The sequence below is a fragment of the Pseudomonas sp. NFACC46-3 genome (genome assembly GCF_900114515.1).
In the GTDB taxonomy this organism is placed as follows: Bacteria; Pseudomonadota; Gammaproteobacteria; order Pseudomonadales; family Pseudomonadaceae; genus Aquipseudomonas; species Aquipseudomonas fluorescens_Q.
The window spans coordinates 1-52012 of sequence record NZ_FOTH01000035.1 but is presented as its reverse complement, the minus strand read 5'-3'; the positions used below and the strand labels follow the sequence as shown (position 1 = coordinate 52012).

The window sequence follows — 52012 nt, the reverse complement described above, 5'->3', positions numbered from 1 at the left end:
CGGGGTATAGCGCAGTCCGGTAGCGCGCCTGCTTTGGGAGCAGGATGTCAGGAGTTCGAATCCCCTTACCCCGACCATATTGAAAATCCTCGTATCGAAAGATACGGGGATTTTTTTTTTGCGTGCGATAAAGCGGATTTGACTTAAGACATCGTACAACCTGCCGATAACCCGCCGACAGGGGCCTTGCCCCACTTCAGGCCAATAATAAAAAAGGCATTCCCTATGGTTCTTCGTCAGCTGAATATCGCCCCTCGTGCCGCGTTGGGTTTTGCCTTGATCGCCGTGCTGGTGGCATTGCTCGGGGGGTTCGCGCTGGGACAGATGTCGAGTATCCGTGACAGTGAAGTCGCGGTAGAGACCCAGTGGCTGCCGAGCATTCGCGGTGGTGATGAGATCCGCGAGTGGATGTTGCGCATCCGCACCATTTCCCTGCGCATGGCCCTGGACCAGGACCCGAAGAATATTGCGGTGTATCGCGGACAGATGGATACGCGCGACAAGGAGCTGAGCGAAAAAATCGCGGCCTACGAAAAGCTCGTCGTGACGCCTGAAGGCAAGGCGCTTTATGACCAGTTCAAGCAAACCTTCGCCGCTTATCGTACGGGTATCGCCCAATCCTTCACCCTGGCAGAGCAAGGGCGTCGGGACGAGCTGATCAAGCTGCTGCTGGTGGACATGAAGACCGTGGTGGACGGTTCCGGCAAACAGCTCAACGACCTGGCGGAGCTGTTCTCCAAGCAAGTGTCCATCGAGAGTCAGAAGTCCCAGGAGCACTACGCCAATTCCCGCATGATCGTCAGCCTGTTCGTTGTGCTCGCCGCCCTGGCCACGGTGGCCCTGGCCATGCTGCTCACGCGCAGCATCGTCAAACCCTTGGGTGAGGCGCTCAATGCTGCGGAGAACGTCGCCCGGGGTGACCTGACCCGGCCAATCGAGACCCATGGCAACGACGAAGTGAGTCGCTTGCTCAAGGCGTTGGCGGCCATGCAGCAGAATCTGCGTGAGACGTTGCAGGGCATCAGCGGTTCGGCCGCGCAACTGGCCACCGCAGCCGATGAACTGAACGCCGTCACGCTCGACAGCACCCAAAGCCTGCAACAACAGAACAACGAAATTGAACAGGCTGCCACGGCCGTCACCGAAATGACCACCGCCGTGGAAGAAGTCGCGCGCAATGCGGTTTCCACTTCCGATGCCACGCGTCAGTCCAGTGAGTCGGCGTCCCTTGGGCAACAGCGAGTCAGCGACACGGTCGACGCCATCGGCGCCCTCGCCAGCGACGTGCAAGTGACTGGCGGCCTGGTGCAATCCCTGGCCAACCAATCGCAGGATATCGGCAAGGTGCTGGACGTGATCCGCGCCATCGCCGAGCAGACCAATCTGCTGGCCCTCAACGCGGCCATTGAAGCGGCCCGGGCGGGTGAGAGTGGACGTGGGTTTGCAGTGGTGGCCGATGAGGTGCGGGCGCTGGCTTATCGCACGCAGCAATCGACCCAGGAAATCGAGCAAATGGTCCAAGGCATGCGCAGCGGCGCCACCCAGGCACTCGACTCCATGCAAGCCAGCTCCAGTCGCGCCGCCAGTACCCTGGCCATGGCGGAGCGGGCGGGGGACGCGTTGCAGACCATCACGGCGTCGGTCAATGAAATCCATGAACGCAACCTGGTGATTGCCAGCGCCGCCGAAGAGCAGGCACAAGTGGCCCGCGAGGTGGATCGCAACCTGGTGAACATTCGTGATTTGTCGGTGCGTTCGGCTTCCGGCGCGGACCAGACCAGTGCGTCCAGCCATGAGTTGTCGCAACTGGCCAATTCGTTGCGCACGATGGTGCAGCGATTTCAGGTTTGATTATTGAAGGGACATTGAAGGGATGATCGCTCCCACGCAGAGCGCGGGAGCGATCATCTGTAAGGTCTCAGTGCAGTTTTAGCCGTGGCTCAGTCCCGCGCCCGATCTTGCTGCCCAGCATCAGCATGGCCGTGCGGAACATGCCGTACAGTGCCATCTGGTGCATGCGGTAGAGCGAAACGTAGAACATCCGCGCCAGCCAGCCTTCGAGCATCACGCTGCCGGTCAGGTTGCCCATCAGGTTGCCCACTGCCGAGAACCGCGACAACGAGATCAGCGAGCCGTAGTCGGTGTATTTGTATTCGGGCAGGGCCTTGCCCTCGATCCTCAGCTTCAAGGACTTGGCCAGCAGCGAGGCCTGCTGGTGCGCGGCCTGGGCGCGGGGTGGGACGTTGCGCTCGCTGCCGGGTTGCGGGCAGGCGGCGCAGTCGCCGAAGGCAAAGATGTTCTCGTCGCGGCTGGTCTGCAACGTAGGCAGCACTTGCAGCTGATTGATCCGGTTGGTCTCCAGCCCGTCGATGTCCTTGAGGAAGTCCGGGGCGCGAATCCCGGCGGCCCAGACTTTCAGGCTCGCGTCGATCACTTTGCCATCTGCCGTAATCAGGCTGTCGGCGGTCACTTGGCTGACGGCGGCGTTGGTCATGACGTTGACGCCGAGTTTCTCCAGGGTCTTGTGCACCGGTCCGCCGATACGTTCCGGCAGGGCTGGCAAGACGCGTGGGCCCGCTTCGATCAGAGTGATGTGCATGTTTTCCGGTTTGATCCGGTCCAGGCCGTAGGCGTGCAGTTCGTGGGCGGCATTATGCAGCTCGGCCGCCAGTTCGACCCCGGTCGCACCGGCTCCGACAATGGCGACGCTGATGCGCTCGACGACATCGGTTTGCCCGGCGTGGGCGCGCAGATAGTGATGAAGCAGTTGCTGATGGAAGCGCTCGGCCTGTTTGCGGGTGTCGAGGAACAGGCAATGCTGCGCTGCGCCTTCGGTGCCGAAGTCATTGGTGGTGCTGCCGACGGCAATCACCAGCGTGTCGTAGCCCAGTTCCCGGGCCGGCAATAGCTCGACGCCCGCCTCATCGTAGGTGGCGGCCAGTTGGATTCTCTTGCGCTCGCGATCCAGGCCACTCATGCGCCCGAGCTGGAACTCGAAGTGGTTCCATTTTGCCTGGGCGACATAGTTGAGTTCGTCTTCGGAGGAGTTCAAGGAGCCTGCGGCCACTTCGTGCAGCAGCGGTTTCCAGATGTGGGTCAGGTTCGCGTCGACCAGCATCACACTGGCCGTGCCGCGCTTGCCCAGAGTCTTACCCAGACGGGTAGCCAACTCCAGACCGCCGGCGCCGCCGCCAACGATGACAATACGATGAGTCATGGGGATATCTCGCAAGGCTAAAGGAAATCGGTGCCGTTACCCGAGCGAGCGGCAGTGTGACTGGGCGGCTCATAGCGTCAGGTAACTGATCAGTCGGCTCAACAGGCCCAGGCCGATGGTCACGGCCAGTACCACCACCAGGAGCATCCACGGCCGGAAAGGCCGGCGCTCGACTCGGTGCTGGGACAGTTGCAGGTACTCTTCGACATGCTTCTGGTCTTCTGGGTTCAGGCGGCTGGTCATAAAGGCCTCGTCAGGTAGACGTTGCGGAATGTGAAGACGTTACAGCGTCCGGCTAGCCGGCATTGAAAGCAGCGTAGCCGCTCGCCGGAACGGGTTCGACGATCAGGCTGTCGTCCAGGCGAATGATTCCACTTTTTAACACCCGGGCGGTGATTCCGCCATGGCCGCGTACGGCCTGGAATGTACCTTCGCCGAGGTTTCGCTCCAATCGGGCACAAGGCTGGCACCAGCCGGTGGTTTCAAAAATGGCTTGGCCAACGCGAAAGCGCCGGCCCTTGAGGCTGAACAGATTGATGCCGCTGACCACAATATTGCGTCGCAGCTCCTGTGGCAGCACGGGCCGGTCCTCGGGACGGCCCATCAGCGAGCCGATCACGGCCAGGTGCTCCCATTGGATCAGCGTCACTTGCCGCGCATTGCGCACGCCGGGGCGAGCGTGATCGCCGGTCAGCCCAGCCTCCAGGCGGGCCTCCACAGCATCCAGTTCGATCATGGGCGCGTGGCCCTGAGGTCGTACGCCAATCCAGCGTACGCGGCCCTGCTGGGGCACAGCGGCAATCAATTCCTGCAGTGGGCTCACAGGCTGATCCCGACATCGAACACAATGCTGCGACCCAGGTTGCTGCGCAGGAAGTCCGGCGCGTCGGGGTGTGCGAACAGCACCCGGGCAAACGTCGGCCCCACCAGTGACAGCGAGCGCCAGCCCTGGCGCAGGTATTCGGTCGGCGGTGGGAAGTGACTGTTGAGGTCCAGCACTTCGCGCTTGAGGCTGGCGAAGGCGATGATGTCCAGGTCCCCCAGGTCCATGCCGCGCTCGGTGTAGTTGTGAGCTTTCTTGCGCAGGGTCGGGGCCAGCCGCATCAGGAACTCATTGGCCGGAATCCGCCGCGGCTTGGCCTCGCGACGTACCAGCTGGCTCAGGGAGAAGGCGCTGCGGCGGCGTTGCAGTTCATCGCGCCATTCGTCATTGAGGCGTCGACCTTCGTCGAGCACGAAAAACACTTCGAAATTGGCATCGCGAAACAACACGTCCGGCGGCTCGCCGGCCGGCGCGAACTCGTCGGCGCGATAAGGTACGTTCAGCCCTTGCAGCAGACGCTGGCAAACCCAACGCTCACGCTCCCATTTGCGGGCATTGGAGAGAAAGGCGTTGGCTTGCTCGGCCGCGATGGTCAGCAGGCGTAAGTAATCGGAGTCATCCATGAGCCCAAGCTTAGCGTTCAATTGCGACAAGCTGAAAGCGTTGCGTGGATTAATGGGCGTTGTGGGCGGGGTGTAGACTGCTGGTTTGAAAAAAACGTGGCGAGGGAGCTTGCTCCCGTTGGGCTGCGAAGCAGACTCGAAGCATTTGCGAGCGCTTCGCGCTCGAGCGGGAGCAAGCTCCCTCGCCACAACAGCCTGTTTGAGGCAAGGGCAAGCGAAAGGAGTAGTCCCATGATCGGTGCCGAACTGCTCTCCCCGCAGACGCTGGCGGGCGGCTGGCTGATTTTTCTGCCTGCCTTGGCTTGGGCGGTGTTTCGGGCACCGTGGGTCGAGTTGTTCACCGACAGCCGTCGCCAGCATCTGCTGTTCGGCACAGTGCTGGCGTTGTTCATGCTGTGGCTGGTGCGCCGGGATTTCGATACGGGTGTCTCGTATCACTTCATCGGCATGACTGCCGTGACGCTATTGCTGGACTGGCCGTTGGCGATCCTCGGTGGCCTGTGCGCGCAGCTAGCGCTGGTGCTGCTGGGCCGCCAGGACCTGGCAGCGGTAGGGGTCAACGGTGCGCTGCTGATCCTTTTGCCGGTGCTGGTCACCGAGTGCTGCGCGATCCTGGTGGAGCGCGCCCAGCCGCGCAATCTGTTTGTGTATATCTTCTGTTCGGGGTTTCTCGCGGCCGCGCTTTCGGCGCTGGCGTGCCTGCTGCTGGGGCTTGGCCTGCTGTGGTACGACGGAATATTCGCCATGCCTTACTGGCTGGAAGATTTTGTCGGCTACCTCTGGTTGATCATTTTCCCCGAGGCCTTTATCAACGGTATGGTGATCAGCGCATTGGTGGTGTTCAGTCCCGAATGGCTGGAGACCTTCAACCGCACGCGTTACCTGTCGGCTCCGTGGAACGATGAGGACAAGCCTTGATTCACGTCAAGGCTGTACCACCACACGCCATTCATGCTTTGGAAAATTTCCAGGAGCACAACCATGAGTGTTTATGAGTGGGCCAGACAAGAGATCAGGCGTAGCCACGATGCCGCAATGGAGATCGGTTTTGACCCAGGCTTGAGCCTGCGCGCCTTGCTCAGTGCGATCGTGCAACAGAGCAAGACAGTGCGCAGCCCTGAAGACCTGGCCGATGAGTTGAGTTTCCTGGCGGAAAACCTCGACGATGAACAGGACTACGGTTTCATGCGGCCTTAATGGCGAATGCCGTACACCCAAGAAAACGATGACTCTATGGCGAGGGGATTTATCCCCGCTGGGCTGCGTAGCAGCCCTGAAACCTGACACTGTGGTGTTTCAGATCGACTGCATTCAGCTTTTTGGGGCTGCTGCGCAGCCCAGCGGGGATAAATCCCCTCGCCACAATGACTCAGATTTTTCCTGAGTGAGCGACACTGCCTTAATGCCGGGGCTCGAAGTCTTCGCTGAACAGCTCGTCCTCGGCGTCGGGGCTGACCGGAATCTTGTGTTCTTCCGAGGCCCAGGCGCCGAGGTCGATCAGTTTGCAGCGGTCAGAGCAGAACGGCCGGAATTTGCTCTCCGGGGTCCATTCCACAGGGGCGCCACAGGTTGGGCAATCAACGGTTGGGGTCTGGCTCATGATTGGCCTCCACGCAAAGTAAGGTAAAAGTGATGCAGGCGCTCGACCTCGCTGTGCAGCCAGGCGAGGTCGCGATCATTGACCACCACGTCGTCGGCATGGCTCAGGCGATCCTGGCGGCTGGACTGGGCCTTGAGAATCGCCTGGACCTGCTGTTCGCTGGTCTGGTCGCGCTGCAACGTACGTTCAATCTGCAATTGTTCCGGCGCATCGATCACCAGGATCCGCTGGGTCATGGCGTACTGCCCCGACTCGATCAGCAGCGGCGATACCAGGATCGCATAGGGCGATTGTGCCTGGGCCAGATGATGGGCGATTTCCTCGGCGATCAGCGGATGCAGCAGCGCCTCGAGCCAGCGGCGCTCATCGGCATTCTCGAAGATCAGCTTGCGCAGCGCCGCCCGGTCCAGGGCGCCGTCGGCCTGCAATACGCCGGGACCGAAGTGTTCGGCGATTTTCGCCAGCGCCGGGCGTCCGGGTTCGACCACCCAGCGCGCCGCATGATCGGCGTCGATGACGTGCACGCCCAGGTCGATGAAATGCTGCGCCGCCGCGCTCTTGCCGCTGCCGATGCCACCGGTCAGGCCGAGAATCCAGGGCTTTTTCACTGAGGTATTCATTAAAAACCGACAGACTGCCAATAGAAGTCGGTTATTTGACCACCCCAGAGCAAGGCAATCCAGCCGGCAATGGCCAGATAAGGTCCAAAGGGAATCTGCGTCGACTCGGGAGCATCACGCAAGCGCAGCACAATCACCCCGACAATGGCGCCCACCAGCGACGACAGCAGCAGTGTCAGCGGCAGGATCTGCCAGCCACCCCAGGCGCCGAGCATCGCCAGCAGCTTGAAATCCCCGTAGCCCATGCCTTCCTTGCCGGTGACCAGCTTGAACACCCAGAACAGTGACCACAGCGCCAGATAGCCGGCCACCGCGCCCCACATCGCCTGGTTCAAGGGCACGAAGAGTCCGAAGCTGTTGATGATCAAGCCCAGCCACAACAGTGGCAGCACCAGGGAATCGGGCAGCAATTGATGCTCGGCGTCGATCAGACTCATGCCCAGCAGGCCCCAGGTCAAGACCATCACCATCACGGCGTGCCAGCCAAAGCCGAAATGCCAGGCGACGAACGCCGATAACGCGCCGCAAGCCAGTTCGGTCAGGGGGTAACGCTTGCCGATGGGCGCGGCGCAGCTCGAACAGCGGCCGCGCAGCATCAGGTAGCTGAGCAGCGGAATGTTTTCCCAGGCGCGGATGCGATGGCCGCAGTGCGGGCACTGGGAGTGGGGCAGCATCAGATTGTAGACCGGGCCCGGGGTTTCGGCCGGCAGGCCCAGCAGGTCGTGAGCCTGCAGGCGCCATTCGCGGTTGAGCATCTTCGGCAGGCGCCACACCAGCACGTTGAGGAAGCTGCCGATGATCAGGCCGAGCAGTGCTGCAACGAGCACGAAAGCCAGGGGATACAGCACGAAGAATTCGCTCAGGGGCATGTCAGATCGCAGAGCCGAGTTGAAAGATGGGCAGGTACATGGCAACCACCAGGCCACCGACGACCACCCCCAGGACCACCATGATGAAGGGTTCCATCAGGCTGGTGAGGTTGTCCACCAAATTGTCCACCTCGGCCTCATAAAAGCTCGCCACCTTGTCGAGCATGTCGTCCAGCGCACCGGATTCCTCGCCGATGGCGGTCATCTGGACCGCCAGGTTCGGAAAGATCCCTGAGGCACGCATGGAAAAATTCAACTGCATGCCGGTCGAGACCTCCTGCTTGATGCGCTGCACGGCATGTTTGAACACCACGTTGCCGGTGGCGCCAGACACCGAGTCCAGGGCCTCCACCAGCGGCACGCCGGCGGCGAAGGTGGTGGAAAGCGTGCGGGCGTAGCGGGCCACGGCGGATTTGTACAGCAAGGTGCCTATCAGCGGCAGCTTGAGCAGCCATTTGTCGCGCCAGTCGCGAAAGCGCTCCGAACGCCTGAGCGCGTACTTCACGCCAAAAAACGCCCCCATCAACCCGCCCAGCATTACCCACCACCATTGCTGCATGATTTCCGACAGGCCGATGACCATCACCGTGAAGGCTGGCAGTTGCGCGCCGAACCCGGAGAATACCGACTCGAATTGCGGCACGACCTTGACCAGGAGGATCCCCGTGACCACTGCGGCAACGAGGACCACGGCCGCCGGGTAGGTCATGGCTTTCTTGATCTTGGCCTTGAGCGCTTCGCTCTTTTCCTTGTAGGTCGCGACCCGGTCCAGCAGGGTGTCCAGGGCACCGGCCTGTTCGCCGGCATCCACCAGGTTGCAGTACAGCTCGTCGAAATATTGTGGGCACTTGCGCAGCGCCGCGGCGAAGCTGTTGCCGGCGGCGACTTCCTGCTTCACCTCGTCCACCAGCTTGCGCATGCTGGGGTTGTCGAAGCCTTCGCCAATGATGTCGAACGCCTGCAGCAGTGGCACGCCAGCCTTGAGCATCGTGGCCATCTGGCGGGTGAAGAGGGCGATATCCAGTGGCTTGATACGCTTGCCCTTGCTGAATATCGAAGTGGATTTCTTGCGCACCTTCTGCGGGTTGATGCCTTGTTTGCGCAGCTGTGCCTTGACCAGCGCCGGGCTCTGGCCCGTCAGCTCGCCACTCATTTTTGTGCCTTTGCGGTCCTTGCCTTCCCAAGTGTAAACATCGGTTTTGACTGCCTTGACCGCCATGTTCAATCCTTGGTGACCCGGTTGATTTCTTCGAGGCTGGTGACGCCCTGCATCACTTTGAGCAGCCCCGACGTGCGCAGGTCATTGAAACCGTCCTTGCGCATTTGCAGATCGATCTCCAGCGAGTTGCCCTCGGCCATGATCAACCGTTGCAGCTCGGGCGTGTTCTTGACCACTTCGTAAACTCCCACGCGCCCTTTGTAACCGTTGTTGCACTGTTCGCAACCGACCGGCTCATAGATCGTGAATGTGCCGAGGTGTTCCCGAGGGAAACCTTCCTTGAGCAAGGTTTCCTCGGGAATCTCGATGGCTTTCTTGCAGTGACTGCACAGCTTGCGCGCCAGCCGCTGGGCAATGATCAGGTGCACGGCGGTGGCGATGTTGAACCCCGGAATGCCCATGTTCTGCAGGCGGATCAGGGTTTCGGCAGCGCTGTTGGTGTGCAGGGTGGAGAGCACCAGGTGCCCGGTCTGGGCGGCCTTGATGGCGATCTCGGCGGTTTCCAGGTCGCGGATCTCGCCGACCATGATCACGTCCGGGTCCTGGCGCAGGAACGAGCGCAGGGCCTGGGCGAAGTCCAGCCCCTGGCGCGGATTCACGTTGACCTGGTTGATGCCTTCCATGTTGATTTCCACCGGGTCTTCGGCGGTGGAAATGTTGATGTCCACGGTGTTGAGGATATTCAGCCCGGTGTAGAGCGACACGGTCTTGCCCGAGCCGGTCGGACCGGTCACCAGGATCAGCCCTTGCGGTTGCTTGAGGGCGGCCATGTACAGGTCTTTCTGGTCCGGTTCGTAGCCCAGGGCATCGATGCCCATTTGCGCACTGGAGGGGTCGAGGATCCGGATCACCACTTTTTCGCCCCAGAGCGTGGGCAGGGTGTTGACCCGGAAATCGATGGACTTGGTTTTCGACAGACGCATTTTCAGCCGCCCGTCCTGGGGTTTGCGCCGCTCGGAAATATCCAGGCTGGCCATGACTTTCAGGCGGGCGGCGATACGGTTGGCCAGTTGGATCGGCGGCCTGGCCACTTCCCGCAGTATGCCGTCGGTGCGCACCCGCACCCGGTAGATTTTTTCATAGGGTTCAAAGTGCAAGTCGGAAGAGCCGCCCTTGATCGCGTCCAGCAGCATCTTGTTGACGAAGCGCACCACCGGCGCGTCGTCGGTGTCTTGACCGCCGATGGAGTCCTGCTTGGAATCGTCGATCGACTCGATGTCCAGGCCATCGAGATCGACATCGCCCATGCCTTCCAGGCCTGTACTGCTGGATTCGAAAAACTTTTCGATGGCGTCACTGAGCTTGTTGTCCTCCACCAGGATGGCTTCGGTGGTCAGGCCGGTACTGAACTGGATGTCATTGATGGCCTGGTGATTGGTCGGGTCGGAAATGCCCACGAACAGCTTGTTGCCGCGTCGCCACAGTGGCAGGGCATGATGTTGGCGCACCAGTTTTTCACTGACCAGCCCCGTGGGTTGGGTGTCTTTCTCCAGGCTGCTGAGGTCCAGCAGGGCCACGCCGAAATGTTCCGAGGCGATTTCCGCCACCTGACGGCTCTGGACCAGTTTGTTTTGCACCAGATAACTGACCAAGGGCATGCGACTGCGCTGGGCCTGTTGGTACGCCTGCTGAGCATTTTGCTCGGTGATCAGTTCGGCCAGCACCAGTTGCTTGGCCAGACCGCTGAGGGGAATGTCATTCATGGGAATACCGACGGCGGACAGTTCATGACTTATAGCCTAGTCAAGCATCGACGCCAAACCAGCGGAGCAGGGTGACAAAAAACGTCAGATAGTGCGGTTGTTGGGGTAGGACGCAGGAGCCTGGCCGGTCGAACCCCTTGCTGGCAGGGCGCGTAGGGTTGGCATGTGCCGTGCAACGGCCGTTTCAGGTCATGAGATTTCGCCTCATGCATTGGAGATGTCTATGAATAAGCAGAGTGGTTTTACCCTGATCGAGCTGCTGATCGTTGTGGCGATCATCGGCATTCTGGCGACGTTTGCGTTGCCGCAGTATTCCAAGTACCAGGCCAGGGCGAAGGCTACGGCCGGTCTGGCAGAGGTATCCGCGTTGAAAGTGCCATTTGAGGACGTCATGAATCAAGGGACCAATCCAACGTTGGACCTTATAGGGGGAACTGCATCCACCAGTAACTGCACGATGACCGCTTCAGGCACGGCTTCCGCAGGAACGGGTACCATCGCTTGTGTTCTTCGCAATGCACCTGCCCCCGTGGCAGGTCAAACAATTACTCTAAGTCGTTCAGCCGCGGGTGTCTGGACGTGCGGCTCTACGGCGGCCCAGGAATTCCTTCCGGCCGGCTGTACTGGCGGCGCTGCCGCTGCCGCCACTCCAGCGAGTTGATGACAGCAGGCGCCCCGCTCTGATGAGCGGGGCTTGATCTTCGAAATCGATCTGACTCCCGTACTTGGAAGCAAAGAGAAAAGCTCAGAAATTCATATGGTTAGTTGGAACCCAAAACCCGCAACTTGCATGTCCAGAATCGGCAGTTCATGCATTTTGCATGATTGTGAAAATTACCGTTTCGCTTAACTTGCTGATTTATAAGTAATTAATGAACGTTTCAAAAGTGGCACAGCCTTCGCACTACTCCTGTTAACCCTGCCGGAATGCATCACCCCGGCAGTTTCTGAGAAAAACAGGAGTTACTCGTATGAAGAAGTTCGCTATCACTGCCGCCGCTGCTACCGCTCTGACCCTGACCATGGCTAGCGCATTCGCCGAGACCACTCAAGCAACTCAGGCGCCAATGATGCTGGCTGCGGGCGAAGTGACAGAGGCCAAGGAAGACGTTTCCGATACCTGGATCACCACCAAGGTCAAAGCTGACCTGGTCACCGAAAAAGGCATTCCAGGCACTGATATCAAAGTCGAAACCAACAAAGGTGTTGTGTCCCTATCTTCGATGACCAAAGTCACTGAGGCACAAAAAGACACCGCTGTGGCGATCGCCAAGAAAATCAAAGGCGTCAAGGCCGTATCGGCTGATGGCCTGAAAGCCGAATAAGGCTAAGACTTCTCGCCTGGACTGGGAGAAGGCGCGGCAAGCGGGCCAGGATATACGTTTGCCGTCGCTTTGGAGTTCATGCGAAAGGCCACACGGACGTGGCCATTACAGGCCCCCGGCATTCGTGCCGGGGGCCTGTTCTATTGTGGGGTGGATCAATTGGGGGGCAGCGGTTGTGGATGAGTCTGTAGGATCGCCATCGCGAGCAAGCTCGCTCCCACATTGTTCTGGGTGATCTCAAAATCAGTGCTCATCGCCATCCTCCTGTGGGAGCGAGCTTGCTCGCGATGGCGGTAGTACATTCAACGCCTCTGTACGGACAAACCTCAGCGCCCCCGCTTGCTGGTGATCTGCACCAGCCGATTCCCCTCGAAGCGCAGGTATTGGTACATGCCGCTGTTGGGGCCGTAGGTCCATTCCTCCACCGGGTATTCTTCCCGGCGGTTGACACTGCGCTTGTAGCCCAGGTCATCCCGCGCCGCTGGCTCCCCGCACTTTTGCAGCACTTCGCTCGAGCGGTCGCCGACGCTGATCAGTTGGCTGCCGCAGCGCAGCGTGTCGGCAGCCGCGGCTTGGCCGGTGGCCAGCGATAGACCCAGGCAGAGTCCGAACCAGGGTTTCATCTATTCGGCATCCAGATGCAGGGGGGTAATCACCCGGCCATCGCTCTCGGCCTGGCCGAGGTTGGCGTCGATGAAGTACACGCGGTCATCGGCCAACTGGCCTTTGTCCACCAGGAAGTCCTTGATGCTACTGGCCCGTTCCTGCCCCAGTTGGCGCAAGAGCACGTCACTGCCGCTCCAGAACTTGATCACGCCTTCACGCAGTTTCTCGATACGCGCCTTTTTATCCAATTGTGTCCATTCGGCGGGCGGTTGGGTCTTGAGGCGGGTGCGGTAGATGCCTTCGAGCAGCGGCGCCTTTTCGTCCTCGGGCACCTGTATCAGCGAGGCCTGGGCCGGAACTTTGTCGCCCCGACGCTGCAGCATCTTGTAGTAGTTGTATTGATATTCGCGCTCCAGGCGTTGGGCGGCGAGCAGTGGGCCGTCGCTGCTTTCGGCGGCGGTGCCTTCGATCTCCAGGCGCAGCTCCGGACGTTTGCCAAGGGCCTCGGACAGTTTGAGCAGCACGCCTTCATTGTCTTTGCTCAGGTCGCTGGAGCCTGGCGCAAACGCCACGCTGCCCAGGTCTTCCGAGCCGCCGCCGGCCACCAGCCCACCGATAAGCTTGAACGGCGCCTGGGCCGCTCGTACCACCAGGTTGCGCAGGGTCTGCCAGATGATTGGCATGACGCTGAATTGCGGGTCGTTGAGATCGCCGGACACCGGTAGTTCGATGGAAATCTTGCCGTCGGAATCCTTGAGCAATGCGACGGCCAATTTGAGTGGCAGGCTCACGGCGTCCGGGCTGTCGACTTTCTCCCCCAGTTGCAACTGCTCGACCACCACTTTGTTCTCCGCCTGGAGCTTGCCCTGGGTGATTCGGTAATGCAGATCGAGATTGAGCCGACCCTTGCGGATGCGATAGCCGGCGAACTTGCCGGAGTAGGGCGTCAGGGTAGTCAGCTCGACCCGTTTGAAACTGGTGGCGATGTCGAGGCTGGCCATCGGGTCGAAGGGGTTGACCGCCCCTTTGATGGTGACCGGTGCATAGCGATCGACCTTGCCCTTGATGTCGACACTGGCCGGTTTGGCCTGGCGGCTGTCGATCGTGCCGATTGCACCGTTGAGCTGTTGGATAGCCGTGGCGAAATTGGGGGTCAGGCTGAAGTCGGCGAAGTTGGCCGAACCGTCATTGATGGCGATACCACCGATGTGGATGCCCAGCGGTTTTTCCTGGGGCGCCGGTTTTGCCGCGGTGTTCTTCGTGCCGCTGTCGGCCGGTTGCGGGATCAGCAGGTCATCGACGTTGGTGGTGCGGTCGTCGTTGATCATGAAGCGCGCGTACGGTTGGAACAGGTTGACCTTGTTGATGGAAAGGCTGTCACCGTGCTGATAATTCAGGCCTTCGAGGACCAGGCTTTGCCACTTGAGGAAGTCGCGGGTCTTGAGCGTGTCGAGGGTGTGCAACTGATCGACCTGGGCGCGGCCGGTGACGGCAAATGCCAGCGGTTCGGTACTTTTGAGGTCGACCGCCAGGTCACTGCCGAGCATCCCGGAGCGCAGCTCCAGGCGAATGAACGGGTTGATGTACGACTGAGCGACGCGCAGGTCGACGTCCTGGGTCTTGACCTTGAGCTTGGCGGTGATCGGGTTCAGGTTGACCTCGCCGTCGGCCAGGATCTTGCCCTGCTTGCCTACCCCGGTGTCCAGCTTGAGGGTAAAGGGTGAGCCATTGAGGGTGTCGTAGTTCTGCAGGTCGAGGTTCAGCGGGCCGACCTCCAGTGCCACCGCGGGCTGGGCCTGGCGGTCGGCCAAGTGCACCTTATAGTCGCGCAGTTGCACATCCTTCAACATCACCTGCCAGGGTTTGCTGGGCGGTGCCGGTTCAGCTTTTGGCGAGTCTGCCGCTGCCGGGGCGGATGCCGGCTCAGCCTTGACCTGCGGTTTGGCCGGCTGGCTGGCGAAGAGTTTCTGCCAGTCCAACTGCCCGTCCGCCTCGCGAGCGGCCCAGGTTTCCAGCTTCTGGCTACGGATCTTGCCCACGATAACTTGCTGCTTGGCCAGGTCCACCGAGGTTTCGCTCACGTCCAGGCGTTCGAGCTTCACCAGTGGACGGCCATCGGGTGCCTTGATGGCGAAGGGCGCGACACTGACCGCGGCGTTGTTGAGCAGCAGTTCGGTACCCTTGGCCAGGTTGAGCTTGTAGTCGGTGCTGAGGTTCAGGACGCCGTTTTCCAGAACCAGCGGCACGGCGTCGCGCACATAGGGCCACCAGGCTTTCATTTGGCCGCCAGTGACTTTGAGAGTGCCTTGGGAGGCAATCGGCGTGAGGCTGAAATTACCGGTCCAGTCGATCTGTCCGCCTTCGGGGCCAGCAGCCACCAAGGTCATGTCGGCATTGTCGTCGGGCAGGGTGCTGAGGTTTTTCAGCTCGAAATCGAGGGTGTCGTAGAGAAACTCAATGGGTTCGCTGGGGCGCAGGTCCTGAAAATGCACATAACCGCCGGCCAACTTGATTCGGTCGACCCGCAGGGGGAACGGCTTGGCCTCGGGGGCGGCGGGCGTCGGCTCGCTGGCCGGCAGCTTGAACAGGCCCAGCAGGTTCAATTGACCGTCCTTGGCGAACATCACTTCGGTCTTGGGCTTGTCCAGCTCGATGTCGACCAGGTGCAGGGCGCCCGACCACAGGCTGTCGAGCTGCAGGTTGGCATACAGCCGTTCGAAGCCGACCTGTTCCTTGCCTGGTTCGCCGATATTCAGGCCCCAGAGGGTGACTTCAAGGCTGAAGGGATTGAGTTCGATGCGCTGGATCTGGGCCGGCACCGTCGCAAAGGTGGCCAGTTGCTGGTTGGCGATGCGCAAGGCGATGCCCGGCAAAATCAGAAAGCCCAACAGGCTGTAGAGGGCCAGTGCGGTCAACAGAGCGCCGATGGCGCGAATCAATCCTTTGGGCATGTGCGGCTTCATCTTGGTGTGAATTCGGAATGCCTTGGAGTATGGCATGCGTTTACGGTTCCGAAGCCACTGTGATTTATGAGATTTGTCCGTTTTTTGCGTGAGAATTCTGAGCCTGGCTTAGAGCTGGAGGACCAGGGTCTTGAGTGGCGGTTGCTGGTCGAGGGAGGGGAAATCGCTGCCGGGCGTCAGCACGCTCCACTCGCGCACCGGGCGACCGGCTTTTTCCGCACAACGCAGTACCTGTTCGCGCCAGTCGTCCATGGGCACTTTTGCCAGGTTGTTGCAGCAGATCAGCACGCCATTGTCGGCGGTGGTGAGCAATGCCGGTTTCAGCAGGCTTTGATAGTCGCGCAACAGATCGACGGTGCCGAACGCACTTTTGGCCCAGGCCGGCGGATCGAGCAGCACCAGGTCGTACTGGCGTTGTTCCAGGCGCACGTAGTTGGGCAGTTTCTGCCCGCGCCGCTGGCTGATGGGCAGGCCGGCCAGTTGGCGGATCGCCGGAAAGTAATCCGACTGCACGAACGCCATCGGCGGCAAATCGGGGTTGAGCAGGCCGTTTTCGCGGCCCACCGCCAGGTTGCCTTCGGCGAAGTCCAGGTTGCACACCTCCCGCGCGCCGCCGGCCGCAGCGCTCAGGCCGACGCCGCAGGTGTAGGCGAACAGGTTCAGCACACTTTTGTTGCGGCTGTGTGCCTTGACCCAGCCTCGGGCGTTGCGCAGGTCGAGAAACAGCAGTGGATCCTGCCCGGCATGGCGACCGCGGACGCGATAATTCAAGCCCCATTCATGCCCGACCAGGTCTTGCAGGGCGGCCTCGTCCGCCTGATAGACGGTGTCCTGGCGGTCGACGCGCGAATTGCCCCGGGCGCGGTCGTTGTAGACCAATAGCGTCTCCAGGCCCAGCCGTTCGTTGACGATGCCGTGCAGTTGCAGCAGGTCGTCGCGCTCCAGCGCTTTATGGAAGCTCTGTACCAGCAGTTGCGGGCCGTAGCGGTCGATGGTCAGGCCGGGTGCGCCTTCCTGGCTGCCATGGAACAGGCGATAGCAGTCGGTGCCTTGCTGGTGCAGTTGGTCGAGCAACTCGTGGCGCTGGTCGAGGGCGGCGCGCAGCGCCTGATTCAAGGAAGACATGCCGGGCGCGCCTTAGAGAAATGAGGCGCGGGAGTTTAGCAGTTATACAAACCCAGGTAGGGGGATTGCATACGGATCTGGAGCCGGGCACCGATCTGTGGCGAGGGAGCTTGCTCCCGCTGGGCTGCGCAGCGGCCCTATCATTTTTGGGAGCGCTACGCACTCCAGCGGGAGCAAGCTCCCTCGCCACAAAGGCACGGTGCTTCTGGGAAGCCAAGTTGTCTGGCTCAGCGATTCAGGCGTTTGTCGATCAGCCCCTCCACCACACTTGGATCGGCCAGGGTCGAGGTATCACCGAGGCTGTCGAGTTCGTTGCAGGCGATCTTGCGCAGGATGCGCCGCATGATCTTGCCCGAACGGGTCTTGGGCAACGCCGGCGCCCACTGGATCAGCTCCGGTTTGGCGAAGCTGCCGATTTCCTTGCTGACGTGGGCCAGCAGTTCCTTCTTCAACTCGTCATTGGCCTCCACACCGTTCATCGGCGTGACAAAGGCATAGATGCCCTGGCCCTTGAGGTCGTGGGGGTAGCCGACGACGGCTGCTTCGGCAATGTTGTCGTGCAGCACCAGGGCGCTTTCCACCTCGGCGGTGCCGATGCGATGCCCGGAAACGTTGATCACATCGTCGATGCGCCCGGTGATCCAGTAATCGCCATCTTCGTCGCGGCGCGCGCCGTCGCCGGTGAAGTAATAGCCGGGGTAGGGTTTGAAGTAGGTGTCGACCATGCGTTGATGATCGCCGTAGACGCTGCGAATCTGCCCGGGCCAACTGGATTTGATTGCCAGTACGCCGCTGCCGGCGCCGCTGATTTCCTTGCCCACTTCATCCAGCAAGACCGGTTGCACGCCGAACATCGGCCGGGTGGCGCAGCCTGGCTTGAGCCGTGGGGCACTCACCAACGGGCTGAGCATGATGCCGCCCGTCTCGGTCTGCCACCAGGTATCGACAATCGGGCAACGCTGTTCGCCTACCGTGTTGAAATACCATTCCCACGCTTCCGGGTTGATCGGCTCACCAACGCTGCCGAGTAATCGCAGGCTTTTGCGGGACGTTTCCTGCAACGGGCCGGCACCTTCGCGCATCAGCGCGCGCAGGGCGGTCGGTGCGGTGTAGAAGATATTGACCTGATGCTTGTCGATCACCTCCCAGAAGCGCGAACTGCTCGGGTAACTCGGCACGCCCTCGAAGATCAGCGTGGTGGCGCCATTGGCCAGCGGGCCGTAGACGATGTAGCTATGACCGGTGACCCAGCCGACATCGGCGGTGCACCAGAACACTTCGTTGTCGCGGTAATCGAGCACGTACTTGAACGTCATCGCCGCTTGCAGCAGATAGCCTCCCGTGGTGTGCAGCACGCCCTTGGGTTTGCCAGTGCTACCGGAGGTGTAGAGGATGAACAACGGGTCTTCGGCGTCCATCGGTTCGGGTGGGCAGTCGTCGCTCATCTCGTGCATGGCTTGGTGGTACCACAGGTCACGGCCTTCAACCCAGTTCACCTCGCCCTGGGTGCGCTCGACCACCAGCACGGTGCTGACGTTCGGGCAACTTTCCAGGGCCTTGTCGACGTTACGCTTGAGCGGTACGAAGCGCCCGCCGCGCACGCCTTCGTCAGCGGTGATCACGGTGCGGCAATCGGCGTCGAGAATCCGGTCGCGCAGCGAGTCCGGTGAGAAACCGCCGAACACCACTGAATGCACCGCGCCGATGCGGGTACAGGCGAGCATGGCGTAGGCGGCCTCGGGGATCATCGGCATGTAGATGCAGACCCGGTCGCCTTTCTTCACACCACGGCTTTTCAGCACGTTTGCGAGGCGGCACACATGGTTGTGTAGTTTTTTGTAGGTGATTTCTGCCGATTCGGCGGGGTCGTCGCCTTCCCAGATGATTGCCGTCTGGTCGCCGCGTGTTTGCAGGTGACGGTCGATGCAATTGGCGCTGACGTTCAGCTTGCCACCGGCGAACCAGGTCGCGTCGCCGTTCTTGAGGTCATAGCGCTGGACGGTTTGCCAGGGCGTCATCCAGTCGAGAAAGCGTGTGGCCTGCTCGGCCCAGAAGGCGCTGGGGTGTTCGATGGATTCTTTATAGAGCCGCTTGTACTCGTCCTGACTCAGTTGCGCAGCCCGGCGGACGGCATCGGCTTGGGGGTACTGGCTGATATCGAACATGACGGTTCCTTATTCTTGTTTTTGCGACAAGTGATAAAGATGCGCCGAGTAGCCGGAGGGTTCAAGTCATGCACAAACAACTGTGGGAGTGAGCTTGCTCGCTCCCACAGAAGTAAGTGCTTGGTGTTCGACCTGCGATCAGCCGCGATGACGCCCGCGGAAGTAGTTGATCAAGCCCTGGGTCGAGGCATCTTCGGCCGGGTTTTCTTCACTGCCCACCAGACGGTTGTAGACGCCCTTGCCCAGTTCCTTGCCCAGCTCCACGCCCCATTGGTCGAAGGCGTTGATGCCCCAGATCACGCTCTGCACGAACACCTTGTGTTCATACAGCGCTACCAGTGCGCCGAGGCGACGTGGGCTGATGCGTTCGACCACTAGGGTGTTGCTCGGACGGTTGCCGGGGATCACTTTGTGTGACGCCAGTTTCTGCACGTCTTCTTCGCTGGCGCCCTTGTCCCGTAGCTCGGCTTCGGCTTCGGCGCGGGTCTTGCCGAGCATCAGTGCCTGGCTCTGGGACAGGCAGTTGGCATACAGCCATTGGTGATGATCGGAAACCGGGTTGAAGCTGACGATCGGCACGATGAAGTCGGCCGGAATCAACTGGGTGCCCTGGTGCAGCAACTGGTGGTAAGCGTGCTGACCGTTGCAGCCGACGCCGCCCCAGATGACCGGGCCCGTGTCGGTCGACACCGGTGTACCGTCCTGGCGCACGCTCTTGCCGTTGGATTCCATGTCCAATTGCTGCAAATGCTTGGTGATGTTACGCAGGTAGTGGTCGTACGGCAGGATCGCATGGCTCTGCGCACCCCAGAAGTTGCCGTACCACACACCCAGCAGTGCCAGCAGCACCGGCATGTTCTGCTCGAACGGGGCGCTCTGGAAATGCTGGTCCATGGAATAGGCCCCGGAGAGCAATTCCTTGAAGTTCGACATGCCGATGGCCAGGGCGATTGGCAGGCCGATGGCCGACCACAGCGAGTAACGCCCGCCGACCCAGTCCCACATCGGGAAGATGTTCTCTTCACGGATGCCGAAAGCCACGGCGGCGGCATTGTTGCTCGACACGGCGATGAAGTGGCGATACAGCTCCGCTTCGGAGCCACCCTGGGCCAGGTACCAGGCGCGGGCGGCCTGGGCGTTCTTCAGGGTTTCGAGGGTGTTGAAGGATTTCGACGAGACGATGAACAGCGTGGTCTCGGCGCGCAGCTTCATGGTTAGCTCATGGAACTCGCTGCCGTCGATGTTTGCCAAGTAGTGGCAGCGAACGCCTTTTTGCGCGTAGGACAACAGCGCTTCGGACACCAGTTCCGGGCCGAGGAAAGAACCACCGATGCCGATGTTCACCACGTCGGTGATGGGCTTTTCGGTGTAGCCGCGCCACAGGCCGTCGTGAATGCGGCCCACCAGGTCGGTGATCTGGTTCAGCACTTTGTGCACGTCCGGCATCACGTTGACGCCGTTGACCAGCAACTTGTCGCCCACCGGCCGACGCAGGGCGGTGTGCAGGGCAGGGCGGTTTTCCGAGGCGTTGACGATTTCGCCTTCGAACAGCGACTTGATCGCGCCCTTGAGGTCGACTTCGTTGGCCAGGCCCACCAGCAGATCGCGGGTCTGGGCGTTGATCAGGTTTTTCGAGTAGTCGAGAAACAGGCCGCAGCTCGACAGGGTGAATTGAGTGAAACGCTGCGGATCGGCATTGAACGCTTCGCGCATGCTGAAATCCTGCATGGCTTTGCGGTGGTCATTCAGCGCTTGCCAGGCTGGCAGAGCGGTCACGTCATGAGGGGTTCGGTAATACGCCATCGCTGCGGGTTTCCTTTTTACTTGAACGACCTTTTGTACACTAAAAATTCCGGCGCGGCTCGAGGTGGGCATCCGGACACTGCATCGACACGATCGCCGGACGCAGGGCGAATACAGTAAACCTCGCGTTGCGATCTGTCTTGACTTTGTCTGACCGGTTCCCGGTACTTTTTTATACAACTGGGCGGGAAAGGTCCGACAAACGGAAACGCAGATTGCTTACTGTGGGAGCGAGCTTGCTCGCGATAGCGGTGTGTCCGTCGACATCTCTATCAACTGACCTATCGCTATCGCTATCGCGAGCAAGCTCGCTCCCACAGGGGGAAATGGTGAAGCAGGTCGATTCGATCAGGCAACCTGGACCGGGATGGCATTGCTGGTGTGACTCAGTTCATTGCCTGGCGCCATGTACAGCATGCGCGGCTTGAAGTTGACCAGCTCGGCTTCGCTGTAGTGGGCGTAGGCGCAGATGATGACACGATCCCCCACCTTGGCCTTGTGCGCTGCGGCGCCGTTCACCGAGATCATCCGCGAACCTTCCTCGCCACGGATGGCGTAGGTGGTGAAGCGTTCGCCGTTGTCGACGTTGTAGATCTGGATCTGTTCGTATTCACGGATCCCCGACAGGTCCAGCCATTCACCATCGATGGCGCAGGAGCCTTCGTAGTCGAGCACCGCGTGAGTGACTTCGGCGCGATGCAGCTTGGCCTTGAGCATGATGGCGTGCATGAATTTTTCCTTTGGTCGGGTCCGAACGGCGGGCAGTCTGCCTGAAGGCTGCCGAGGCGGCAATAACACCGCAGGACCCTTGTGGGAGTGAGCCTGCTCGCGACAGCGGTGGGTCAGTTGACCAATAGGCTGGCTGACGGATTGCTATCGCGAGCAAGCTCGCTCCCACAGGGTTTTGTGATGCTTAGGCGGGCGTGTCGAGATCCAGGTGCAGATTGTCGATCAACCGCGTAGTGCCCAGGAACGCCGCTACCAGAATCACCAGGTCACGGTCCTCGCTCAATGCCGGGCGCAAGGTCTTGGCGTGACGGATCTCCAGGTAATCGGGACGCAGGCCGGCCGCTTCGAGCTGCTTGAGCTGCTCGTCGATCAGCGCCGGGAAATCTCGTCGGCCCTGCTTGATGGCCTCGGCGATCTGGCTCAGGACGCGATAGACCACGGGCGCGACGGCACGTTGGTCCGGGCTGAGGAAACCGTTGCGCGAGGACAGCGCCAGGCCGTCCTCGGCGCGCACGGTCGGTTCGCCGATGATCTGGATCGGCATGTTCAGGTCATGGACCAGTGCGCGAATCACCGCCAGTTGCTGGAAGTCTTTCTGGCCGAACACCGCCAGGTCGGGCTGGACCATGTTGAACAATTTGCTGACCACCGTCGCCACGCCCTCGAAATGCCCCGGGCGACTGGCGCCGCACAGGCCTTCGGACAATTGCGGGACGCTGACCCGGGTCTGCCCGGCCATGCCGTCGGGGTACATCTCTTCGACGCTGGGTGCGAACAACAGATGGCAGCCGGCCTGGAGCAGTTTCTCCTGGTCGGCCGCCAGGGTGCGGGGGTATTTGTCCAGGTCTTCGCCAGCACCGAATTGCAGTGGGTTGACGAAGATGCTCGCCACCACGAAGTCGGCCCGTTGCGCGGCCTTGGTGACCAGCGCCACGTGACCACTGTGCAGGTTGCCCATGGTCGGCACGAAGGCGATGCGTTTGCCTTCGCCGCGGGCACGGGCCACGGCGGCCCGCAGTTCGCGTACGGTTTTGACGGTATTCATGCAGAAAACCCGTGTTCGGCGCCCGGGAAGGTCACGGCCTTGACCTCAGCGACATAGGCACTCAGGGCGCCCTGGATAGACGTTTGCCCTGCCATGAAGTTTTTCACGAACTTGGGTGCGCGACCGGTGATCGACAGCCCGAGCATGTCGTGCAGCACCAGTACCTGGCCATCGGTGGCGTGGCCGGCGCCGATTCCGATCACCGGGATCTTCACCGCCTGGGTGATTTCTTCCGCCAGCTCGCTGGGCACGCATTCGAGCAGCAACATCGCCGCGCCAGCCTGCTCCAGTGCAATCGCATCGGCGCGCATCTGCCGCGCCTGGTTCTCATTGCGGCCCTGGACCTTATAGCCACCGAGGATGTTCACCGCTTGTGGGGTCAGGCCCAGGTGCGCGCACACCGGGATGCCCCGCTCGGCCAGCAGCCGAATCGAATCGGCCAGCCACAACGCGCCTTCGACCTTGACCATGTGGGCGCCGGCCTGCATCAGCATGGCGCTGTTGGTCATGGTTTGTTCGAGGGTGGCATAGGCCATGAATGGCAGGTCGGCGAGAATCAGTGCATCGGTGTTACCGCGTTTGACGGCGGCCACATGGTAGGCCATCTCGGCGGTGGTCACCGGCAGCGTGCTGTCGTGACCTTGCAGCACCATGCCGAGGGAATCGCCCACCAGCAACACTTCGACACCGGCCTCATTGCAGGCGTGGGCGAAAGTTGCGTCATAGCAGGTCAGCATGGCGATTTTCTCACCTTTTTGCTTGAGACCTTGCAGCGTGGTCAGGGTAATAGCTGGCATGAAAAAGTCCTCATTAGGCGCTCTTGAGCTACTGCGAGTAACGCGCATGAATCGTCATCTATACAGGCGCACCCTCTATGTGTGGTGCTTGTAAGGCCTGGATTGCGCCCTTTAAACGCCGCGTTGGCGGCATCGGGACGCCTATAGTCGTGAGGAGCTCTCGGGAAGTCAATTGGATGTGTTACCGCCGGGTGTTACCGGGGTTACTGATGCGTTTCAGCGTAGAGGCGTGTCTCGGATCTGACTGGCGGGTCCCTGATCCTGTGGGAGCGAGCTTGCTCGCGATGGCGGTGTGTCAGTCACCCTGGATGCTGGATGTGCCGACGCTATCGCGAGCAAGCTCGCTCCCACAGGGGGGCTTTGTCAGATAGGAGGCAGGCGTTCCAGGCCAACGAATGGACACGCCGCGAGCAGATCCTTGAGCAAGCGCCCATCGGCCAGGCGCAGGTCGGCGGGTGCCAACTCGGCCAGTGGGTACAGCACGAAGGCTCGGGCCTGCATGTGGTAGTGAGGGACCTTGAGGCGAGACTCGTCGATCAGGCGATCGCCAAACAGCAGGATATCCAGGTCCAGGGTGCGTGGGCCCCAGCGTTCCAGGCGTTCGCGACCTTGTCCGGTTTCGATGGCTTGCAGCGCATCGAGCAGGTCCAGCGGTGCCAGGCGGCTGTCCAGCACCGCCACCGCGTTGGTGTAGCGCGGCTGGCCGGGCAGCAGGGAATCGCTTTGATAAAACGCCGAGACCCCCACCAGTTGGGTATCGGACAATTGCGCCAGCGCCTGGATGGCACTGCGCAATTGTTCGGCGGGTTCGGCCAGGTTGCTGCCCATGCCGATGTAGATGCGTTCCATCGATTACTCGCCCGATGCGCTCGGTACACCGGCACGCTTGCGCTTGGCACCGCTGCTGCGGCGGCGCTTGCGCGGGCCGCTGGCGCCGTCATCCTTGCCGCTGAGCTCGCGAATCATGTCGCGGCGCTCGCTGTCGTTGGCGTCCTGGTAATCGGTCCACCATTCACCCAGGCCATCGGTCTGCTCGCCCGCGCTTTCACGCAGCAGCAGGAAGTCGTAGCCGGCGCGGAAACGAGGGTTGTCCAGCAGCAGGTCGGCACGCTTGCCGCTGCGCCGTGGCAGGCGTTCCTGCATGTCCCAGATCTCGCGGATCGGCATCGTGAAGCGTTTTGGAATGGCGATGCGCTGGCACTGTTCGGCAATCAGCTCGTGGGCGGCTTCCTGCATCGCCGGGATCGGCGGCATGCCACGCTCTTGCAGGCGCAGCACCCGAGCCGGCAGGGCAGGCCAGAGCAAGGCGGCGAACAGGAACGCAGGCGTCACCGGCTTGTTCTGCTTGATGCGCAGGTCGGTGTTGATCAGTGCTTCGCTGATCAAGGTGTGGGTGTAGGTCGGGTTGTGCTCCAGGGCCTCGGCGCTGGCGGGGAACAGCGGATCGAACAACTGCAGGTCCACCAGCATCTCGAAGGTGTCTGCGGCGTTGCCCGACAGGAACAGCTTGAGCACTTCCTCGAACAGGCGCGCCGAAGGGATTTCCCGCAGCATCGGCGCCAGTTCACGAATCGGCAAGGCGCTGTGTTTTTCGATGCCGAAATCCAGCTTGGCGGCGAAACGCACGGCCCGCAGCATGCGCACAGGGTCTTCCTGATAGCGCTGCTTGGGGTCGCCGATCAGGCGGATCAGGCGATTGCGAATGTCGTGTACGCCGTTGGCGTAATCGAGGATGCGTTCGCTGACGGGATCGTAATACAGGGCGTTGATGGTGAAGTCGCGGCGTTGCGCGTCTTCTTCCAGAGTGCCGTAGACGTTATCGCGCAGGATGCGCCCGCTTTCGTTACGGGAAGACTGGTTGCTGTCTTCTTCTTCATCGTTTTGCGGGTGATTGGCGCGGAAGGTCGCCACTTCGATGATTTCGCGACCGAAGTGGATGTGGACCAGTTTGAAGCGCCGGCCAATGATCCGCGCGTTGCGAAATTCGGCCCGTATCTGTTCCGGCGTGGCGCTGGTGGCGACGTCGAAATCCTTTGGGGTGATGTTGAGCAGCATGTCGCGCACGCAGCCACCGACCAGGTAAGCCTGGTAACCGGCGTTCTGCAAACGTTCGACGATGTTCACCGCATAACGGCTGAACTGGGCCTTTTGCAGTGAATGCTGGCCGCTGTTGAGCACTTCAGGCGTGCTGCGAATGTGTTGCGTACGACGCAAGGGAGAACGGAATGACTGGAACAGCTTCTTCAGCATGGGATGCACTGTTTGAAGGAATATTCGGCCAAAAACGAAGAATGGCCGCATGATGGGCCGAGATTCTAGCATTTAGTCGAGGGATGGTGTAGGACGCAGCAGTTTTGAGCTGCAAGCTGCAAGCGACAAGCTTTGTAGGCTGCGGGGAGGCGGAACGACAGAAACCACAAGGGGAGCCGAAGCTCCCCCAGAATTAGTTACGTGCTCTGTTTTTATTATTGGTTTTGGGCTTCTTGTTTTTGTTGAGTGCCCGCGCCACGAGGTTTTCCCTTCGTGACCCTCCCAATCGGGAGCCAAGAGCAAACGGATTGCTTTGGTCGCTGTGTTGCAGTGATCAATCGATCCAACCAGTTCAGGCACCTGTCTTGAGACAGTTTTTATTGTTCTCGGCCTGGTTGTGGGGCAAGCCCCAAATACAACGCCTCTCCAAAAGAATCAGTTAGCTGCGCCTCTCGCCGTCTTGTTTTTATTGTGCGTGAGTCGATTCGTCTTATTTTTATTGTCTTTTGCATTGCTTGTTATTGTTCTTGTACCAAAGCTATAGCAGGGTGCGTGCCAACTTTTGCGAGGGCCAGCGAAACCGGGGGTTCCAGGGTTATAACCATTTTTCCGAGGCGAAAAAAAGCCGGGGTTTCGTTACCGTAAACCCCGGCTTCTGTTACGTGAAAAAGCTGAGGTAACAGTTTTTTCACATTCGGCGGTGTTACCCCCACACCTCAGCTTTCGCTGGTCGCTCCGGTCTTGCGCCGTGGAATCCCCAGGCGCTGGCGCCGTTCCCACAGGCACTTGCGGCTTACGCCCAGTTTGCGTGCCAGTTCGGTCTCGGTCATGTGGTCCTGGTGCTCCAGGACGAAGTGTTGGAAGTAGTCCTCCAGGGACAGGTCTTCGGTGGGCTCGTGGCTGGTGTTGTTGGCAGCGCCGCCCTGTTGCGGGGCCAGGCCGATGAATTCTTCGTCGTCCAGGTCGCTCAGTTCGATGTCGATGCCCAGCAGGTCGGCAGAGATTTCCGGGCTCTCGCACAGGATCACCGCCCGCTCGACCGCGTTTTCCAGCTCGCGAACGTTACCCGGCCAGGCGTAATGACGGATGGCCTGTTCGGCGTCCGGGGCGAACTTGAGATCGGTGCGGTTGACCCGCGCGCTCTGGCGAGCCAGGAATGCCTGGGCGATTTCATTGACGTCCGCGCCACGTTCGCGCAGGGCGGGCAGCTTCAAGGCGATCACGTGCAAGCGGTAATACAAGTCTTCGCGGAACTGGCCGATCTTCGCCAGGCTCTTGAGGTCACGGTGGGTGGCCGCGATCAGGCGGACATCGACCTTTTGCGACTGCACCGAGCCGACGCGGCGGATTTCGCCTTCCTGAAGCACCCGCAGCAACCGCGCCTGGGCTTCCAGTGGCAGTTCGCCGATTTCATCGAGGAACAGCGTGCCGCCGTCCGCCGCTTCCACCAAGCCTGCGCGCCCGGCGCTGGCGCCGGTGAACGCACCTTTTTCGTGGCCGAACAGTTCGGACTCGATCAGGCTTTCCGGGATCGCCGCGCAGTTCACCGAAATCATCGGTGCCTTGGCCCGGCGTGACAGGTTGTGCAGGGCCCGGGCTACCAGCTCCTTGCCGGTACCGGACTCGCCCTGGATCAGGACATTGGAGTCGGTCGGGGCCACTTTGCGGATCTTGCTGTACAGGTCCTGCATGGGCGGGCAGGAACCGATGATGCCAATTTCGCCATTATTGTTACTGGCGCCGGCTTTCGTCGAGGCACTGGCCTTGCCGGCGGGTTCCGCCGGGTTGCTGGTCGCCGCCTGTCGGTCGCGCAGGATGCGGGCCACGGCCTGGAGCATCTCATCGTGGTCGAACGGTTTGGCGATGTAGTCCACCGCACCCATTTTCATGGAGTCGACCGCCGAGCGCAGGCTGGCGTAACTGGTCATGATCAGCACGGGTGTGCCCTGGCCGAGCTTGATCAGCTCGGTACCCGGGGCGCCAGGCAGGCGCAGGTCGCTGACGATCAGGTCAAATGTTGGAATGCTGAAACGTTCTTGTGCTTCCTGCACTGAACCGGCTTCGCTGACCTGGTACTGGTTGCGTTCCAGCAGGCGGCGCAAGGCGGAGCGGATAATTGTTTCGTCTTCGACGATCAAAATGTGCGGCATTGATTCGATTCTCTCGACGGTCTCAGTTCACAGCGGACGTCGCTTCGACATGACGCGGCAAGGTCACCCGGATACGGGTGCCGCGTTGGCTTTGTACATCGGCCGGGCTGTCGATGGTGATTTGTCCATAATGCTCTTCAACGATGGAATAGACCAGTGCGAGGCCCAGACCGGTGCCTTCGCCAGGATCCTTGGTGGTGAAGAAAGGTTCGAACAATCGGTCCATGATGTTCTGTGGGATACCGCTGCCTTCGTCTTCGACGATCAGGTCGACCGTGTGTTCGAAGGCTTCACTCTTGACCCGCACCGCGCTGCCGGCCGGTGAGGCGTCCCGCGCGTTGGATAGCAGGTTGATCAACACCTGGGCGAGCCGCTGGGGGTCGCCGTCGACCCAGTGATCCGGATCGCACAGGTTGAAAAACTGCACTTCGAAGTTGCGTCGGTTGAGCGCCAGCAGACCAATGGCATCCTGGGCGACTTCGGCCAGACAGACGGGCTCGTCATTGTGCTGGTGACCGCCGGCATGGGCGAAGCTCATCAGCGACTGGACGATCCGCGACACACGCTTGGTCTGTTCGAGGATCTGGCCGCTGATTTCCGTCAGTTCGCCGTCGTCCTCGCGTTCTTCGCGCAGGTTCTGCGCCAGGCAAGCGATGCCGGTGATCGGGTTGCCGATTTCGTGGGCCACCCCGGCGGCCAACCGGCCGATGCTTGCCAGTCGTTCGGAGTGGACCAGTTTGTCTTCGAGCATCTGGGTATCGGTCAGGTCTTCGACCAGCAGCACCAGGCCGCTGTTACCGGGTGCCAACGGCTCGTCGATCGCGGCCTTGTGCAGGTTCAGCCAACGGGTCTGGCCGTCGAGGGCCAGGTGCTGTTTGTGCAAGTGCTCGTCCGGCAGGTCGATGAAACCTTGCAATAAGCCTTTCCACGGCTCGCCCAGGGTGCTCAGGCGTGAACCGACCACGCGCTGGGCGGCGATCCCGGTGAGTTCTTCCATGGCTTTGTTCCACATCAGGATTTCCTGGTCCTTGGCCAGGGAACACACGCCCATTGGTAGTTCCTGCAGGGTCTGGCGATGGTAACGGCGCAAGGCGTCCAGTTCGGCGGCCAGGCCCGTGAGGCGCGAGTGGTAATCCTCGAGGCGGCTCTCGATGAAGTGGATGTCTTCGGTGACGTAGTTTTCGCCGCCGGCCTTGTAGGGCAGGAACGTCTCGACCATGTCCTGGGCCACGCTGGGGCCCATCAGGCCGGACAGGTTGGCTTCGATCCGGTCGCGCAGCCGACGCAGGGCATACGGGCGACGTTCATCGAAAGGCAGGTAGAGGTCTCGCAGGGCCTGTTCGACTTCCTTTTGCGCGGCCTTGGCGCCCAAGGGCTTGGCCAGTTGCGTGGCGAATTCCTGGGGCGAGGCGGCGTGCAGTTCGCGACGCTGCGGGCGGCGGACATTGTCCACCGCGCAAGCTTCGGCGGCGCTGGCCTCTTCGCTGCTGGCGTTGGTGAACAGCGAGATCAGGGTGAACATCAGCACGTTCGCCGCCAGGGAGGCGATGGCCGCCATATGCCAACTGGTGTCGTCGAGCACGTAGATCATGTTCAGCAGCGGAATATAGAAGCCCTGCAGGTTGCCCATCAGCGGCAACAGCATCGCGACCAGCCACACCAGGATCCCTGCCAGCAGGCCGGCGATGAAGCCGCGGCGGTTGGCGGTCGGCCAATACAGCACCGACAGTACCCCGGGCAGGAACTGCAAGGTGGCCACGAAGGCGACGATGCCCAGGTTGGCCAGGTCCTGCCCCTCGCCCAGCATCAGGTAGAAGCCGTAGCCGGCCATGATGATGGCGACGATCAGCGCCCGCCGTGTCCACTTCAGCCAGCGGTAGATATTGCCTTCGGCCGGTGGCTGGTAGAGCGGCAGCACCAGGTGGTTGAGGGCCATGCCCGACAATGCCAGCGTGGTGACGATGATCAAGCCGCTGGCCGCCGACAGGCCGCCGACATACGCCAGCAACGCCAGGGCCTTGCTGTTGGCGGCGATGCCGATGCCCAGGGTGAAATATTCCGGATTGGTACTGGCGCCCAGCTTCAAGCCGGCCCAGAGGATCAGCGGTACCGCCAGGCTCATCAGCAGCAGGAACAGCGGCAGGCCCCAACTGGCGCTGACCAGCGAGCGCGGGTTGAGGTTTTCGGTAAACGTCATGTGGTACATGTGCGGCATCACGATGGCCGATGCGAAGAACACCAGCAACAGCGTGCGCCATGGGCCTTCCTGCAACGGTGTGTGCAGGGCGGCGAGGGCCGTCTGGTTCTGCAACAGCCAAATTTCCAGCTGTTGCGGGCCATCGAACACGCCATACAGGGCATAGAGACCGACACCACCGATGGCGATCAGCTTGATCACCGATTCGAAAGCGATGGCGAACACCAGGCCTTCGTGTTTCTCCCGCGTGGCGATGTGTCGGGAACCGAAGAAAATCGTGAACAGGATGATCAGTACGCAGAAGCTCAGCGCCACCCGGTGCTGCACCGGCTCGCGGGTCAGGATGCTGATGGAGTCGGCCACGGCCTGGATCTGCAGGGCCAGCAGCGGCAATACCCCGACCAGCATGAAGATCGTGGTCAGCGCGCCGGCCCAGGTGCTGCGAAAACGAAAGGCGAACAGGTCGGCCAGCGACGACAGTTGGTAGGTGCGGGTGATTTTCAGGATCGGGTAGAGCAACACCGGCGCCAGCAGGAACGCCCCTGACACCCCCAGGTAACTGGAGAGGAAACCATAGCCGTACTGGTAGGCCAGCCCGACCGTGCCATAGAACGCCCATGCGCTGGCATAGACACCCAGCGACAGGGTGTAGGTCAGCGGGTGGCGGATGATCGCCCGGGGGATCATGCCTCGTTCGCTGATCCAGGCTACGCCGAACAGCACTGCCAGGTAGGCGGCGCTGATCAGGACCATCTGGGTCAGGCTAAAGCTCATCGGCATCTTTTTGGCTCTGCAGGATGAAGGTCACGACAATCAGGATCAGCCAGAGCAGATACGGCCGATACCAGGCACCCGTGGCATCGATCCACCAATCCATGATGGCCGGGGAGAACAGATAAATCCCCACTACCAGGAGCAGGACCAAGCGATAGATATACATCCCGGCCTCTCTAATTTATGCGCGTGCCCAAAAAACGTGCGGCGATGGTAACGGATGGGCGCCAAGCTGCAAGGGCCGTCAACGTATTTGCGCTTCGGGCAGGCTCAGTGTGCGCGGGATCTTGCCTGCATCCCAGTGGCGAATGCCCCAAGCCAGCAGTTCCCGTGGGCTGGCGTCGACCAGTTCGAGGCCCGGTTGCTGGCCCAGTGCGCGCAACGCCCGTAACAGCAATGGCGTGGCCTGATCGGCCGCCAGGGGCGGTGAGCGGTAGGATTTACCGAGCTTGTGCCCGTCGGGTTGGGTGATCAGCGGCACGTGCAGGTAACGCGGTTGCGGCAACCCGAGCAGTTCTTGCAGATAGAGCTGGCGCGGCGTGGAGTCCAGGAGGTCGGCGCCGCGCACGATATCGGTCACCCCTTGCCAGGCATCGTCCAGGACCACGGCCAATTGATAGGCGTAGAGCCCGTCGCGGCGGCGGATCACGAAGTCGCCGACCTCACGGCCCAGGTGCTGGCGGAACTCGCCCTGGACCCGGTCGGTGAAATGGTACTCAAGCTCGGGGACGCGCAGACGGATGGCGGCGTCCTCGGTGCCGTGCCCGGCATTGCGGCACAGCCCTGGATAAATGCCCTGGTACGCTTCCAGTTGTTTGCGCGAACAGGTACAGGCGTAGGCCAGGCCTTGGCTGAACAATCGGTTGATGACCTGATCATAGGCGTCATGGCGTTCGCTCTGGCGAACCATCTCGCCGTCCCATTCGAACCCATAGCTTTCCAGTGCCTTGAGAATCGCCGCTTGCGCGCCCGGTTCTTCCCGGGGCGGATCGAGGTCTTCCATGCGCAGCAACCAACGCCCGCCCATGGCGCGGGCATCCAGGTACGACGCCAGTGCGGCGACCAGTGAGCCGAAGTGCAAGTGGCCGCTGGGGGTGGGGGCGAAGCGTCCGATGTAGGCAGTCATAGGGCGAATGTTACTGGGTCCGGGCGGTGGGCATGCAATCTCGACAACAAAGCATATCCCCTGTGGGAGCGAGCAGGTTTTTCAGACCTGGAGAAAATATCGGAAACAAAAAACGGAGCGTATGAACGCTCCGTTTCGGTGACAGCGCCGGCGATTACTTGCCGACCTGTTTTTCCTTGATTTCCGCCAAGGTCTTGCAGTCGATGCACAGATCGGCCGTCGGGCGGGCTTCCAGGCGGCGAATGCCGATCTCGATGCCGCAGGACTCGCACCAACCGTATTCTTCGTCTTCGATCAGCTGCAGGGTCTTGTCGATTTTCTTGATGAGCTTGCGCTCGCGATCACGGGCACGCAGCTCGAGGCTGAACTCTTCTTCCTGGCTGGCACGGTCGGCCGGGTCGGGGAAGTTGGCCGCTTCGTCTTTCATGTGATCCACGGTGCGGTCGACTTCCTGCATCAAATCCTGTTTCCACTTGTTCAGGATCTTGGTGAAGTGCGCGCGCATGGGGGCGCCCATGTACTCTTCGCCAGCTTGCGGGACGTAAGGCTCAAACCCGCTGAGCGACTGATTTTGATTTTGCTTTGCTTGGGTGGGCATGAATGGACCGCCTCTACTCTTGTAATCCACTACGCAGGATTGCTCCATCACCGACACCTGCCGGCCCTGCGGCTGCAAGCGGGCGAACTTACCAGATCAAATCGGGCCGCGCTACTCCCGGTTGTCGAGCCTGCGGCGGCCGGGGCTTGTAAAACATGGCCGGGTTCGCTTCGGTGGGGATTTAAACCTGCTCAATGCTTGATTCTAGTCAAGCCTGGGCCAATCGCGGGAGTCATTTCCTGCAATCCACGGGCTCAGACCATTTGTGGTTCGCACCTGTTCCCGCAGTTGTTTCTGACTTGGCTGGAGAGTTGGGTAGAATCGGTTCTTTTTTCCCCTGAAGGAAGGCCAATGGCTCAGCCCTACAGTGCGCGCAGCCGCGCCATCGAACCTTTCCATGTGATGGCGTTGCTGGCCCGTGCCAACGAACTGCAGGCCGCCGGGCATGACGTCATCCACCTGGAGATCGGCGAGCCGGACTTCACCACCGCCGAGCCAATCATCCAGGCTGGCCAGGCCGCGCTGGCGGCGGGCAAGACCCGTTACACCGCGGCCCGTGGCATTCCAGAACTGCGCGAGGCCATCGCCGGTTTCTACGGCCAGCGTCATGGGGTGGAGATTGACCCCCGGCGCATCCTCGTGACCCCGGGCGGGTCCGGCGCGTTGCTGCTGGCCAGCGCTTTGCTGGTGGACCCAGGCAAGCATTGGCTGCTGGCCGACCCCGGTTATCCGTGCAACCGTCATTTCCTGCGCCTGGTCGAAGGGGCGGCGCAATTGGTGCCGGTGGGGCCCGAGGTGCGTTACCAATTGACGCCAGACCTGGTGAACCGCCATTGGGACCAGGACAGCGTCGGTGCGTTGGTGGCCTCACCGGCCAACCCGACCGGGACGATTCTCACCCGGGACGAATTGGCTGGGCTGTCCAAGGTCATCAAGGGCCATAACGGCCATCTGGTGGTGGACGAGATCTATCATGGCCTGACCTACGGCACCGACGCCGCCAGCGTGCTGGAAGTCGATGACGATGCCTTTGTCCTTAACAGTTTCTCCAAGTATTTCGGCATGACCGGCTGGCGACTTGGCTGGCTGGTGGCCCCTTCGGCGGCTGTCGGCGAGCTGGAAAAGCTCGCGCAGAACCTCTACATCAGTGCGCCGAGCATGGCCCAGTACGCCGCCCTGGCCTGTTTCGAGCCGGCGACCATCGAGATCTTCGAACAGCGGCGGGCCGAGTTTGCGCGGCGCCGTGACTTTCTACTGCCGGCCTTGCGTGAATTGGGCTTCGGTATTGCGGTGGAGCCGGAAGGGGCGTTTTACCTCTATGCCGACATCAGTGCGTTCGGCGGCGATGCCTTTGCGTTCTGCCAGCACTTCCTGGAAACCGAACACGTGGCCTTCACGCCGGGCCTGGATTTCGGTCGCCATCAGGCCGGTCACCACGTGCGCTTCGCCTACACCCAGAGCCTGCCGCGGCTGGAGGAAGCGGTGGCACGAATCGAACGTGGACTACGGAGTTGGCAAGGCTGATGCAATTTTCCCCTGCGTTGGAAGAAGGTCGCCTGATTCGACGTTACAAGCGTTTTCTCGCCGATATCGAGACCGTTCATGGCGAACTGCTCACTATTCACTGCCCTAACACCGGCTCGATGCTCAATTGCATGGCTGAAGGCGCGCGTGTCTGGTTCAGTCGCTCCAGCGATCCCAAGCGCAAGTTGCCCGGCACCTGGGAAATTGGCGAAACCCCTCAAGGGCGGCTTGCCTGCATCAATACCGCGCGGGCCAACGCGTTGATCGAAGAAGCCTTGCGCGCCGGGGTCATCAGCGAGCTGAACGGGTTTACCGGGCTCAAGCGTGAAGTGGCTTATGGGGTGGAAAACAGCCGTATCGATTTTCGCCTGGACTACGACCACGGCTCGGCCTGGGTCGAAGTCAAAAGTGTCACGCTGGGGTTCGATGGCACGAATGTGGCGGCGTTTCCCGATGCGGTGACCCTGCGCGGGGCCAAGCACCTGAGGGAGCTCGCCTGCCTGGCCCGGGACGGTGTGCGGGCGGTGCAGTTGTATTGTGTGAACCTGAGCGGCATCGAAGCGGTGCGCCCGGCACAGGAAATCGACCCGGTATACGCCGCTGCGCTGCGTGATGCGGTGGCGGCGGGTGTGGAGGTGCTGGCCTACGGGGTCACGCTGACGCCCGAGCAGATGTGGGTGGATCGCGGGTTGCCGGTGCTGCTAGAGCTCGACCCAGATGCCTTGCTCGTCCTCCCGGCTGTCTAGGGCTGCGAGGAACTGACCGGCGCAGGGGCCCGCCACGCATTCGCCGCTTTCTATCAGGAACAGCGCGCCGTGGGTGGCGCACTGGATCAGGCTGGCGCTGGGGTCGAGGAACTGGTCGGGTTGCCATTCCAGTGGCACGCCCCGGTGCGGGCAGCGGTTGAGATAGGCATAGACCTGGCCGGAGCGCCGCACGGCCAGTACTTTGCGCCCATCGAGGTCGAAACCGCGACTGCCGTTGTCGGGCAGTTCGACGGCGGTACAAAGAAACTTCATGTGTGTCTCTATATGTCTGACGGAGTGAGACTCTGTGGGAGCGAGCTTGCCCGCTCCCACATGGGCTTCATGTAGCAAAAGATCCGCCCTTGACGGTCAAATGAAAACAATTATCAAATGGCGCCTCCTTCGCAGGTGATTGAGGATACTTGGCCCGGCCCGGTCCTGCGAAAAACTTCTTTGAGGAAGCTGCCCGATGCGCCTGAACATCCGCGTTGTTGCGCTCTGTGTCGCACTGTTGGTCAACCAGGGGACCAGCGCGGCTGAATCGCCGCAACGTTGGGTCAGCGCCGGCGGCGCCGTGTCGGAGTGGGTCAGTGTGCTGGGGGGCGAGTCGAAACTGGTGGGTGTGGACACCACCAGCCAGCATCCTGAATCCTTGCGAGCCTTGCCCAGTGTTGGCTATCAGCGACAGCTGTCGGCGGAGGGCGTGCTGAGCCTGCGTCCGCAGATCCTGGTGGGCACCGAGGAAATGGGGCCACCGCCCGTGTTGGCGCAAATTCGCAGCGCCGGTGTGCAGGTCGAACTGTTCTCGGCCACACCAGACTTGCCGGCCCTGCAGGGCAATCTGCGGCACCTGGGACAGTTGCTGGGGGCTGAGGCCGAGGCGGCGCGGTTGTTCGACCTTTATCAAAAGCAACTCATTCAGCAACAGGCCCGGGTGGCCGAGGCCCAGCGCAAGCAAAAGGCCCCTGGTGTATTGCTGTTGGTGGGCAGTTCCGGCGGCAAGCCACTGGTCGCCGGTAAGGGGACTTCGGCTGATTGGCTGTTACAGCAGGCCGGCGGTCATAACTTGGCGACCCACAGCGGCTACAAGTCTTTTTCCGTGGAAACCCTGGCCAGCCTGAATCCGCAAGTGCTGGTCTTTGCTGACCGTGCCTTGAGCGGTGAAGAAGCGCGTGTGGCGCTGTTCAGGGAAAACCCGATTCTTTCCTCGACCCAGGCCGCCAGGGACGGGCGCGTCATTGAGCTTGATCCGACGCTGTTGGTAGGCGGATTGGGCCCGCGGTTGCCACAAAGCCTGGTGATACTGACGGCGGGCTTCTATCCGGCTGCGTCGGCCACGGCGCCATGACCTCGTTGGTCAAGCCACGCACCTTGTTCATTGGCCTGGGCCTGCTGTGTCTGCTGGCAACCTGGCTGTCCCTGGCCCTGGGGCCGGTGAGCTTGCCGTTGCTCGACACCTTGCGCGCCGCCCTGCGCCTGTTGGGCTTGCCGGTGGCGGCCGATGGCCTGGAGCAGGCCGAACTGATCCTCGGCCAGATCCGTTTGCCACGTACCTTGCTGGGGTTGGCGGTGGGCGGGGTGTTGGCGTTGTCCGGTGTGGCGATGCAAGGACTGTTTCGCAACCCACTGGCGGACCCGGGGTTGGTGGGCGTGTCCAGCGGTGCGGCACTGGGTGCCGCGTTCGCCATTGTCGGTGGCTCGGCGCTGGGTGGGTTGCCCGAAGCCTTTGGTCCCTACGTGTTGTCGTTGTGTGCATTCCTTGGCGGGCTCGGCGTTACGGCGCTGGTCTATCGTTTCGGGCGACGCAACGGCCAGACCCATGTCGCGACGATGCTCCTGGCCGGTATTGCCCTGACCGCGCTATCCGGTTCGGCCGTCGGTCTGTTCACCTACCTGGCGGATGACGCGACCCTGCGCACCCTGACGTTCTGGAACCTGGGCAGTCTCAACGGCGCCAGCTATGCGCGGTTGTGGCCGCTGTTGCTGGTCAGTGCCGCAGTGGCGCTCTGGCTGCCACGCCGGGCCAGGGCACTCAATGCGCTGTTGCTAGGGGAGTCCGAGGCTGCCCACCTGGGCGTTAACGTCGAAAGCCTCAAGCGTGAACTGGTGTTTTGTACGGCCTTGGGGGTTGGCGCGGCGGTGGCGGCTGCGGGCATGATCGGCTTCGTCGGGCTGGTAGTGCCGCATCTGGTGCGGCTGGTGGCCGGCCCCGATCACCGGGTGTTGCTGCCTGCTTCGGTGTTGGCGGGCGCAAGCCTGCTATTGTTCGCCGATCTGGTGGCGCGCCTGGCATTGGCCCCTGCGGAATTGCCGATCGGCATTGTCACGGCCTTCATCGGCGCGCCGTTCTTCCTTTATCTATTGGTGCGAGGGCGCGCCTGATGCTGCGAGCGCAGAACCTGCACATTCAACGTGGCCGCAAGACGGTGCTGGCGGACGTCGATCTCGCGCTCAACCCTGGTGAAGTACTCGGAGTGCTTGGGCCCAACGGCGCAGGTAAAAGTACTTTGCTGGCGGGCCTGTGCGGCGAACTGCGCCCGGCCCAAGGGCAGGTCTGGCTCGATGATCGGCCACTGGCCCAGTGGCAGGGGGCGGAGCGCGCCCGGCGCCTGGCAGTCTTGCCGCAGTCCTCGACCCTGGATTTCGCCTTCCGTGTCGAGGAAGTCGTCGGCATGGGGCGCCTGCCGCACCAGAGTGGTCGAGTGCGCGACGAGCAAATCGTCGCCTCGGCGCTGCAAGTGGCAGACGCTGCGCATCTGCACGGTCGCAGTTACCTGGCGTTGTCCGGCGGCGAACGTCAGCGGGTGCATCTGGCGCGGGTGTTGGCGCAGTTGTGGCCAGGTGAAACGGGGCAAACCCTGTTGCTGGATGAGCCGACTTCGATGCTCGATCCGCTGCATCAGCACACCATCCTCCAGGCGGTGCGTGAGTTCGCCAGTCGCGGCGCTGCCGTGTTGGTGATCCTGCATGACCTGAACCTGGCGGCGCGTTACTGTGATCGCCTGTTGCTGCTCGCGTCCGGTCGGCCAGTGGCCCTGGACACGCCCCGGCACGTGCTGCGCCCGGAACCGCTCAAGGCGGTGTTTGGCCTGGACGTGCTGGTGCAAGACCATCCGGAGCGCGGGCATCCATTGATCATTGCCCGCTGAGGGCGCCCTGGAGGATATGGACGTGCGCCTGCTTCTGATTCTGGCATTGAGTGTACTGACGGCGTGTCAGAGCATCACACCGCCTCCACTCGGCGGACGAATCCGTGATTTGCACAATGGCCAGGCCGTGACACCCCAGGCATTGGTCGAACGCTTGGCAATGGCGCCTCGGGTGGTGGTGGGGGAGCGGCACGACAATCGCGATCACCACGCACTGCAGGTCTGGCTGCTCCAGGCCCTGGCCGGGCAGCGGGCCCAGGGCAGCCTGTTGCTGGAAATGCTCACCCCCGCCCAGCAACCACGCGTTGATTCGGTCCGCCAGTTACCCACCTTGCCGAAGGACCTGCCCGGCGCACTGGACTGGTCGCCGGGCTGGGATTGGAGCTTGTATGGCCCCGTCGTCGAGTTTGCCCTGGCGCAACGTTATCCGTTGCTGGCCGCCAATCTGGACGCCGCCGAGATCCAGCGTTTCTATCGACAAGCCCCCAGCTTGATGGGCACTCGCTCCAATGCAGCCACTGTGAAGGACGAGTTGTTGGGGCAAATCCGTGAATCCCACTGCGGTTTGCTGCCCGAGTCGCAAATGCCGGCGATGCTGGCCGTGCAGCAGCAGCGTGACCGGCGCATGGCCGAACGCTTGTTGCAAGCGCCGACACCGGCACTGTTGTTCGCCGGTGCCTGGCATGCGCGCAAGGATGTTGGTGTGCCGATGCATGCGTTGGATCTTGGCGCCAGTGAGGCACCCATCGTCTTGATGCTGGCCGAGGAGGGCAGCGAGGTGACGTTGGCCATGGCGGATTACGTGTGGTACACGCCGGCCGTGCCGCCACAGGATTACTGCGCGCAGATGCGCGAGCACGCCGGGAAGTGATTTTCTACAGGCAAAAAAAGACCCGGCAAAAGCCGGGTCAAATAACCGTGATTAGCCTGATGAGGAGATATCTGAGAGTCCGAACCAAGGGCTGTTCAAATATCGACCAGTCTCGCGACCGGATGTGCTAATCATAGCGATTCTCATTACCATGTCAAACATTGTTTTACGATTCACCGAAATAACCGCGCGACCAGGGTTCGCGCTGGAAACGAAAGGGGCGTCAGGTCTTATGGCGCATTGAAATGGCGTCCAGCTGTTTATTCAGGGCTTCTTTGCGCTCGGCGGGGATGTCATTCCAATGCACATCCATCAACGCGCCCTCGATGGCGTACAGCAACACCTTGGAGGCCCGGAAGCCCCGAGTGCGTACGGCGCGATAGGCGTCCACCGCGCCAAGCCGGCGTAGATCCGAGGCACTGTGAATGCCCACGGCGTGCAGCCACTGGGCTGATGTCTTGCCCAGATTTTTCAGATGTTGCAGTTCATCATTCATCGAGCCTCCTTGCGAATGGCCGATTGGTGCAGTGGGCAAGCTTCTGAGCAGTGTAGCGGTCAGTAGGAAAAGCGTGATTGTTTGGTCGGATTCGACGCAAAAGCTTCTAATGCATTACGCACGATGGGGTGGGAAAAGGCTGCAAACTACATGCTCCAGCGCAAGCGGGGGCGCTGGAGGTCCGTTTCAGTCTGTGGCAGTTCCGCCTGCTGGCCGACCCGCTTCAAACAGGTTCAGCGAGTGCGGTAGCGCAACCGGGTGCCGAAGTTCATCGACATCAGGATCTCGTCCGCAGACAGCTCTGGCGGGAAGTAGGCGCCGGATATCTGCGCATGGGCCAGGCTCGCGCCTTCCAGTGACGACTTGCGAAAATCGATGCCGCGCAAATCGGCGGAGCGGAAATAGGCGTCGCTGAAGTCAATGTCGTCCGCGTTCAGTTCCCGCAGATCAAGCCCTCGAAAATCGCCGCCGCGCATGTCGACCGGACCTTGTGGGCGTTCGCTGTTGAACCCGGCGATATCATCTTTGCGCAGCAAGGCATAAAGCGGGGTAGTGAGAAGTTTGGGAAGGCTCATTTCATATCACCTGTTGGTTTTATGACGCCAGTATAGTGCCACTATTTGGCGGCCGTGAAGCCGGACATCGCTTCACGGCCGAAATAGTGATCTAGAGGCCTGGCAGGCGCTGGCGGATCTGCGCGACCACGACGTCGAGCGTACCGCTTTCGTTGGTTTGGACCCGTTTGCTGCAGAGAATTTCCGCCGGGGTCAGGGCTTCACGGCTGGCCTGTTGGGCGGCAATGACCGCCAGATTCGCATCGGAGGGGTCTTTCTGGTCGGCCTGACGTTGTGCCAGGCGACTTTCGATGACCGCTTGCGGCGCATTGCAGTCGAGGATCAGGAACGGAGCACCGGTGGCTTCGGCGATTTTCGCTGCTGCGTCGCGTTGATCGCGCTTGAGGTAAGTGGCATCGATCACCACCGGGAATCCGGCGCGCAGGATCACCGCGGCGATTTCATGCAGGCGGGCGTAGGTAGCGCTGCTGGCGTCGCTGCTGTAAATGCCGGCCTGTGGATCGTTGGGTACTTGTTGCTGGCCGAACAGCCGCTTGCGCTCCACGTCCGAGCGCAGGCGAATGGCGCCCAGCGCCTCTACCAGGCGCATCGCGACATGGCTTTTGCCGACGGCCGAAACACCGTGGGTGAGGGCCAGGAAAGGCGAAGGAATGGTGCTGTAGCTTTCGGCCAGGTTGGCGTAGTTGCGGTACTGGCGCAGGGTGGTGGCGCGCTGTACCGGATCGGCTTCGGCCGGCATGCTGAACAGCGCGACTTTGGCCCGGACCAGGGCACGATAGGCTTTATAGAAGTTCAGCAGCTCCAGGCCCTGATAGTCACCGGTCAGTTCCAGGTACTGGCTGACGAAGCGCCGTGCCAGCGATTTCAGACCGCGGTCCTCCAGGTCCATCGCCAGGAACGCGGTGTCGGCATAGACGTCGGTGAAGCGGAACGGCTCGTTGAACTCGATGCAGTCGAAAATCACCACCTTGCCGTCGATCACGGTGGCGTTGCCCAGGTGGATATCACCGTGGCATTCGCGGATGAAGCCTTCGGCCTTGCGTTGGGTGAACAGCGGCTTGAGGCGTTCGAAACTGCTTTCGGCCCAGGCTTGCAGGGCTTCGAGTTGCAACAGGTCGGCCTTGTCGTTGAGGAACGGGCGGATCTGTTCAAAGTTCTGCAGCACCGGTGCCATCACGCTTTGCGGGGTGCCGGCGTCGTTTTCGGCGGGCACCTTGGGCGTGGCGAGGTGGAATTGGGCGATCTGCGCGGCCATCTCGTCGATGTGCGCGGTGGTCAGTTCGCCGTTGGCTTGCAGCGTGCTGAGCAGCTCGCTCTGCGGGAACTGACGCATCTTCAGGGCGTACTCGATGGCCGGGCCGTCGCCACCCAGCTGCGGCGCTTCGGCGCTGCCGGTAATTGGCAGGACGTCCAGGTACAGGTCCTGGGTCAGGCGCTGGTTGAGGCGCAACTCCTCACCACAGAAGTGCTTGCGCGCCTCGAGGCTGGTGAAGTCGAGGAAGCCGAAGTTGACCGGTTTTTTGAATTTGTAGGCGTATGGCCCAGTGAGCAATACCCAGGAAATGTGGGTCTCGATGACCTGGAACCCTTCGACGGGATGCGGGTAGAGGGCCGGGTTTTGCAGGGCAGCGATCAGGGATTGGCTCACGGGCGGTCCTTCATAGACTGGAAAAATTCAGGCCGTCATTATGGCCGCAAGCCGCGCTAACGCAAACCGCGTGGAGGGCTCATGTTGAACCCCGACAAAGTGCGTATAATCCGCCGCCATGACTCGTACCCGATCCCCCCGTACCCCCAAGAAACCACCCGCCAGCCGCCTGCGGCCCTGGCTGGGCTGGGCCCTTAAACTCAGCCTGGTGGGCCTCGTCGTGCTCGCCGGTTTTGCGGTCTATCTCGATGCCGTGGTCCAGGAGAAGTTCTCCGGCAAGCGCTGGACCATTCCGGCCAAGGTCTATGCCCGGCCGTTGGAGCTGTTCGTCGGACAAAAGCTGAGCAAGGATGATTTCCTGACCGAGCTCGATGCCTTGGGTTATCGCCGTGAAAGCGTGGCCAATGGTCCGGGCGCGGCCTCGGTCAATGGCAATACCATCGACCTCAATACCCGTGGCTTCCAGTTCTATGAGGGCATGGAGCAGGCACAACCGGTGCGGGTGCGTTTTTCCGGCGATTATGTCGCTGCGCTGACCGGGGCCAAAAACGCAAGCCTGTCGGTGGTGCGTCTTGAGCCGCTGCTCATTGGTGGCCTGTACCCCAAGAACCTCGAAGATCGGATCCTGATCAAGATCGACCAGGTGCCGCCGTTCCTGCTCGATACGCTGATCGCCGTCGAAGACCGCGACTTCTACCATCACTTCGGCGTCTCGCCCAAGTCGATTGCCCGGGCCGTCTGGGTCAATACCTCCTCGGGCCACATGCGCCAGGGCGGCAGCACGCTGACCCAACAGTTGGTCAAGAACTTCTACCTGACCAACGAACGCAGCCTGACCCGCAAGCTCACCGAAGCCATGATGGCGTTGTTGCTGGAGCTGCACTACGACAAGCAGGAGATCCTGGAGGCGTACCTCAACGAGGTATTTATCGGCCAGGACGGTCAACGGGCGGTGCACGGTTTCGGCCTCGCCAGCCAGTTCTTCTTCAGCCAGCCGCTGTCCGAGCTCAAGTTGCATCAGGTGGCGTTGTTGGTGGGCATGGTCAAGGGACCGTCTTCCTATAACCCGCGTCGTAATCCGGAACGCGCCCTCGAGCGGCGCAACCTGGTGCTCGACCTGCTGCAACAACAGGGTGTGGCGACGGCCGAGCAAGTCGAAGCGGCGAAAAAGATGCCGTTAGGCGTGACCAAGCGTGGCAGCCTGGCAGACAGTTCGTTCCCCGGTTTCATGGACCTGGTCAAGCGTCAGTTGCGGGAAGACTACCGCGACGAAGACTTGACCGAAGAAGGCCTGCGTATCTTCACCAGTTTCGACCCGATCCTGCAGATGAAGGCCGAAGCCTCGGTCGAGGACACCTTCAAGCGACTGGGTGGGCGCAAGGGCGCCGACGAAGTCGAAGCGGCCATGGTGGTGACCAACCCGGAAACCGGCGAAGTCCAGGCCATGATCGGCAGCCGGCAGGCCAGTTTCGCCGGTTTCAACCGGGCGCTGGATGCGGTGCGCCCGATTGGCTCGCTGATCAAGCCAGCGGTGTACCTCACCGCCCTGGAAAAGCCGAGCCAATACACGTTGACCAGTTGGCTGTCGGACGAGACGTTCTCGGTCAAGGGGGCCGATGGCCAGGTCTGGAAACCGCAGAACTATGATCGACGCTCCCACGGCACGGTGTTCCTGTACCAGGGGCTGGCGCATTCCTACAACCTGTCGACGGCTCGCCTCGGACTTGAGGTCGGCGTCCCGAACGTACTCAAGACCTTGGCGCGCCTGGGGGTGAGTCGCGAATTCCCGGCGTTCCCGTCGATGTTGTTGGGAGCCGGTGGCCTTACGCCGATCGAAGTGGCGGCCATGTACCAGACGCTGGCCAACGGCGGTTTCAATACGCCGATGCGCGGGATCCGCAGTGTGCTGACCGCCGATGGCGAGCCGCTCAAGCGTTATCCGTTCCAGATTCAGCAGCGTTTCGATCCGGCCTCCATTTACCTGATCCAGAGCGCGATGCAGCGGGTCATGCGTGAAGGCACCGGCAGTTCGGTCTATAACGTGCTGCCCCGGACCCTGACCCTGGCGGGCAAGACCGGTACCAGTAACGACTCGCGCGACAGTTGGTTCGCCGGCTTCAGCCAGGACCTGCTGGCGGTGGTCTGGCTCGGACGTGATGACAACGGCAAGACCCCATTCACCGGTGCCACCGGTGCGCTGCAGGTCTGGACCAGTTTCATGCGCAAGGCCGACCCGCTGCCGCTGGACATGCCGCAACCGGACAACATCGTCCAGGCGTGGGTCGATTCGCGCACGGGGCAAGGCTCCGATGCCAATTGCCCGGGCGCTGTGCAGATGCCGTATATTCGCGGCAGCGAACCGCCACCTGGTGCTGCCTGTGGCGGCACGAATCCCGCCGAATCGGTGATGGATTGGGTCAAGGACTGGATGAATTAAGCAAAGAGGGTTTCAAGTGAACAAGTGGTTGATTCCAGCGGTAACAGCCGTGGCTTTGCTCAGTGGTTGTTCTACCGTACAACGTGGTTCGATTCCGGTCGTTGACTCCGGCACCGCTGTTTCCAACAGTGAGCGGGTCTCGGCCAACGGCGGTTTCCGTCAGACGACAGTGAAGCGGCCGGCGCAGGGCCAGGTCCAGGCAATCCCGCAGGGCGACACCGGTGTCGTCGTGATGGTGCCAGGTGGCGGCGCGACGACCTCGGCGCCGATCAGCAGCACGCCGATCACGCCGGGCCCGATCACCCCCGGGCCAATCGAAACCTCGCCGATCGATCAGGGCAGCTACAGCATGCCTTCGACGCCGAGCAGCATTCCGTCGGCAGGAGCCGGTGGTCTGTCCGCCGATGAGCAGCTCGACGGTCCGGTCCTGGCCCTGCTGACCACCGCGCAACAGCAACAGGCCGGCGGTGACCTCAACGGTGCGTCCTCCAGCCTGGAGCGCGCCCAGCGTGTCGCGCCGCGCGAACCCCAGGTGCTTTATCGCCTGGCCCAGGTGCGCATGGCCCAGGGCGACGCACCGCAAGCCGAACAGCTGGCCCGTCGTGGCCTGACATTCTCCAGTGGTCGTCCGGCACTTCAGGCCAGCCTGTGGGAATTGATCGCCCAGGCCCGTGAGAAACAGGGCGATTCCGCTGGCGCGGCATTGGCCCGTCAGAAGGCCAAGGTTTCGCTCTGATGGATACGCGTTTTCCTCGGATCGCCGATCAGTTGCTGTTGATTGAGCGGGAACTGCGGGTCCAGGGCTGGTGGAGCGATGTGTCGCCTTCGGCGCAGGCGCTGGCCAGCGTCGAGCCGTTCGCGGTCGACACCCTGGACTTCGAGCAATGGCTGCAATGGATCTTCCTGCCCAGGATGAAAACTATCCTGGAAAACGACCTGCCGCTGCCCAACGCCTCGGGCATCCTTGCCATGGCCGAGATGGTCTATGCCCAGCGGCCAGGGCAGGGCATCGAGTTGCAGCGGCTGCTGGCGCAGTTCGATCAGTTGATCAGCAACGCCGGCTGACCGGCGTTACTGACAGTTCTCCTCGATTTGCTTGCGGGTCTCGTCGATCCGCAGGCGCCGCTCCTCATCGGTGAGGCGGCGCATTTCCCCCTCCACGTCTTCACGTACCCTGGGATTGTTCTGCAATTGCGCCAGGTTGGTCCGCGCCTGTTCGCAGAACGCCTTTAGTTGGGCTTCCTGCTCGGCAATCTGTTTCTTGACCTGTTGGTCGATGGCCTTTTGGTCGCCAATGACTCCGCCAGACGGCGGTGCCGCCGGTTTGGCGGGCGGCGGGGCGGACTTGATCACCGTCGTGGCCTCCGTGCCTTCCGGCGGCTGGGCGCCGAAGTGGGTAACGCCCTGGGCGTCCACCCATTTGTAGACCTGACCGGCCATGCACATCGGGCTCAGGCCAACCAGCAGGCTGGCCGTCAAGAAGATCATTCGCATGCTGTTTCCTTGTCATGGGTTGCGCAATTGAAGCTAACACAGTTGCCGTTTAAAGGTTTTTTCTTGCGTTCTCATGCGCTTACTTCGAATAAAACACATAGACGACTTGACTTGAAGGAGGCGAAACAGAAGAATCCAAAGTCCGCTGTAGAGGGACTGCCAGAAGCAGACCCACTCAGCAGATCATGAGGCGCACATCCGCGCCGACCTGTTACACCCGCAACGCGTTACCTCGCGCTGGGTGGGAAAGGCCCGCAACACTTGGGACGATCCCAATACTTGCTCAGTCAGTGCTGACGTAGTCGGCGACCACCGTCGCTCATGCTCTGCCGAGAAGTAAACCTATTAAGACCCGTCCCTTTCTTGTGGGTCGGTATTCTGGCGTTTTAGAGGTGAACAACGTGGAGCTTTTATCTGGCGGTGAGATGCTCGTCCGCTTTTTGCGTGACGAAGGCGTCAAATATATCTACGGGTACCCCGGTGGTGCTCTTCTTCATGTCTATGATGCCCTGTTCAAAGAACCGGAAGTGACCCACATCCTGGTTCGTCACGAGCAGGCGGCCACCCATATGGCTGACGGCTATGCCCGTGCCACCGGCAAGGCCGGCGTGGTACTGGTGACTTCCGGTCCAGGCGCCACGAACGCCATCACCGGTATCGCTACCGCGTACATGGACTCCATCCCGATGGTGATCATTTCCGGCCAGGTGCCCAGCACCATGGTGGGGACCGATGCATTCCAGGAAACCGACATGATCGGTATCTCCCGGCCGATCGTGAAGCACAGCTTCATGATCAAGCACGCATCGGAAATCCCGGAAGTCATGAAGAAGGCCTTCTACCTGGCTGAATCCGGTCGTCCTGGCCCGGTTGTGGTCGATGTCCCGAAAGACATGACCAACCCGGCCGAGAAGTTCGAATACATCTTCCCGAAAAAAGCCAAGCTGCGTTCCTACAGCCCGGCCGTACGCGGCCACTCCGGACAAATCCGCAAGGCAGCCGAAATGCTCCTGGCGGCCAAGCGCCCGGTGCTGTACTCCGGTGGTGGCGTGATCCTCGGCGGTGGCTCCGCGCCGCTGACTGAACTGGCAAAAATGCTCAACCTGCCGGTCACCAATACGCTGATGGGCCTGGGCGCGTTCCCTGGCACCGACCGTCAGTTCATCGGTATGCTCGGCATGCACGGCAGCTACACCGCCAACCTGGCGATGCACCACGCCGATGTCATCCTGGCGGTTGGCGCGCGTTTCGACGACCGCGTTATCAACGGGCCGGCGAAATTCTGCCCGAACGCCAAGATCATCCACATCGACATCGACCCGGCGTCCATCTCCAAGACCATCAAGGCAGACGTGCCGATTGTCGGTCCTGTAGAGAGCGTGCTGACCGAAATGGTCGCCATCCTCAAGGAAATCGGCGAGGTTCCAAACAAGGAGTCCGTGGCCAGCTGGTGGAAGCAGGTCGATGAATGGCGCGGCGATCGTGGCCTGTTCCCTTATGACAAGGGTGACGGCAGTGTGATCAAGCCGCAGACCGTGATCGAAACCCTGTGCGAAGTGACCAAGGGCGATGCCTTTGTGACCTCCGACGTGGGCCAGCACCAGATGTTCGCTGCGCAGTACTACAAGTTCGACAAGCCCAATCGCTGGATCAACTCCGGCGGCCTGGGCACCATGGGCTTCGGTTTCCCGGCGGCCATGGGCATCAAGTTGAGCTTTCCAGAGGCTGATGTCGCCTGCGTCACCGGCGAGGGCAGCATCCAGATGAACATCCAGGAACTGTCCACCTGCCTGCAATACGGTTTGCCGGTGAAGATCGTGATCCTGAACAACGGCGTGTTGGGGATGGTTCGCCAGTGGCAGGACATGAGCTACGGCAGCCGTCACTCGCACTCGTACATGGAATCGTTGCCTGATTTCGTCAAGCTGGCAGAGGCCTACGGTCACGTTGGCGTGCGCATCACCGAATCGAAGGATTTGAAGTCGAAGATGGAGGAAGCGTTCGCCATGAAGGATCGCCTGGTGGTGATCGATATTGCGGTCGACACCAGCGAGCACGTCTACCCGATGCAGATCAAAGACGGCTCCATGCGCGATATGTGGCTGAGCAAGACGGAGCGTACCTAATCATGCGACACATTATTTCCTTGCTTCTGGAAAACGAACCGGGTGCGCTGTCTCGTGTTGTAGGCCTGTTCTCGCAGCGCAACTACAACATTGAAAGCCTGACCGTGGCGCCAACCGAAGACCCGACCCTGTCGCGTCTGACGCTGACCACCGTGGGGCACGATGAAATCATCGAGCAGATCACCAAGAACCTGAACAAGCTGATCGAGGTGGTCAAGCTGGTGGACCTGTCGGAAAGCGCTCACATCGAGCGTGAACTGATGCTGGTCAAGGTCAAGGCCACCGGCGCCCAGCGCGCCGAGATCAAGCGTACTACCGATATTTATCGTGGGCAGATCGTCGATGTCAGCGCCAGCGTCTATACCGTTCAGTTGACCGGTACCAGCGACAAGCTCGACAGCTTCATTCAATCGATCGGCACTGCCTCGATTCTGGAAACCGTACGCAGTGGCGTCACCGGGATTGCCCGTGGCGACAAAGTACTGAGCATCTAAACCAAATTAGCGAATGGCCTGAGCGGCCGGATATAGGGGAAATTCATGAAAGTTTTCTACGATAAAGACTGCGACCTGTCGATCATCCAGGGCAAGAAAGTCGCCATCATCGGCTACGGTTCCCAAGGTCACGCCCAGGCGTGCAACCTGAAAGATTCCGGCGTTGACGTGACTGTCGGCCTGCGCAAAGGCTCGGCCACCGTAGCCAAGGCAGAAGCCCATGGCCTGAAAGTGGCTGACGTGGCTTCCGCCGTTGCCGCTGCCGACCTGGTCATGATCCTGACGCCGGACGAGTTCCAGGGCGCCCTGTATCGCGACGAAATCGAACCGAACATCAAGAAAGGCGCGACCCTGGCCTTCTCCCACGGTTTCTCGATCCATTACAACCAGGTCGTGCCGCGTGCCGACCTCGACGTGATCATGATCGCGCCGAAGGCTCCGGGCCACACCGTGCGTTCCGAGTTCGTGAAAGGCGGCGGTATCCCTGACCTGATCGCGATCTACCAGGACGCTTCGGGCAATGCCAAGAACGTGGCTCTGTCCTACGCCGCTGGCGTGGGTGGCGGTCGTACCGGCATCATCGAAACCACGTTCAAGGACGAGACCGAAACCGACCTGTTCGGCGAGCAAGCCGTTCTGTGTGGCGGTACCGTCGAACTGGTCAAGGCCGGTTTCGAAACCCTGGTCGAAGCGGGCTACGCGCCAGAAATGGCTTACTTCGAGTGCCTGCACGAACTGAAGCTGATCGTTGACCTCATGTACGAAGGCGGTATCGCCAACATGAACTACTCGATCTCCAACAACGCCGAGTACGGCGAGTACGTGACCGGTCCGGAAGTGATCAACGCCGAATCCCGTCAGGCCATGCGCAACGCCCTGAAACGTATCCAGGACGGCGAATACGCCAAGATGTTCATCAGCGAAGGCGCCACCGGCTATCCTTCGATGACCGCCAAGCGTCGCAACAACGCTGCGCACGGTATCGAAATCATCGGCGAGCAACTGCGTTCGATGATGCCGTGGATCAGCGCCAACAAGATCGTCGACAAAGCCAAGAACTAAGTCGCGAACTTGAGTCGAAAAACGCGGCCTTGGCCGCGTTTTTTCGTTTGGGCGGTGGCTTCTGGTATAAAGCTGCATCGTTTGCGGCCGAACCGTCGTCCCAGACATCTGTCGAATTTTTTCACACCGTTGCAAGGTATTGTCCATGAGCGAACGTCCCGACGAGCCAAACCAGGCTCCTGACGCCGAAAGCCTGCTACCCATCGATGAACACGTCGAAGAAGGCCATGACGCTGAAGGCCGTAAGGTCCGGCATCGTGGCATCTATCTATTGCCGAACCTGTTCACCACCGCGAACCTGTTCGCCGGTTTCTATTCCATCATCAACTCCATGAGTGCCCAGGCTGCCTTGAGCGCTGGGGATGGCGCAGGGGCGAGCCGTTACTTCGCGTTCGCCGCCATTGCGATCTTCGTCGCCATGGTGCTCGATGGTCTGGACGGGCGCGTGGCCCGCATGACCAATACCCAGAGTGCGTTTGGCGCTGAGTATGATTCACTGTCCGACATGGTCGCCTTTGGCGTGGCTCCCGCCTTGCTGGCGTTCGGCTGGGCGCTGGGAGACATGGGCAAGGTCGGCTGGATGGTTGCCTTTATCTATGTGGCGGGGGCGGCGTTGCGCCTGGCGCGTTTCAACACCCAGGTTGGCAAGGCTGACAAACGTTACTTCATCGGCCTGGCCAGTCCGGCCGCGGCGGGTGTCGTGGCAGGTGTCGTCTGGGCATTCAGCGACTACGGCATCCAGGGGTCGAAAATGTCGTTCCTGGTGGCGTTGCTGGTTGCGGCGGCCGGGATGTTGATGGTCAGCAACATCAAATACAACAGCTTCAAGGAGCTCGACCTGAAGGGGCGTGTGCCGTTCGTGGCGATTCTGGCGGTGGTGTTGGTGTTCGCAGTGGTGTTCAGTGATCCACCGCGTATCCTGTTGTTGGTGTTCCTGGGCTATGCCGCCTCCGGACCGGTGCAATACTTGTTGCGTCTTCGCCGACGCTAAACGTTGCCTTAATGTAATTTCCCCCATACTCCGCAGTCTATTGGTGCACCTGCCCTCCAATACTGCGGAGTTGTCATGCTGATCAAGATCCCCAAGTCGTCCGACTGCCGTGAATCGGACGTCACGCCCGAATCCCTCTATCTATCCCGTCGGCAAATGCTCGGTGCGTCCCTGGCTGGTCTCGCCGTCAGCAGCTTGCCTCAATGGGCCAGTGCTGCCGATGCGGCGCGTTACGCCGATGTCGAGCCCGGCAAGGCACCGTCCTGGTTTGCCGAGAAACTGCCCTCGGTCCAATGGGGCGTGGTCACGGTCAAGAATGAACCCATCACGCCGTTCAAGGACGCAACCCATTACAACAACTTCTATGAGTTCGGAACTGACAAGGGAGACCCGGCAGCCAATGCTGGATCGTTGAAGACCGAGCCCTGGAGCGTGGTCGTGGACGGGGAGGTGGGCAAGCCGGGACGCTACGGGTTGGAAGACTTCATGAAGCCTTATCAACTGGAAGAGCGCATCTATCGATTGCGCTGTGTCGAGGCTTGGTCGATGGTCATTCCGTGGATTGGCTTCCCCATCTCTGCCTTGCTCAAGCAGGTCGAACCGACCTCCAAGGCCAAGTACATCCGTTTCGAAACCCTGCAGGATCCCAAGGTCATGCCGGGGCAGCGTTCAGGTTTCGCCTTGATCGACTGGCCGTATGTCGAAGGCTTGCGATTGGATGAGGCCATGAACCCGTTGGCCATTCTGGCGGTGGGAATGTACGGGCGGGAGTTGCCGAACCAGAACGGCGCGCCGCTGCGGTTGGTGGTCCCATGGAAATACGGTTTCAAAAGTGTGAAGTCCATCGTGCGTATCAGTCTGGTGAGTGAGCAGCCGAAGACGACTTGGCAGAGCATTGCGTCTGACGAATACGGTTTTTATGCCAACGTCAATCCGACGGTCGATCACCCGCGGTGGACCCAGGCGCATGAGCGTCGTTTACCGAGCGGGCTATTCAGTCCCAATGTCCGCGATACGTTGATGTTCAACGGCTATCAGGATGAAGTCGCTTCTTTATATGCAGGGATGGACCTGAGGAAGGACTACTGATGCGTTTTCCAGTCTGGCGAGTCGGCGTCTTCATCGCGGCGGCGATCTGGCCCTTGTTCTGGCTTTACGAGGCCTTGATGAACTCGCTGGGTCCTGACCCGGGCAAGGTGCTGGTGGATCGGCTCGGGTTGGGCACGTTGATCCTGTTGTTGATCACCTTGAGCATGACGCCGCTGCAAAAGCTGACGGGATGGGCGGGGTGGATTGCGGTCAGGCGGCAGTTGGGGTTGTGGTGCTTTACTTATGTGGTGCTGCATTTGAGTGGGTATGCGGCGTTCATATTGGGGTTCGACTGGTCGCAGTTGGGCGTCGAGTTGAGCAAGCGGCCTTACATTATCGTCGGGGCACTTGGGTTTCTCGGCCTTCTGGCGTTGGCGGTCACATCCAATCGCTACAGTCAGCGGCGGCTTGGCATGCGTTGGAAGAAATTGCATCGCCTGGTTTATCTGATCCTGGGGCTTGGGTTGCTGCATATGCTGTGGATCGTGCGGGCAGATCTGAAGGAGTGGGCGATATACGCGTTTATAGGGGCTGTACTGTTGATGCTAAGAGTCCCGCCGGTTATGCGCCGGATCCCGCGTTTGCGGGGTAGGAAAGTCTCTTCTGCAACAAAAGCGTAATTAAGGGTTGACGGCAGATTCTGGAAGTCTATAATTCGCCCCACTTCCGGCGCAGTCGAAACGGAAAACTTCTTGAGATTCAATGAGTTAAGTAGGTTTCGAAGGTGCGGGGCTTCAGTTTATCGAAGCCCGGAAGGAGCAGGTGGAGCGGTGTTGTTTGGCTCTATCGGCGGTTCGATCTTCTCGGTCGAAAGCGGTGAAAAAGAGGTGTTGACAGCAGCGAGTAACGCTGTAGAATTCGCCTCCCGCTAACGAGAGATCGGAAGCGCAAGTGGTTGAAGTTGAAAAGGAAACTTTGAAAACTTCTGAAAATAACCGCTTGACAGATGCACGGGGCGCTGTAGAATGCGCGCCTCGGTTGAG

General features: G+C 61.0%; 49 protein-coding genes, 1 tRNA gene and 1 pseudogene. 22 read left to right on the top strand and 29 right to left on the bottom strand.

Annotated elements, in window-relative coordinates; genetic code table 11:
* The 3 genes and pseudogenes from BM300_RS25525 (at position 1) to BM300_RS31875 (ending at position 1851) form a co-directional block, all read left to right on the top strand.
* Positions 1-77: transfer RNA gene (locus tag BM300_RS25525), tRNA-Pro, on the top strand.
* A gap of 148 nt (positions 78-225) precedes the next feature.
* A pseudogene (locus tag BM300_RS31880) lies at positions 226-996 on the top strand (MCP four helix bundle domain-containing protein); the annotation flags it as partial.
* On the top strand, positions 988-1851 hold the full coding sequence (locus BM300_RS31875; RefSeq protein WP_371856982.1) for a methyl-accepting chemotaxis protein: 864 nt from the start codon (positions 988-990) through the stop codon (positions 1849-1851). The pseudogene BM300_RS31880 and the gene BM300_RS31875, both read left to right, overlap by 9 nt.
* Before the next feature lie 67 nt (positions 1852-1918).
* On the opposite strand, the gene BM300_RS25515 is transcribed toward BM300_RS31875, so the two are convergent.
* The 4 genes from BM300_RS25515 to BM300_RS25500 all read right to left on the bottom strand — a co-directional run bounded on the left by BM300_RS25515 (position 1919) and on the right by BM300_RS25500 (position 4663).
* Positions 1919-3217, bottom strand: a complete 1299-nt coding sequence (locus BM300_RS25515) for an NAD(P)/FAD-dependent oxidoreductase (protein WP_092150412.1) — start codon at positions 3215-3217, stop codon at positions 1919-1921.
* Between the two features lie 69 nt (positions 3218-3286).
* Entirely contained in the window at positions 3287-3460 is a 174-nt protein-coding gene (locus BM300_RS25510; protein WP_003205686.1) for a DUF3094 domain-containing protein, read from the bottom strand.
* 52 nt (positions 3461-3512) lie between these two features.
* Entirely contained in the window at positions 3513-4040 is a 528-nt protein-coding gene (locus tag BM300_RS25505) for an MOSC domain-containing protein (protein WP_092150415.1), read from the bottom strand.
* Entirely contained in the window at positions 4037-4663 is a 627-nt protein-coding gene (locus BM300_RS25500; protein ID WP_003205682.1) for a DUF1780 domain-containing protein, read from the bottom strand. Before BM300_RS25500 ends, BM300_RS25505 begins: the two co-directional genes overlap by 4 nt.
* Before the next feature lie 231 nt (positions 4664-4894).
* Between BM300_RS25500 and BM300_RS25495 the strand changes: the two genes are divergently transcribed.
* Both BM300_RS25495 and BM300_RS25490 read left to right on the top strand, forming a co-directional pair.
* Entirely contained in the window at positions 4895-5581 is a 687-nt protein-coding gene (locus BM300_RS25495; protein ID WP_092464311.1) for an energy-coupling factor ABC transporter permease, read from the top strand.
* Between the two features lie 63 nt (positions 5582-5644).
* Positions 5645-5860 carry a hypothetical protein gene (locus BM300_RS25490; RefSeq protein ID WP_013694234.1) on the top strand — a complete coding sequence of 72 codons (216 nt, stop codon included), beginning with the start codon at positions 5645-5647 and terminating at the stop codon, positions 5858-5860.
* Positions 5861-6062: 202 nt separating this feature from the next.
* Here the strand turns inward: BM300_RS25490 and yacG are convergent, their stop codons facing one another.
* From yacG to pilB, 5 genes are read right to left on the bottom strand one after another with little or no spacing between them, the layout of a single operon-like run.
* Positions 6063-6263 carry a DNA gyrase inhibitor YacG gene (gene yacG / locus BM300_RS25485; protein WP_072346097.1) on the bottom strand — a complete coding sequence of 67 codons (201 nt, stop codon included), beginning with the start codon at positions 6261-6263 and terminating at the stop codon, positions 6063-6065.
* Positions 6260-6883, bottom strand: a complete 624-nt coding sequence (gene coaE / locus BM300_RS25480) for a dephospho-CoA kinase (RefSeq protein WP_063324329.1) — start codon at positions 6881-6883, stop codon at positions 6260-6262. Before coaE ends, yacG begins: the two co-directional genes overlap by 4 nt.
* Positions 6883-7752: a prepilin peptidase gene (locus BM300_RS25475; protein WP_092225301.1), complete on the bottom strand. Its 870-nt coding sequence runs from the start codon at positions 7750-7752 to the stop codon at positions 6883-6885. Before BM300_RS25475 ends, coaE begins: the two co-directional genes overlap by 1 nt.
* Before the next feature lies 1 nt (position 7753).
* Positions 7754-8971, bottom strand: coding sequence for a type II secretion system F family protein (locus tag BM300_RS25470; protein ID WP_063324331.1), 1218 nt, complete (start codon positions 8969-8971; stop codon positions 7754-7756).
* A gap of 2 nt (positions 8972-8973) precedes the next feature.
* Positions 8974-10674, bottom strand: a complete 1701-nt coding sequence (gene pilB / locus BM300_RS25465) for a type IV-A pilus assembly ATPase PilB (protein WP_092150429.1) — start codon at positions 10672-10674, stop codon at positions 8974-8976.
* A gap of 223 nt (positions 10675-10897) precedes the next feature.
* On the opposite strand from pilB, the gene BM300_RS25460 reads away from it, so the two are divergent.
* Together BM300_RS25460 and BM300_RS25455 are read left to right on the top strand one after the other, a co-directional pair.
* The gene (locus BM300_RS25460) at positions 10898-11335 is read left to right on the top strand and encodes a pilin (RefSeq protein WP_092225303.1); all 438 of its coding nucleotides are present in this window, start codon (positions 10898-10900) and stop codon (positions 11333-11335) included.
* 310 nt (positions 11336-11645) lie between these two features.
* On the top strand, positions 11646-11999 hold the full coding sequence (locus BM300_RS25455; RefSeq protein WP_063324333.1) for a BON domain-containing protein: 354 nt from the start codon (positions 11646-11648) through the stop codon (positions 11997-11999).
* Positions 12000-12325: 326 nt separating this feature from the next.
* Here the strand turns inward: BM300_RS25455 and BM300_RS25450 are convergent, their stop codons facing one another.
* The 15 genes from BM300_RS25450 to dksA form a co-directional block, all read right to left on the bottom strand.
* On the bottom strand, positions 12326-12622 hold the full coding sequence (locus BM300_RS25450; RefSeq protein WP_092150432.1) for a DUF2845 domain-containing protein: 297 nt from the start codon (positions 12620-12622) through the stop codon (positions 12326-12328).
* Complete coding sequence (locus BM300_RS25445) at positions 12623-15556, bottom strand: DUF748 domain-containing protein (protein WP_092464309.1); 2934 nt, start codon at positions 15554-15556, stop codon at positions 12623-12625.
* A gap of 120 nt (positions 15557-15676) precedes the next feature.
* A complete protein-coding gene (locus BM300_RS25440) occupies positions 15677-16693 on the bottom strand; it encodes a class I SAM-dependent rRNA methyltransferase (RefSeq protein WP_092150437.1) in 1017 nt (338 codons plus the stop codon).
* A 227-nt stretch (positions 16694-16920) separates the two neighbouring features.
* On the bottom strand, positions 16921-18858 hold the full coding sequence (acs, locus tag BM300_RS25435; RefSeq protein ID WP_092150440.1) for an acetate--CoA ligase: 1938 nt from the start codon (positions 18856-18858) through the stop codon (positions 16921-16923).
* A gap of 138 nt (positions 18859-18996) precedes the next feature.
* Positions 18997-20661, bottom strand: a complete 1665-nt coding sequence (gene pgi / locus BM300_RS25430) for a glucose-6-phosphate isomerase (RefSeq protein WP_092150443.1) — start codon at positions 20659-20661, stop codon at positions 18997-18999.
* A 348-nt stretch (positions 20662-21009) separates the two neighbouring features.
* The gene (gene panD, locus BM300_RS25425; RefSeq protein ID WP_007963888.1) at positions 21010-21390 is read right to left on the bottom strand and encodes an aspartate 1-decarboxylase; all 381 of its coding nucleotides are present in this window, start codon (positions 21388-21390) and stop codon (positions 21010-21012) included.
* Between the two features lie 184 nt (positions 21391-21574).
* Positions 21575-22435: a pantoate--beta-alanine ligase gene (panC, locus tag BM300_RS25420; protein WP_092225307.1), complete on the bottom strand. Its 861-nt coding sequence runs from the start codon at positions 22433-22435 to the stop codon at positions 21575-21577.
* Positions 22432-23232 carry a 3-methyl-2-oxobutanoate hydroxymethyltransferase gene (panB, locus tag BM300_RS25415; protein WP_063324340.1) on the bottom strand — a complete coding sequence of 267 codons (801 nt, stop codon included), beginning with the start codon at positions 23230-23232 and terminating at the stop codon, positions 22432-22434. The genes panC and panB overlap by 4 nt, the downstream gene beginning before the upstream one ends.
* Before the next feature lie 363 nt (positions 23233-23595).
* Positions 23596-24081 carry a 2-amino-4-hydroxy-6-hydroxymethyldihydropteridine diphosphokinase gene (gene folK / locus BM300_RS25410; protein WP_092464306.1) on the bottom strand — a complete coding sequence of 162 codons (486 nt, stop codon included), beginning with the start codon at positions 24079-24081 and terminating at the stop codon, positions 23596-23598.
* Between the two features lie 3 nt (positions 24082-24084).
* Positions 24085-25482: a polynucleotide adenylyltransferase PcnB gene (locus BM300_RS25405; protein ID WP_057450877.1), complete on the bottom strand. Its 1398-nt coding sequence runs from the start codon at positions 25480-25482 to the stop codon at positions 24085-24087.
* A 716-nt stretch (positions 25483-26198) separates the two neighbouring features.
* On the bottom strand, positions 26199-27632 hold the full coding sequence (locus tag BM300_RS25400) for a sigma-54-dependent transcriptional regulator (RefSeq protein ID WP_063324342.1): 1434 nt from the start codon (positions 27630-27632) through the stop codon (positions 26199-26201).
* Positions 27633-27654: 22 nt separating this feature from the next.
* Positions 27655-30609 (bottom strand): sensor histidine kinase, encoded by a 2955-nt coding sequence (locus BM300_RS25395; RefSeq protein WP_161951744.1) that lies wholly within the window; start codon positions 30607-30609, stop codon positions 27655-27657.
* Positions 30593-30769 (bottom strand): hypothetical protein, encoded by a 177-nt coding sequence (locus BM300_RS25390; RefSeq protein WP_003176118.1) that lies wholly within the window; start codon positions 30767-30769, stop codon positions 30593-30595. The genes BM300_RS25395 and BM300_RS25390 overlap by 17 nt, the downstream gene beginning before the upstream one ends.
* 78 nt (positions 30770-30847) lie before the next feature.
* A complete protein-coding gene (gene gluQRS, locus BM300_RS25385) occupies positions 30848-31729 on the bottom strand; it encodes a tRNA glutamyl-Q(34) synthetase GluQRS (protein ID WP_063324344.1) in 882 nt (293 codons plus the stop codon).
* Between the two features lie 154 nt (positions 31730-31883).
* On the bottom strand, positions 31884-32327 hold the full coding sequence (gene dksA, locus BM300_RS25380) for an RNA polymerase-binding protein DksA (RefSeq protein ID WP_003205639.1): 444 nt from the start codon (positions 32325-32327) through the stop codon (positions 31884-31886).
* 351 nt (positions 32328-32678) lie between these two features.
* On the opposite strand from dksA, the gene BM300_RS25375 reads away from it, so the two are divergent.
* Both BM300_RS25375 and sfsA read left to right on the top strand, forming a co-directional pair.
* Positions 32679-33851: a pyridoxal phosphate-dependent aminotransferase gene (locus BM300_RS25375; protein WP_092464304.1), complete on the top strand. Its 1173-nt coding sequence runs from the start codon at positions 32679-32681 to the stop codon at positions 33849-33851.
* Positions 33851-34597, top strand: coding sequence for a DNA/RNA nuclease SfsA (gene sfsA / locus BM300_RS25370; protein WP_063324346.1), 747 nt, complete (start codon positions 33851-33853; stop codon positions 34595-34597). The genes BM300_RS25375 and sfsA overlap by 1 nt, the downstream gene beginning before the upstream one ends.
* Here the strand turns inward: sfsA and BM300_RS25365 are convergent.
* A complete protein-coding gene (locus BM300_RS25365) occupies positions 34553-34870 on the bottom strand; it encodes a Rieske (2Fe-2S) protein (RefSeq protein WP_092348435.1) in 318 nt (105 codons plus the stop codon). The genes sfsA and BM300_RS25365 overlap by 45 nt on opposite strands.
* A gap of 196 nt (positions 34871-35066) precedes the next feature.
* Between BM300_RS25365 and BM300_RS25360 the strand changes: the two genes are divergently transcribed.
* The 4 genes from BM300_RS25360 to BM300_RS25345 are packed head-to-tail and all read left to right on the top strand — an operon-like array spanning position 35067 to position 38617.
* Positions 35067-35945, top strand: a complete 879-nt coding sequence (locus BM300_RS25360) for a heme/hemin ABC transporter substrate-binding protein (RefSeq protein WP_092150455.1) — start codon at positions 35067-35069, stop codon at positions 35943-35945.
* 50 nt (positions 35946-35995) lie between these two features.
* A complete protein-coding gene (locus BM300_RS25355; protein WP_170862105.1) occupies positions 35996-36979 on the top strand; it encodes a FecCD family ABC transporter permease in 984 nt (327 codons plus the stop codon).
* On the top strand, positions 36979-37746 hold the full coding sequence (locus BM300_RS25350) for a heme ABC transporter ATP-binding protein (protein WP_072346063.1): 768 nt from the start codon (positions 36979-36981) through the stop codon (positions 37744-37746). The genes BM300_RS25355 and BM300_RS25350 overlap by 1 nt, the downstream gene beginning before the upstream one ends.
* 16 nt (positions 37747-37762) lie before the next feature.
* Positions 37763-38617, top strand: coding sequence for a ChaN family lipoprotein (locus BM300_RS25345; RefSeq protein WP_092348438.1), 855 nt, complete (start codon positions 37763-37765; stop codon positions 38615-38617).
* Positions 38618-38840: 223 nt separating this feature from the next.
* Here BM300_RS25345 and BM300_RS25340 read toward each other — a convergent pair whose 3' ends face one another.
* The 3 genes from BM300_RS25340 to BM300_RS25330 form a co-directional block, all read right to left on the bottom strand.
* Positions 38841-39113 carry a TfoX/Sxy family protein gene (locus BM300_RS25340; RefSeq protein WP_063324352.1) on the bottom strand — a complete coding sequence of 91 codons (273 nt, stop codon included), beginning with the start codon at positions 39111-39113 and terminating at the stop codon, positions 38841-38843.
* A 233-nt stretch (positions 39114-39346) separates the two neighbouring features.
* Positions 39347-39688 (bottom strand): pentapeptide repeat-containing protein, encoded by a 342-nt coding sequence (locus tag BM300_RS25335; protein ID WP_092150467.1) that lies wholly within the window; start codon positions 39686-39688, stop codon positions 39347-39349.
* A 91-nt stretch (positions 39689-39779) separates the two neighbouring features.
* Positions 39780-41336 carry a bifunctional aminoglycoside phosphotransferase/ATP-binding protein gene (locus BM300_RS25330; protein WP_092348441.1) on the bottom strand — a complete coding sequence of 519 codons (1557 nt, stop codon included), beginning with the start codon at positions 41334-41336 and terminating at the stop codon, positions 39780-39782.
* A gap of 118 nt (positions 41337-41454) precedes the next feature.
* On the opposite strand from BM300_RS25330, the gene mrcB reads away from it, so the two are divergent.
* Genes mrcB through BM300_RS25315 form a run of 3 tightly spaced genes read left to right on the top strand, consistent with a single transcriptional unit; the run spans position 41455 to position 44838 of the window.
* A complete protein-coding gene (gene mrcB / locus BM300_RS25325; protein ID WP_092225323.1) occupies positions 41455-43773 on the top strand; it encodes a penicillin-binding protein 1B in 2319 nt (772 codons plus the stop codon).
* Between the two features lie 16 nt (positions 43774-43789).
* Positions 43790-44509, top strand: a complete 720-nt coding sequence (locus BM300_RS25320; RefSeq protein WP_003205617.1) for a tetratricopeptide repeat protein — start codon at positions 43790-43792, stop codon at positions 44507-44509.
* Positions 44509-44838, top strand: a complete 330-nt coding sequence (locus BM300_RS25315; protein WP_072346057.1) for a YqcC family protein — start codon at positions 44509-44511, stop codon at positions 44836-44838. Before BM300_RS25320 ends, BM300_RS25315 begins: the two co-directional genes overlap by 1 nt.
* Positions 44839-44844: 6 nt before the next feature.
* On the opposite strand, the gene BM300_RS25310 is transcribed toward BM300_RS25315, so the two are convergent.
* On the bottom strand, positions 44845-45267 hold the full coding sequence (locus BM300_RS25310; protein ID WP_024618735.1) for a DUF4124 domain-containing protein: 423 nt from the start codon (positions 45265-45267) through the stop codon (positions 44845-44847).
* Between the two features lie 401 nt (positions 45268-45668).
* Here BM300_RS25310 and BM300_RS25305 point away from each other — a divergent pair, with 401 nt between their 5' ends.
* The 6 genes from BM300_RS25305 to msrQ all read left to right on the top strand — a co-directional run bounded on the left by BM300_RS25305 (position 45669) and on the right by msrQ (position 51649).
* Complete coding sequence (locus BM300_RS25305; protein WP_003205612.1) at positions 45669-47393, top strand: acetolactate synthase 3 large subunit; 1725 nt, start codon at positions 45669-45671, stop codon at positions 47391-47393.
* 2 nt (positions 47394-47395) lie between these two features.
* Positions 47396-47887: an acetolactate synthase small subunit gene (gene ilvN / locus BM300_RS25300; RefSeq protein WP_003205610.1), complete on the top strand. Its 492-nt coding sequence runs from the start codon at positions 47396-47398 to the stop codon at positions 47885-47887.
* Positions 47888-47932: 45 nt separating this feature from the next.
* Positions 47933-48949 (top strand): ketol-acid reductoisomerase, encoded by a 1017-nt coding sequence (gene ilvC / locus BM300_RS25295; RefSeq protein ID WP_024779611.1) that lies wholly within the window; start codon positions 47933-47935, stop codon positions 48947-48949.
* Positions 48950-49094: 145 nt separating this feature from the next.
* Positions 49095-49940 carry a CDP-diacylglycerol--serine O-phosphatidyltransferase gene (pssA, locus tag BM300_RS25290; RefSeq protein ID WP_063324359.1) on the top strand — a complete coding sequence of 282 codons (846 nt, stop codon included), beginning with the start codon at positions 49095-49097 and terminating at the stop codon, positions 49938-49940.
* Positions 49941-50015: 75 nt separating this feature from the next.
* Complete coding sequence (gene msrP / locus BM300_RS25285) at positions 50016-51029, top strand: protein-methionine-sulfoxide reductase catalytic subunit MsrP (RefSeq protein WP_092464300.1); 1014 nt, start codon at positions 50016-50018, stop codon at positions 51027-51029.
* Positions 51029-51649, top strand: a complete 621-nt coding sequence (gene msrQ, locus BM300_RS25280) for a protein-methionine-sulfoxide reductase heme-binding subunit MsrQ (RefSeq protein ID WP_092464298.1) — start codon at positions 51029-51031, stop codon at positions 51647-51649. Before msrP ends, msrQ begins: the two co-directional genes overlap by 1 nt.
* Positions 51650-52012 lie beyond the last annotated feature (363 nt).

Excerpts from the sequence above, each read along its gene's own strand:
- msrQ (WP_092464298.1), top strand. The coding sequence starts at position 51,029 with ATGCGTTTTCCAGTCTGGCGAGTCGGCGTCTTCATCGCGGCGGCGATC.
- pilB (WP_092150429.1), bottom strand. The coding sequence starts at position 10,674 with ATGAATGACATTCCCCTCAGCGGTCTGGCCAAGCAACTGGTGCTGGCC.
- BM300_RS25405 (WP_057450877.1), bottom strand. The coding sequence starts at position 25,482 with ATGCTGAAGAAGCTGTTCCAGTCATTCCGTTCTCCCTTGCGTCGTACG.
- folK (WP_092464306.1), bottom strand. The coding sequence starts at position 24,081 with ATGGAACGCATCTACATCGGCATGGGCAGCAACCTGGCCGAACCCGCC.
- BM300_RS25365 (WP_092348435.1), bottom strand. The coding sequence starts at position 34,870 with ATGAAGTTTCTTTGTACCGCCGTCGAACTGCCCGACAACGGCAGTCGC.
- BM300_RS25395 (WP_161951744.1), bottom strand. The coding sequence starts at position 30,609 with ATGCCGATGAGCTTTAGCCTGACCCAGATGGTCCTGATCAGCGCCGCC.
- BM300_RS31875 (WP_371856982.1), top strand. The coding sequence starts at position 988 with ATGCAGCAGAATCTGCGTGAGACGTTGCAGGGCATCAGCGGTTCGGCC.
- BM300_RS25310 (WP_024618735.1), bottom strand. The coding sequence starts at position 45,267 with ATGCGAATGATCTTCTTGACGGCCAGCCTGCTGGTTGGCCTGAGCCCG.
- ilvN (WP_003205610.1), top strand. The coding sequence starts at position 47,396 with ATGCGACACATTATTTCCTTGCTTCTGGAAAACGAACCGGGTGCGCTG.
- BM300_RS25360 (WP_092150455.1), top strand. The coding sequence starts at position 35,067 with ATGCGCCTGAACATCCGCGTTGTTGCGCTCTGTGTCGCACTGTTGGTC.
- panB (WP_063324340.1), bottom strand. The coding sequence starts at position 23,232 with ATGCCAGCTATTACCCTGACCACGCTGCAAGGTCTCAAGCAAAAAGGT.
- BM300_RS25340 (WP_063324352.1), bottom strand. The coding sequence starts at position 39,113 with ATGAATGATGAACTGCAACATCTGAAAAATCTGGGCAAGACATCAGCC.
- panC (WP_092225307.1), bottom strand. The coding sequence starts at position 22,435 with ATGAATACCGTCAAAACCGTACGCGAACTGCGGGCCGCCGTGGCCCGT.
- BM300_RS25500 (WP_003205682.1), bottom strand. The coding sequence starts at position 4,663 with ATGGATGACTCCGATTACTTACGCCTGCTGACCATCGCGGCCGAGCAA.
- BM300_RS25445 (WP_092464309.1), bottom strand. The coding sequence starts at position 15,556 with ATGCCCAAAGGATTGATTCGCGCCATCGGCGCTCTGTTGACCGCACTG.
- BM300_RS25440 (WP_092150437.1), bottom strand. The coding sequence starts at position 16,693 with ATGTCTTCCTTGAATCAGGCGCTGCGCGCCGCCCTCGACCAGCGCCAC.
- BM300_RS25315 (WP_072346057.1), top strand. The coding sequence starts at position 44,509 with ATGGATACGCGTTTTCCTCGGATCGCCGATCAGTTGCTGTTGATTGAG.
- BM300_RS25495 (WP_092464311.1), top strand. The coding sequence starts at position 4,895 with ATGATCGGTGCCGAACTGCTCTCCCCGCAGACGCTGGCGGGCGGCTGG.
- BM300_RS25510 (WP_003205686.1), bottom strand. The coding sequence starts at position 3,460 with ATGACCAGCCGCCTGAACCCAGAAGACCAGAAGCATGTCGAAGAGTAC.
- msrP (WP_092464300.1), top strand. The coding sequence starts at position 50,016 with ATGCTGATCAAGATCCCCAAGTCGTCCGACTGCCGTGAATCGGACGTC.
- BM300_RS25490 (WP_013694234.1), top strand. The coding sequence starts at position 5,645 with ATGAGTGTTTATGAGTGGGCCAGACAAGAGATCAGGCGTAGCCACGAT.
- BM300_RS25350 (WP_072346063.1), top strand. The coding sequence starts at position 36,979 with ATGCTGCGAGCGCAGAACCTGCACATTCAACGTGGCCGCAAGACGGTG.
- BM300_RS25335 (WP_092150467.1), bottom strand. The coding sequence starts at position 39,688 with ATGAGCCTTCCCAAACTTCTCACTACCCCGCTTTATGCCTTGCTGCGC.
- BM300_RS25455 (WP_063324333.1), top strand. The coding sequence starts at position 11,646 with ATGAAGAAGTTCGCTATCACTGCCGCCGCTGCTACCGCTCTGACCCTG.
- ilvC (WP_024779611.1), top strand. The coding sequence starts at position 47,933 with ATGAAAGTTTTCTACGATAAAGACTGCGACCTGTCGATCATCCAGGGC.
- BM300_RS25400 (WP_063324342.1), bottom strand. The coding sequence starts at position 27,632 with ATGCCGCACATTTTGATCGTCGAAGACGAAACAATTATCCGCTCCGCC.
- gluQRS (WP_063324344.1), bottom strand. The coding sequence starts at position 31,729 with ATGACTGCCTACATCGGACGCTTCGCCCCCACCCCCAGCGGCCACTTG.
- BM300_RS25390 (WP_003176118.1), bottom strand. The coding sequence starts at position 30,769 with ATGTATATCTATCGCTTGGTCCTGCTCCTGGTAGTGGGGATTTATCTG.
- BM300_RS25460 (WP_092225303.1), top strand. The coding sequence starts at position 10,898 with ATGAATAAGCAGAGTGGTTTTACCCTGATCGAGCTGCTGATCGTTGTG.
- BM300_RS25345 (WP_092348438.1), top strand. The coding sequence starts at position 37,763 with ATGGACGTGCGCCTGCTTCTGATTCTGGCATTGAGTGTACTGACGGCG.
- acs (WP_092150440.1), bottom strand. The coding sequence starts at position 18,858 with ATGTTCGATATCAGCCAGTACCCCCAAGCCGATGCCGTCCGCCGGGCT.
- BM300_RS25450 (WP_092150432.1), bottom strand. The coding sequence starts at position 12,622 with ATGAAACCCTGGTTCGGACTCTGCCTGGGTCTATCGCTGGCCACCGGC.
- sfsA (WP_063324346.1), top strand. The coding sequence starts at position 33,851 with ATGCAATTTTCCCCTGCGTTGGAAGAAGGTCGCCTGATTCGACGTTAC.
- panD (WP_007963888.1), bottom strand. The coding sequence starts at position 21,390 with ATGCACGCCATCATGCTCAAGGCCAAGCTGCATCGCGCCGAAGTCACT.
- coaE (WP_063324329.1), bottom strand. The coding sequence starts at position 6,883 with ATGAATACCTCAGTGAAAAAGCCCTGGATTCTCGGCCTGACCGGTGGC.
- pssA (WP_063324359.1), top strand. The coding sequence starts at position 49,095 with ATGAGCGAACGTCCCGACGAGCCAAACCAGGCTCCTGACGCCGAAAGC.
- BM300_RS25470 (WP_063324331.1), bottom strand. The coding sequence starts at position 8,971 with ATGGCGGTCAAGGCAGTCAAAACCGATGTTTACACTTGGGAAGGCAAG.
- pgi (WP_092150443.1), bottom strand. The coding sequence starts at position 20,661 with ATGGCGTATTACCGAACCCCTCATGACGTGACCGCTCTGCCAGCCTGG.
- BM300_RS25475 (WP_092225301.1), bottom strand. The coding sequence starts at position 7,752 with ATGCCCCTGAGCGAATTCTTCGTGCTGTATCCCCTGGCTTTCGTGCTC.
- BM300_RS25515 (WP_092150412.1), bottom strand. The coding sequence starts at position 3,217 with ATGACTCATCGTATTGTCATCGTTGGCGGCGGCGCCGGCGGTCTGGAG.
- dksA (WP_003205639.1), bottom strand. The coding sequence starts at position 32,327 with ATGCCCACCCAAGCAAAGCAAAATCAAAATCAGTCGCTCAGCGGGTTT.
- mrcB (WP_092225323.1), top strand. The coding sequence starts at position 41,455 with ATGACTCGTACCCGATCCCCCCGTACCCCCAAGAAACCACCCGCCAGC.
- BM300_RS25375 (WP_092464304.1), top strand. The coding sequence starts at position 32,679 with ATGGCTCAGCCCTACAGTGCGCGCAGCCGCGCCATCGAACCTTTCCAT.
- yacG (WP_072346097.1), bottom strand. The coding sequence starts at position 6,263 with ATGAGCCAGACCCCAACCGTTGATTGCCCAACCTGTGGCGCCCCTGTG.